35 protein-coding genes and 1 pseudogene are annotated in these 57,671 nt (G+C 69.1%); 15 read left to right on the forward strand and 21 right to left on the reverse strand.

What is annotated here, in order from left to right; all coding sequences use genetic code 11:
- Window positions 1-58 precede the first annotated feature (58 nt).
- Both OIE47_RS37415 and OIE47_RS37420 read right to left on the reverse strand, forming a co-directional pair.
- Window positions 59-1,363: an MFS transporter gene (locus OIE47_RS37415; protein WP_326559287.1), complete on the reverse strand. Its 1,305-nt coding sequence runs from the start codon at window positions 1,361-1,363 to the stop codon at window positions 59-61.
- Window positions 1,335-2,015 carry an SDR family oxidoreductase gene (locus OIE47_RS37420; protein ID WP_326559288.1) on the reverse strand — a complete coding sequence of 227 codons (681 nt, stop codon included), beginning with the start codon at window positions 2,013-2,015 and terminating at the stop codon, window positions 1,335-1,337. Before OIE47_RS37420 ends, OIE47_RS37415 begins: the two co-directional genes overlap by 29 nt.
- A 54-nt stretch (window positions 2,016-2,069) precedes the next feature.
- On the opposite strand from OIE47_RS37420, the gene OIE47_RS37425 reads away from it, so the two are divergent.
- On the forward strand, window positions 2,070-2,474 hold the full coding sequence (locus tag OIE47_RS37425; RefSeq protein ID WP_326559289.1) for a winged helix-turn-helix transcriptional regulator: 405 nt from the start codon (window positions 2,070-2,072) through the stop codon (window positions 2,472-2,474).
- 208 nt (window positions 2,475-2,682) lie between these two features.
- On the opposite strand, the gene OIE47_RS37430 is transcribed toward OIE47_RS37425, so the two are convergent.
- Window positions 2,683-3,597, reverse strand: coding sequence for a sulfite exporter TauE/SafE family protein (locus tag OIE47_RS37430; RefSeq protein ID WP_326559290.1), 915 nt, complete (start codon window positions 3,595-3,597; stop codon window positions 2,683-2,685).
- Window positions 3,598-4,420: 823 nt separating this feature from the next.
- Between OIE47_RS37430 and OIE47_RS37435 the strand changes: the two genes are divergently transcribed.
- From OIE47_RS37435 to OIE47_RS37490, 12 genes are all read left to right on the forward strand, one after another.
- Window positions 4,421-11,794: an SDR family NAD(P)-dependent oxidoreductase gene (locus OIE47_RS37435; RefSeq protein WP_326559291.1), complete on the forward strand. Its 7,374-nt coding sequence runs from the start codon at window positions 4,421-4,423 to the stop codon at window positions 11,792-11,794.
- A gap of 73 nt (window positions 11,795-11,867) precedes the next feature.
- Window positions 11,868-16,691 (forward strand): polyketide synthase, encoded by a 4,824-nt coding sequence (locus tag OIE47_RS37440; protein ID WP_326559292.1) that lies wholly within the window; start codon window positions 11,868-11,870, stop codon window positions 16,689-16,691.
- 35 nt (window positions 16,692-16,726) lie between these two features.
- Entirely contained in the window at window positions 16,727-17,065 is a 339-nt protein-coding gene (locus OIE47_RS37445) for an acyl carrier protein (RefSeq protein ID WP_326559293.1), read from the forward strand.
- Between the two features lie 26 nt (window positions 17,066-17,091).
- Complete coding sequence (locus OIE47_RS37450) at window positions 17,092-17,907, forward strand: alpha/beta fold hydrolase (protein WP_326563343.1); 816 nt, start codon at window positions 17,092-17,094, stop codon at window positions 17,905-17,907.
- 26 nt (window positions 17,908-17,933) lie between these two features.
- Window positions 17,934-18,896 (forward strand): sulfotransferase, encoded by a 963-nt coding sequence (locus OIE47_RS37455; RefSeq protein WP_326559294.1) that lies wholly within the window; start codon window positions 17,934-17,936, stop codon window positions 18,894-18,896.
- Window positions 18,897-18,951: 55 nt separating this feature from the next.
- Window positions 18,952-20,772 (forward strand): hypothetical protein, encoded by a 1,821-nt coding sequence (locus tag OIE47_RS37460; RefSeq protein ID WP_326559295.1) that lies wholly within the window; start codon window positions 18,952-18,954, stop codon window positions 20,770-20,772.
- Between the two features lie 114 nt (window positions 20,773-20,886).
- A complete protein-coding gene (locus OIE47_RS37465) occupies window positions 20,887-21,909 on the forward strand; it encodes an extracellular catalytic domain type 1 short-chain-length polyhydroxyalkanoate depolymerase (RefSeq protein ID WP_326559296.1) in 1,023 nt (340 codons plus the stop codon).
- A gap of 47 nt (window positions 21,910-21,956) precedes the next feature.
- Window positions 21,957-23,096 (forward strand): ABC transporter ATP-binding protein, encoded by a 1,140-nt coding sequence (locus tag OIE47_RS37470; protein WP_326559297.1) that lies wholly within the window; start codon window positions 21,957-21,959, stop codon window positions 23,094-23,096.
- Window positions 23,093-23,923 carry an ABC transporter permease gene (locus OIE47_RS37475; RefSeq protein WP_326559298.1) on the forward strand — a complete coding sequence of 277 codons (831 nt, stop codon included), beginning with the start codon at window positions 23,093-23,095 and terminating at the stop codon, window positions 23,921-23,923. Before OIE47_RS37470 ends, OIE47_RS37475 begins: the two co-directional genes overlap by 4 nt.
- A 37-nt stretch (window positions 23,924-23,960) precedes the next feature.
- Entirely contained in the window at window positions 23,961-24,824 is an 864-nt protein-coding gene (locus OIE47_RS37480) for a 3'(2'),5'-bisphosphate nucleotidase CysQ (protein ID WP_326559299.1), read from the forward strand.
- Between the two features lie 21 nt (window positions 24,825-24,845).
- Window positions 24,846-25,757 carry a sulfate adenylyltransferase subunit CysD gene (gene cysD / locus OIE47_RS37485; protein ID WP_326563344.1) on the forward strand — a complete coding sequence of 304 codons (912 nt, stop codon included), beginning with the start codon at window positions 24,846-24,848 and terminating at the stop codon, window positions 25,755-25,757.
- Window positions 25,757-27,064, forward strand: coding sequence for a sulfate adenylyltransferase subunit 1 (locus tag OIE47_RS37490; RefSeq protein ID WP_326559300.1), 1,308 nt, complete (start codon window positions 25,757-25,759; stop codon window positions 27,062-27,064). Before cysD ends, OIE47_RS37490 begins: the two co-directional genes overlap by 1 nt.
- 61 nt (window positions 27,065-27,125) lie before the next feature.
- Here the strand turns inward: OIE47_RS37490 and OIE47_RS37495 are convergent, their stop codons facing one another.
- The 3 genes from OIE47_RS37495 to OIE47_RS37505 form a co-directional block, all read right to left on the reverse strand.
- A complete protein-coding gene (locus OIE47_RS37495) occupies window positions 27,126-28,988 on the reverse strand; it encodes a S8 family peptidase (protein ID WP_326559301.1) in 1,863 nt (620 codons plus the stop codon).
- Between the two features lie 730 nt (window positions 28,989-29,718).
- Window positions 29,719-30,411, reverse strand: coding sequence for a response regulator transcription factor (locus OIE47_RS37500; protein WP_326559302.1), 693 nt, complete (start codon window positions 30,409-30,411; stop codon window positions 29,719-29,721).
- The gene (locus OIE47_RS37505; RefSeq protein WP_326559303.1) at window positions 30,408-31,622 is read right to left on the reverse strand and encodes a sensor histidine kinase; all 1,215 of its coding nucleotides are present in this window, start codon (window positions 31,620-31,622) and stop codon (window positions 30,408-30,410) included. The genes OIE47_RS37500 and OIE47_RS37505 overlap by 4 nt, the downstream gene beginning before the upstream one ends.
- A 179-nt stretch (window positions 31,623-31,801) precedes the next feature.
- Between OIE47_RS37505 and OIE47_RS37510 the strand changes: the two genes are divergently transcribed.
- Entirely contained in the window at window positions 31,802-32,167 is a 366-nt protein-coding gene (locus OIE47_RS37510; RefSeq protein ID WP_326559304.1) for a DUF6223 family protein, read from the forward strand.
- A 331-nt stretch (window positions 32,168-32,498) separates the two neighbouring features.
- Here the strand turns inward: OIE47_RS37510 and OIE47_RS37515 are convergent, their stop codons facing one another.
- From OIE47_RS37515 to OIE47_RS37525, 3 genes are all read right to left on the reverse strand, one after another.
- Entirely contained in the window at window positions 32,499-33,068 is a 570-nt protein-coding gene (locus tag OIE47_RS37515) for a DM13 domain-containing protein (protein ID WP_326559305.1), read from the reverse strand.
- Between the two features lie 453 nt (window positions 33,069-33,521).
- Window positions 33,522-36,287 carry a glycosyl hydrolase family 95 catalytic domain-containing protein gene (locus OIE47_RS37520; protein WP_326559306.1) on the reverse strand — a complete coding sequence of 922 codons (2,766 nt, stop codon included), beginning with the start codon at window positions 36,285-36,287 and terminating at the stop codon, window positions 33,522-33,524.
- A gap of 79 nt (window positions 36,288-36,366) precedes the next feature.
- Entirely contained in the window at window positions 36,367-37,878 is a 1,512-nt protein-coding gene (locus OIE47_RS37525; protein ID WP_326563345.1) for a glycoside hydrolase family 27 protein, read from the reverse strand.
- On the opposite strand from OIE47_RS37525, the gene OIE47_RS37530 reads away from it, so the two are divergent.
- Window positions 37,805-38,074 (forward strand): hypothetical protein, encoded by a 270-nt coding sequence (locus tag OIE47_RS37530; RefSeq protein ID WP_326563352.1) that lies wholly within the window; start codon window positions 37,805-37,807, stop codon window positions 38,072-38,074. The genes OIE47_RS37525 and OIE47_RS37530 overlap by 74 nt on opposite strands.
- A gap of 12 nt (window positions 38,075-38,086) precedes the next feature.
- On the opposite strand, the gene OIE47_RS37535 is transcribed toward OIE47_RS37530, so the two are convergent.
- The 12 genes and pseudogenes from OIE47_RS37535 to OIE47_RS37590 form a co-directional block, all read right to left on the reverse strand.
- Window positions 38,087-40,417 carry a beta-L-arabinofuranosidase domain-containing protein gene (locus OIE47_RS37535; protein ID WP_326559307.1) on the reverse strand — a complete coding sequence of 777 codons (2,331 nt, stop codon included), beginning with the start codon at window positions 40,415-40,417 and terminating at the stop codon, window positions 38,087-38,089.
- Between the two features lie 298 nt (window positions 40,418-40,715).
- Entirely contained in the window at window positions 40,716-41,810 is a 1,095-nt protein-coding gene (locus tag OIE47_RS37540; RefSeq protein ID WP_326559308.1) for a COG1470 family protein, read from the reverse strand.
- A gap of 56 nt (window positions 41,811-41,866) precedes the next feature.
- On the reverse strand, window positions 41,867-42,499 hold the full coding sequence (locus OIE47_RS37545; protein ID WP_326559309.1) for a hypothetical protein: 633 nt from the start codon (window positions 42,497-42,499) through the stop codon (window positions 41,867-41,869).
- A gap of 44 nt (window positions 42,500-42,543) precedes the next feature.
- Window positions 42,544-44,970 (reverse strand): family 43 glycosylhydrolase, encoded by a 2,427-nt coding sequence (locus tag OIE47_RS37550; RefSeq protein WP_326559310.1) that lies wholly within the window; start codon window positions 44,968-44,970, stop codon window positions 42,544-42,546.
- Between the two features lie 135 nt (window positions 44,971-45,105).
- Window positions 45,106-47,970, reverse strand: coding sequence for a family 43 glycosylhydrolase (locus OIE47_RS37555; protein ID WP_326559311.1), 2,865 nt, complete (start codon window positions 47,968-47,970; stop codon window positions 45,106-45,108).
- 353 nt (window positions 47,971-48,323) lie between these two features.
- Complete coding sequence (gene mmsB / locus OIE47_RS37560; RefSeq protein ID WP_326559312.1) at window positions 48,324-49,574, reverse strand: multiple monosaccharide ABC transporter permease; 1,251 nt, start codon at window positions 49,572-49,574, stop codon at window positions 48,324-48,326.
- A complete protein-coding gene (gene mmsA / locus OIE47_RS37565; RefSeq protein WP_326559313.1) occupies window positions 49,571-51,109 on the reverse strand; it encodes a multiple monosaccharide ABC transporter ATP-binding protein in 1,539 nt (512 codons plus the stop codon). The genes mmsB and mmsA overlap by 4 nt, the downstream gene beginning before the upstream one ends.
- A gap of 79 nt (window positions 51,110-51,188) precedes the next feature.
- Entirely contained in the window at window positions 51,189-52,331 is a 1,143-nt protein-coding gene (gene chvE, locus OIE47_RS37570) for a multiple monosaccharide ABC transporter substrate-binding protein (RefSeq protein ID WP_326559314.1), read from the reverse strand.
- A 326-nt stretch (window positions 52,332-52,657) separates the two neighbouring features.
- Complete coding sequence (locus OIE47_RS37575) at window positions 52,658-53,644, reverse strand: LacI family DNA-binding transcriptional regulator (protein ID WP_326559315.1); 987 nt, start codon at window positions 53,642-53,644, stop codon at window positions 52,658-52,660.
- A 409-nt stretch (window positions 53,645-54,053) separates the two neighbouring features.
- Window positions 54,054-55,643, reverse strand: coding sequence for a glycoside hydrolase family 43 protein (locus OIE47_RS37580; protein WP_326559316.1), 1,590 nt, complete (start codon window positions 55,641-55,643; stop codon window positions 54,054-54,056).
- Between the two features lie 21 nt (window positions 55,644-55,664).
- A complete protein-coding gene (locus OIE47_RS37585; protein ID WP_326559317.1) occupies window positions 55,665-56,840 on the reverse strand; it encodes a DDE-type integrase/transposase/recombinase in 1,176 nt (391 codons plus the stop codon).
- 79 nt (window positions 56,841-56,919) lie between these two features.
- A pseudogene (locus OIE47_RS37590) lies at window positions 56,920-57,468 on the reverse strand (RICIN domain-containing protein); the annotation flags it as partial.
- Between the last annotated feature and the right edge of the window lie 203 nt (window positions 57,469-57,671).

The following is a 57,671-nucleotide window of genomic DNA, read 5'->3' on the forward strand; positions in this document are numbered from 1 at the left end:
CGAACGGGGCGGATCGAGCACGTCGGTGTCGACGTGCAGTGCCGGAGAACGTCCGCCGCTACTTCAAGCCCTCGCCAGAGGCGGTTGTCGAGCTCACGAGCCTGCTCCCGCCCGGCGGCAGCAACCGCTGAGCCGCGCCCTGATCCTTCTCGGTGGCAACGGCGGAGGCGGAGAGGAGCGTCGCGGCGGTGAGGCTGCCCCAGAGGGCGGCCGAGCCGTGGGGCGCGAGAGCGGTGATGACTGCCGGGGAGACGGCGAGGCCGAAGCCCGTGGAGAGCTGGAAGCGGGCGAGGGCGCGTCCCAGGAGATGGGCCGGGGCGAGGGCGGTGACGAGCGCGGTGGCGCTGCCGGCATAGATGATCTCGCCGATGGTGCAGACCACGGACACCGTGGCGACTGCCGGGACGCTCCAGCCGTGTCCCAGTGAGGTGGCCGCGAGGAAGCCGAGGTAGGACGCGGCGAGTACCACGCCGGCGAGAGTAAGCACGGTTCGCCGGGAGAAGCGGGACGTCAGGACCGTGACCGGCACCTGCAGGGTGACCACCAGCACCGTGTTCGCCACGAAGATGGCCGCCGACCACACCGGAGATGCGTGCAACTGGGTCACCAGGACCAGAGGGAGCGCGATTTCGGGGACGTTGAGGCAGAAGACGTACACAACGTTGGCTGCCAGCAGCGCGCGCATCCGAGGTGCGGGCCCGTCGGCCCTGTCCCTGTCCGCAGTAGCGGCCGGATGCGTGTGCAGGTGGACCGACCATGCCAAGGCTGCCGCGGCGAGATAGGCGAGCCCGGTGACAGTTGCCAGCGCCTGCAATGCGGTGGTGCCGCCTGCCAGGCATGCGGTGGCGAGGAGGGCACCCGCGCCCAGGCCGGCGTTGCGCAGCGCGCGCCCTGCCGCGAGAGCGGCGTCGCGTTCGCGGCCGTGGGCGACCGTGGCCACGAGGGCCGCGTGGGCGGCCGGCCATGCCTGGTTGCCGATGCCGAGGAAGAGTGCCGCCGCCGCGAACAGCCAGACGTGCCCCGCCGGGGTGGCCAGCAGCAGCGCCACGCCCACCACCCGCACCAGCATCGACGCCGCCACGACCGTGCTGCGTGCGCCCCGGTCCAGCCATCGGCCGACCGCGGGCATGCACACCAGCCCCATGACGATGCCGACCGTCATGGCGATGCCGGTGGCCGACGCGGACAGCCTCAGCACCGTCACTCCGTAGAGCAGCAGAAAGGGCCGCAGCAGTCCGGTGCCGAGCGCGTCCACGGCCAGGGCGACGGCATAGCGGGGGCCTCCGGAGGCCCGGACGAGGGCACGGGGCTGAATCTTGGTGTTGGTTGCCATGTCAGCGGTGCCGTGCGCCGCCGTCGACATGGACCGTCTCGCCCGACACCCATCCCGCACCCAGGAGCCACAGGGCGCTGTCGGTGACGTCCTCGAGCGTCCCGACCCTGCCTGCGAGGGAGGCTGCGGCGGCACTGTCGTACAGGGCACGGCGACGCTCGTTCGGGAGCCGGTCCCAGGTGCCGGAGTCGGTGATACCGGGCGCGATGGCGTTAACACGCAGCGGCGCGAGCTCGACGGCCAGGTGGGTGACCAGCGCGGCCAGGGCAGCATTCGCAGTACCTTTGACGACGGTGCCCGGCTTGGGCTGCCAGCCCACAATGCCGGAGAAGAACAGGAACGATCCGCCGGTGGGCATCCGGGGGGCGAAGTGCTTGGCCAGCAGCAGCGGGCCGACGACCTTGGCGGCGAACGCGGCCTGGATCTTGTCGTGTTCCAGGTCCGGCACCGGCACGTCATGGTGAGCCGACGCGGTGGAGATCACGTGGTCGAAGGCGCCGAGCGACTCCGCGGCCCGCGCGATGGTGGTCTCGTCCGTGACGTCGATCCGGACCTCGGGGCCAGACCGTGTGGCGACGACGACGTCGGCGCCGGCCTGCCCGGTGCGCCGGACGATCTCAGCGCCGATACCGCGAGCCCCGCCGACGACCAGGATCCGCTTGCCTGTCAGGTTCTCTCTCATGACCGCGACGGTATACATTTGCTACCGGTATCTTCAACGCTACCGGGAGGACCCATGGGTAAGGCGTACAACGTCATGGCGGCGACGTGCCCGAGTCGCACCGTGCTGCACCGCATCGGGGCGCGTTGGACGGTGTTCGCCGTCAACGCACTGGAGGACGGACCGATGCGGTTCACCGAGCTCAAAGCGCACATCCGCGGAATCACCCCCAAGGCCCTCACCGAGACGCTGCGCGCCATGGAGGCCGACGGCCTGCTCACCCGTACCGACCTGGGCGGTAACCCGCCCCACGTCGAATACGCCCTGACCGAACTCGGCCGCTCCCTGCTGGTTCCGCTGCGTGCCGTACGACAGTGGGCCGAGACGCACGTCCCGGACATCCTCGCCGCGCGCGAACGAGCCGGCGTCCGGGAAGGCCTCAGCCTGACGATGCCTTCCCGGACGGCTGAGAACCACTAACCAAGATCGCCGGAAACACCCTCCACGAGGCAGACCCACCTAACCTGGTTGTCTGATGAGCCGACAGTGGCAAGTCAGCATGCCAGCGATGGTGGCGAGAGCTTCGAGGTGACCCCTCCTCCCCAACAGCGCTCCCGTGTCGACCGGTCCTGCCGCTGTCACCTACCGGCACCTCCCCGACCGCGGACCGGGAGGTGCCGGCACTGGGTCAACTGGGCCGAGATTCTGAGTCGCTACCGATCGCGACCGGATGCCGTTGCTGCTCCGTCAGGTGTTGACGGATCGAGTGGGCGACGGCGGCCGCCCATACCGCGCAGACGACCGTGTAACAGCTGTAACGAACGGTGGCCGGGGCATCGAACCAGTCACTGCGAAGCAGGGTTCGGCTGTTGGTGAGCACGATCATGCCGCCAACCGCGGAGCCGAGCACCCGGGGCGGGACCTTGCGTACGAGCCAGGCCGCGACCGGCGCGGCGACCACCCCGCCGATGAGCAGCGCGGTGACCCAGCCGAAGTTGATGTTCTCCGCACCGATCCCGAGCAGGAAGCCGAGGCTCGCCGCGACCGCGACCAGGAACTCGCTGGTGTCGATCGATCCAATGACCTTGCGTGGTTCGAGCCTCCCGCTGGCCAGGATCGCCGGGGTGCCGATGGGGCCCCAGCCACCGCCACCGGTGGCGTCGACGAAGCCGGCGAGCAGGCCCAGTGGACCGAGGAATCGCTTGCGAAGCGGCTTGCCCACGTTGCCCTGCGGCAGACCGAAGGTGGTGAAGCGAACCAGGAGGTAGCTACCGAGGGCAAGCAGGATCAGCGACATGATCGGGGCCGCCGCGTCGGTGGAGAGGCTGGACAGGAAGGTCGCGCCGGCGAAGGCGCCGACCGCACCCGGAATGCCGATCCGAGCGACGACCTTCGCGTCGACGTTGCCGAACCGCCAGTGGGCGGCACCCGAGGCGAGGGTGGTGCCTATCTCGGCGAGGTGCACGGTGGCCGAGGCAGCGGCGGCATGGACGCCGACGGCGAGCAGCAGGGTCGTCGAGGTCACGCCATAGGCCATGCCGAGGCTGCCGTCGACCAGTTGGGCGCCGAGACCAACCAGGGCCAGCAGGAGGATTTTGCGCATGAGGGACCACCAGTTCGTCGGAGGAGGTGGAAGCGGGGAGTTGAGGGCTCGGGTTGGACAGGCGGGTGGGCCGACCGTCCGACAAGGCCTTGCCGGTCCGGTCACCGCCGACGCGCACCCGGCGTCGCCGCTGGACGCGCGCAGGCGTGGCGGCCCATCGGTACCCGGGGGTGTCGAGGAAAGGGCGTACGGGGGTCGCGTCGGGCTTCCGCCCTGGGGGATTCGCGAGGCACTGCGGCGCGGCCCGGTGGAGCGGACCGGCGTGTCGGCGGTGGTCGGTTCAGTGACGGTGGCCGGGCCGCCAGGTGCGATGACGAGGCCTTTTGTGAGCCGATTTCCCTCCTCTCCGGTCGGTGTTCCGACCCATTCGGCAGGACTCACCCGGACCATTTTCATACTCACTAGATAGGAATGGTTCCGCGAACCAAACCGACCAGACAAGAGTGCTTTCACAATTCAGATCGGCAAGAAGATAGTGATCGACGTCACTCTTTTTGGGTGGCAGGCAACATCTTGGCAATCAAAGTAGGTCGATATTTAACACGATGACCCGATGCCGGACAGAAACCTGCCAGCTTCCTGCCCAGGTCAGCGCGACGCGTCCTCGACTGGCGGCAGATATCCGGCATACCGGCGGACTCACCGGAAAAACCCTCAGGCCCACGCTCTAGTTAGGGAGATTTAACTGAGCCGTAACTAAGCTGGCCTAACTTAATTGGAGCCCGAGATCGATTAGCGCCAATTATCTACGGGTCACCTCGGTTGATCATTTGATTGATTCGGTCGCATCCGAGAAACCGCCGCCCCATGAAGTGGGAGTCCGATGAGCCCTGCACCGAACACACGCGATCTGGTGATCGCGATCAGCGCCGGTAGCCTCCTCGAACCCAGTCCCCGGATCGCCACAGCCGCCCGCCACGGCGGCGGTCACGGCGTCCTGGACCTCGCCTCCGGCGACAGCTGGACACTCACCGGCCTGGCCCAGGCCACCGCCGGATCAAGCGAGCCGATCGGCGTACGCGTACCGGCCGGCTGCACCGCCACACCGGCCGATGTGGACCGGGCGGGGCACGGTCGGGTCGACCTGGTCGTCGTACCGCTGGACACACCCTGGCCACTGGCCGAGGTGGTCGACAGGTACCGGGTGCTGGTCGAGGTGACCAGCCTCGACGACGCCCGGCTGGCCGCCGCCGCCGGGGCGCACGGGCTCATCGCGCGGGGCATGGAGGGCGGCGGCAGGGTCAGCGAACTCAGCTCGTTCGTCCTGCTCCAGCAACTGGCCGCGGCCGACGGCATCGACCTGCCGATCTGGGTCGCCGGCGGCATCGGTCCCCGCACCGCCGTCGCCTGCGTCATCGGCGGGGCGACCGGGGTCGTCCTGGACAGCCAGCTCACCCTCATGCCGGAGTCCGAGCTGCCGGCGGACGTACGGGGCACTATCCGCCGGCTGGACGGGTCCGAGACGGTCCTGGTCGACGGTGTACGCGGGATCCGCCGGGGCGGCCCGCACGACAGCGCCTCGCAACTGCTGCCGATCGGCCAGGACGGCTGGCTCGCCGCCGTCTTCGCCCAGCGTTGGCCCGACACCGCAGCCGCCGTACGCGGAATCCGCGCCACCCTCCTCGAAGCGATCGCCGAACCGGCCGCCGGTGACGCCCTGGCGCCGGGTGCCGCCCTCGCCGACGCCCTCAACGTCCGGATACCCGTGGTGCAGGGCCCGATGACCCGGGTCAGCGACGAGGCCCCGTTCGCGGCCGCGGTCGCCGCCGACGGTGCGCTGCCCTTCATCGCGCTCGCCCTCTCCGGCGCGGAACAGTCCCGTCGGGTGCTCCGGGAGACCGCCGACCGGCTGGGCGACCGGCCCTGGGGCGTCGGGGTGCTGGGCTTCGCGCCCGATGAGCTGCGCGCGGCACAACTCGAAGCGATCCGCGAGATCAGGCCCGCCTGCGCGATCATCGCGGGCGGGCGCCCGTCCCAGGCCACGGTGTTGGAGCAGGACGGGATCAACACCTTCCTGCACGTACCGTCACCTGGGCTGCTGCGGCAGTTCCTCCGGTCGGGTGCGCGCAAGTTCGTCTTCGAGGGCGCGGAGTGCGGCGGCCACGTCGGGCCACGGGCGAGCTTTCCCCTGTGGGAGGCGCAGCTGTTGGTACTGGAGGAGTTCCTGGCGGACAAGCCGGACGACGCCGGGCGGTTGCAGCTACTGTTCGCGGGCGGCATCCACGACGCGCGGTCGGCGGCGATGGTCGCCGCCATGGCCGCGCCCCTGACCGGGCGCGGGGCGCGGATCGGGCTGCTGATGGGGACCGCCTACCTCTTCACTTCCGAGGCGGTCGAAGAGGGCGCCATCCAGCCCCTGTTCCACCAGCAGGCCATCGCGGCCACCGGTACGTCGCTGCTGGAGACCGCGCCCGGACACGCGACCCGGTGCCTGCCGAGTCCCTTCGTCGACGACTTCCACGGCGTACGGGAGGAACTGGAATCGGCCGGGGTGGAGAACCGCCAGGTCTGGGAACAGCTGGAGCTGCTGAACGTCGGCCGGCTGCGGATCGCCAGCAAGGGCGTACGCCGGGAGGAAGACGGCCTGGCGCGGGTCGACGAGGCGGTCCAGGCGGTCGAGGGGATGTTCATGGCCGGCCAGGTTGCCGTGCTGCGCCACGCGCCGACCACGGTCGCGGAACTGCACGCGCAGGTCACCACCGAGGCACGGGAGTTCCACGCGGTACGGGCCGCCGCGCTGCGCGCCGAACTCACCCCGCCGGCCACACCGGTGGAGGAGCCCCCCGCGCCGCTGGACATCGCGATCGTCGGCATGTCCTGCATCCTGCCGGGCTCCCCCGACCTGCACAGCTTCTGGCAGACCGTGCTCGGCGGCGCCGACGCGGTCACCGAGGTGCCGACCGACCGGTGGGACGTCGACACGTACTACGCACCCGAGGTCGGCCCCGGACAGGCGGGGCGGATCAGCGTCTCCCGGTGGGGCGGGTTCATCGATCCGGTCCCGTTCGACGCGATCCGCTACGGGATCCCCCCGGCGGCGCTGAGCAGCATCGACCCGACCCAGTTGCTCGCGCTGGAGGTGGCGCACCGGGCGCTGGTCGACGCCGGATACCCGTACGACGCGGCCGGCGCGGACCACAGCCAGACCGGGGTGGTGTTCGGTGCCGAGGCCGGCAGCGACATGGGCCACGCCCAGACGCTGCGGACCATGCTCCCGGCCTACCTGGGTGACGTGCCGACCGAGTTGGAGGACCAACTTCCCACGGTCACCGAGGACAGCTTCCCCGGCGTGCTGGCCAACGTCATCGCCGGCCGGGTCGCCAACCGTCTCGACCTCGGCGGCCCCAACTACACCATCGACGCCGCCTGTGCCTCCTCGCTGGCCGCGATGGACGCCGCCTGCAAGGAACTCAGCGCCGGCAGCAGCGACCTGATGATCTGCGGTGGCGCCGACCTGCACAACGGCATCAACGACTACCTGATGTTCACCTCCGCGCACGCCCTCTCCCCGACCGGGAGGTGCCGTACGTTCGACAGCACCGGCGACGGCATCGCCCTCGGTGAGGGGGTGGCGTGCGTCGTACTGAAGCGGCTGGCCGACGCCGAACGCGACGGCGACCGGATCTACGCCGTGATCAAGGGCGTCGGAAGCTCCAGTGACGGACGCGCGCTCGGACTCACCGCGCCGAGGGCGAGCGGGCAGCGGCGTGCCCTCGACCGGGCCTACCACCGTACCGGCGTCTCCCCCCGACAGGTCGGCCTGGTCGAGGCGCACGGCACCGGCACCGTGGTCGGCGACCGTACCGAGCTGGAGACCCTGACCCGGTTCTTCGACGAGGCCGGCGCGGAGCCCGGTAGTTGCGCGCTGGGCTCGGTGAAGTCGCAGATCGGGCACACCAAGTGTGCCGCCGGCCTGGCCGGCGTGATCAAGGCGAGCCTGGCGCTCTACACCGGAGTCAAGCCACCCACGATCCACCTGACCCGCCCGAACCCGGCGTGGAGCCCGGAACGCAGCCCGTTCGCGTTCTACACCGGTGCCCGCCCGTGGACGGCGCCGGCAGCCGAGCGGCTGGCCGGGGTGAGCGCGTTCGGCTTCGGCGGGACGAACTTCCACACCGTGCTCAGCGCGTACCCGAACGGCCCGGAGCCACGGCACACCCGGCAGTCCTGGCCGGCGGAACTCTTCTGCTTCCGCGGCGCCGACCGCCCTGCCGCCCAGTCGCGGGTACGGCGGCTGGTGGAGATGCTCGCGACCCGCGACGAACTGGGCCGACCGTGGTCACTGCGTGACCTGGCCGCATCCCTGGCCGGCGAGGCGGATCACCGGGCGGGCGCGGTCCGGATCGCCGTCGTCGCCCGTGACCGGGACGAACTCGCCAAGCTGTTGGACCGGGCCCTGGCCGGCGAGCACGATCCGGCGCGGGGACTGGTCCAACCGCCGGACGACCCGGAGCCGGGCAAGGTGGCCTTCCTCTTCCCCGGTCAGGGCAGCCAGCGACCCGGAGCGCTCGCCGAACTGTTCGTGGCGTTCCCCGAGTTGCGGCACTATCTGCGCCTCGGTGACGAGTGGGCGGACCTGCTCTTCCCGCCGTCGGCGTTCGACCCCGAGACAGTGCGCGAGCAGGAGGACCGGGTACGCGACACCCGGGTCGCCCAGCCCGTACTGGGCATCGGCGGGCTGGCGGTCGACCACCTGCTGCGGCGGCTGGGCGTGCGGCCGGACCTGGCCGGTGGACACAGCTACGGGGAACTGGTCGCGCTCTGCGTGGCCGACGCGTTCGATCCGGAGACCCTGCTCGCGCTGAGCCGGCAACGGGCCGACGCGATCCTCGCCGCGACCGGCGACGATCCGGGCACCATGGCGGCGGTCACCGGCACCGCCGAGCAGGTCGGCCGGGTACTCGCCGAGGCGGGACTGGCCGGCGAGGTGGTACTGGCCAACCGGAACACGCCGACCCAGGTGGTCATCTCCGGTCCGACGCCCGCGGTCGGATCGGCAGTGGCGGCGCTGCGCGAGGCCGGGCTGACTGCCCGGGGACTCTCCGTCGCGTGCGCGTTCCACAGTCCGGTGGTGGCCGGCGGGACCGCACGTTTCGCCGAGGCGCTGGCGGCCAGCACGGTACGCGAGCCGGCGATCCCGGTCTGGTCGAACCACACCGCCGCCCCGTACGACGGCGACGCCGACCGGGTACGTGAACGACTCGCCGCGCAGATCGGCGCACCCGTGCGTTTCGTCGAACAGGTCGAGTCGATGTACGCCAGCGGCGCCCGGATCTTCGTGGAGGCCGGCCCCGGTCAGGTCCTCACCAAACTGGTCCGGGCCGTCCTCGGCGACCGGCCGCACCTCGCGGTCGCTGCCGAACCGCGCCCCGAGGAAGGGCTGCGCGGCTTCCTCGTCGGCGTCGCCCAGCTTGCCTGTGCCGGCGTACCGGTCCGGACCGGTTGGTTGTTCCAGGGCCGCGACACGGTGGACCTCGCGACGGTCGAGCCGGCCCGGCGCCCGTTCTGGACCGTCGACGGCCAGCTCGTACGCGACCAGTTCGGGAACAGCCTGCCCGGCGGGATGACGCCCCCACGACGGATCAAGGAGTTGTCGATGACCGCATCGAACGAGACCACTTTCGGTGGCCGGGACGGCCGCGACGAGTTGTTGAGCGAGTTCCTGCGCACCAGCCGGGACATGATCGCCTCGCAGCGGGACGTGATGCTCGCGTACTTCGGCGAGGGTGCCGGTGGGCGGCTCGTGTGGCAGCCCACCGAGGCGTACCCGCCGGTGGTGCTTCCCGGTCATGGAAACGAGGTCGCACCGGTCACGACGACGGCGCTGGTGGCCGTGTCTCCGGCCGCACCGGCGGGCGCGGTCGACGTGGCTGCCGTGCCGGTCGCCGCGTCCGGTCCCGACTTCCAGACCGCGATCCTCGACGTGATCAGCGAACGCACCGGCTACCCGGTCGACCTCATCGAACTCGACCTCGACCTCGAAGCCGACCTCAGCATCGACTCCATCAAACGCGCCGAAGTCGCCGGCGAGGTCGCCGCACGACTACGCCTCGCCGTCGAAGGCGACGAAGCCGAACTCGAAGACCTCGTCAAAGCCCGCACCGTACGCACCATGGTCGACTGGCTCAACCACAAGATGCGGTCGACGGCGGGCACGACCGTGATCCACGCGACCGCCGTACTCGGACCGGCGAGCGGGTCGGCGCACTCCGGCGGTTTGGTCGCGACCGGCACGGTCGTGGTGGCCCGACCCGACTTCCAGACCGCGATCCTCGACGTGATCAGCGAACGCACCGGCTACCCGGTCGACCTCATCGAACTCGACCTCGACCTCGAAGCCGACCTCAGCATCGACTCCATCAAACGCGCCGAAGTCGCCGGCGAGGTCGCCGCACGACTACGCCTCGCCGTCGAAGGCGACGAAGCCGAACTCGAAGACCTCGTCAAGGCCCGCACCGTACGCACCATGGTCGACTGGCTCAACCAGAAGATGCAGGGGGAGGCCGTTGCCGCACCGTCGGTGGGCAACGGCGCGCTGGCCCCGCCGCCCGCACCACGCGCGCTCACCACCGCCGCACCCGCACCGATGGCGGCGCCATCCACGCCGGCCACGATGAGTCCGGCCATCGCACCCGCGCCCGTCCCCGCCGTCGCCGTCGCCGACACCGTGACGGTCGCTGCCGAGGTCACCACCGGGGCCCGGGCGGGGATCACGCCGAAGCGGCTCCTGCCCCAGGCGAAGGTGATCGCGGGACCTTCCGGCGCGGACGCCGGTGCCCCGCTCGCCGGGCAGCCCGTCGACGTGCTCGCCGGGACCAGTTTCCTCATCACCGGCGCCAGTCCGGCGCTGGCCTACCTCGCCGAACTCCTCCAGGAGCATGGGGCGGGTGGGCAGACCGGTGTAGCGGACGGGAAGCAGGCCGGTCAGCTCGGCGGCTTCGACGGGCTGATCCTGCTCGACGGGTTGACCGGCGCCGGAGCCCCTCTGCTGCCCGAGATCTTCCCGTTCCTCAAGCAGGCGCTCGCAGCCGGTCCACGCTGGCTGCTGGCGGCGGGACCCGTTGGCGGGACCGACCGTACCGATGGACTGGCCGGCCTGTTCCGTACCATTGCCAGGGAGTACCCGCAGGTCACGGCCAGGTACGTCGAGGTCGACGCGGCCGCCGACCCGCAGCGGATCGCCCGACACCTGCTCGACGAACTGCTGGCCGGCGGGGACGCACCGGTTGTCGTACGGGGCGAGACCGAGCGGACCACGGTCGACCTCGCACCGGTGGCGCTGGGAGCGGTGGCGACGAGCGGTGCCGGGCCGGCCGGCGACGGCGCCTCCGAGGCAGCGGCGATCGGCCTCGACCGGGACTCGGTGGTCGTCCTGGTCGGTGGGGCGCGCGGGATCACGCCGTGGTTCGCCCGTGCGGTGGCCATGGCGAGCCGCTGCCGGATCGAGCTGGTGGGTCGCACGCCACTGCCGACCGAGCCGGAGGATCCGGACCTGGTGTCGGCCCGGGACAGGGCGTCGTTGCGGGCCGCGCTCGCCCGCCGGGGTCTACGGTCACCGGCGGAGATCGAACGCACCGCGCAGGCGGTCCTGGCCGCCCGCGAGGTCGAGGCGACCCTCGGCGAGCTGCGCGAGTTGGGCAGCGAGGTGCGCTACCACGCCCTCGACGTGCGGGACGCGTCGGCGACCCGGAGTCTGCTGCTGGACATCGAGCGTACGCACGGCCGGGTCGACGGCGTCGTGTACGCGGCCGGGGTGATCGAGGACAAGCTGATCGCGGAGAAGGACCCGCAGTCGTTCGCCCGGGTGTTCGGCACCAAGGTGGAGGGCGCCCGCTCGGTACTGGCCGGCCTGGACGAGCTGGGCTCGGCGCCCCGCTTCGTGGTGCTGTTCGGCAGCATCGCCGCGGCGTACGGCAATCGGGGTCAGGGCGACTACGCCGCGGCGAACGACGCGATCGACGCGATCGGCGCCCGGTGGGCGGCCGGCACCGGCAACCGCTGCGTGACCGTGCACTGGGGTCCCTGGGCGCCGGGCGCCGGGCACGGCGGGATGGTCAGTGCCGAGCTGAGCCGGGAGTACGCCAGGCGCGGCATCGAACTGATCGACCCCGAAGCGGGCGCGCTGAGTCTGTTGAGCGAGTTGGCCTGGGGCGACCCGAAGATCAACTCCGTGGTCTACACCGCCTCGGGCTGGTGATCGTGCACGAGGTGCGGCAGCGGCTGAGCCGTACCCCCGGTAGGCCCGTCGACGGTGGAGCGAGAGGTCGAAGATGAACACGAGCACCGATCGGCGCGACCCGGTCGCGATCGTCGGGATGGCGGCGGTGATGCCCGGCGCCGGCAACCTGGAAAACTACTGGCGCAACCTGGTCGACGGCGTGGACGCGATCACCGACGTGCCGGCGCACCGGTGGGACGACGAGTTCTACGACCCGGACCAGGCCCACCGACCGGACAGGATGTACTGCCGGCGCGGCGGGTTCGTGGACGAGTTCGCGAGCTTCGAGCCGCTGCGGTTCGGCATCATGCCCGCATCGGTGGCGGACATCGAGCCGGACCAGCTCATCGCCCTGAACGTGGCCGCTGCCGCGATCGACGACGCCGGCGGGGCGGACCGGCTGCCCGACGGCGACCGGGTGGGCGTGATCCTCGGGCGGGGCGGCATCCTCAGCCCGGCCCAGGCCCGCTATGCCCAACGGGTACGGATGTCGAGCCAGGTCATCCAGGTCCTGCGGGAGTTGATCCCGGAACTGGACCAGAGCCGGCTCGACCTGGTACGCGAGAAGTTCGACGAGCGGCTCGGCCCGTACCAGCCGGAGGGGACGATCGGGCTGGTGCCGAACCTGGCCGCGTCCCGGGTGGCCAACCGGCTCAACCTGCGCGGTCCGGCGTACACCCTGGACGCGGCCTGCGCCTCGTCGCTGATCGCGGTCGACCAGGCGATCACCGAACTGACCAGCGGACGGTTGGATGCCGTACTCGCCGGCGGGGTGCACCACGTGCACGACATCAGCTTCTGGTCGGTGTTCAGCCAGTTGCGGGCGCTGTCCCGGCGTGGGGAGAGCCGGCCGTTCCACCGGGAGTCCGACGGGCTGCTGATCGGCGAGGGCACCGGTGTGGTCGTACTGAAGCGGTGGTCCGACGCGGTCCGCGACGGCGACCGGGTATACGCCGTCATCCGGGGCAGCGGTATGTCCAGCGACGGCCGCTCGGCGAGCATGTTCAACCCGGCCTCCTCCGGACAGGTGCTGGCCATCCGGCGGGCCTGGGAGGCGGCGGGGCTGGATCCGACCGCGCCGGACTCGCTGGGGTTGCTGGAGGCCCACGGCACCGGTACGCCGACCGGCGACGCGGCCGAACTGGTCTCGGTCGCCGAGGTGTTCGGCCCACACGGCGGTGACGGACCGCGCCCGGTGATCGGCTCGGTCAAGTCGATGATCGGGCACACCATGCCGGCTGCCGGCATCGCCGGCCTGATCAAGGCAACGCTCGCGGTGCACCGGGGGGTGCTGCCGCCCACCCTGCACTGCGACGACCCACGCCCGGAGATGACGGCGACCCGGTTCGCCCCGGTCGCCACCGCCCGCCCCTGGGAGAGCGACGGGCCACGTCGCGCCGGGGTGAACGCCTTCGGCTTCGGCGGCATCAACGCACACGTCATCGTCGAGCAGGCACCCGAGCCGGCCGGCGTACGGAACCGGCTGGCCGGCGGGGTCCCGGTGACAGCGGGCGGTGCGGGTGTCGGAGGAGGCGTGGCCTCGACCGTGGCCGGCTCGACGGTCGAGGTGACCGAGCCGGACCAGGTGCTCTGGCTCGCCGCGCCGGACCCCGTCCGGCTGGCCGGCCTGCTCTCCCGCGACGACCACGAGGTACGGGCCCTCGGCATCGAACGGGCCCGGAGCAACCGGCCCGCGACCGAGGGCGAGCCGTGCCGGATCGGCATCGTCAACCCGACCGACAAGCTGCTGGCGGTCGCCCGCAAGACCGTGGCCCGGGGGCAGGCGTGGCGCGGTGGTCGGGACATCTGGTTCAGTCCGTCGCCGCTGTTGGCCGCCGGCACCGGGCGCCTCGCCTTCGTCTTTCCCGGCCTGGAGGCGGAGTTCGCCCCGCGTACCGCGGATATCGCCGCGCACTTCGGGCTGCCGGACCGGCAGTGGTCCGCGACGGACCTGGGCCGGCACGGCGCCGGGCTGATCGAGGTGGGCAAGCTGCTCGATGAGGCGCTGCGCCGCGTCGGCGTGCTGCCGGACACGGTCGCCGGACACAGCATCGGCGAGTGGACCGCCGCCGCGACCAGTGGACAGATCAGCACGGCGGCGATGGACGAGTTCCTGGAGCTGTTCAACGCCGACTCGGTCGAGGTCTCCGGGTACGTCTTCGCCGCCGTGGGAGCCGGTGCCGAGCGCGTCACCCCGATGCTGGGCGACTTCCCCGGGGTGGTGCTCTCACACGACAACGCCCCGGCACAGTCGGTGGTGAACGGCCCCGAATCCCAGGTGGACCGGCTCGTCGAAGCGCTGCGTACGGAGAACGTGCTGTGCCAGAAGCTGCCGTTCCGGTCGGCCTTCCACACTCCCGTGTTCGCCGACGGCCTGCAGTCGATCGGTGCGGCGCTGCGCCGGTGGGAGGTGCACCCGACTCGGATACCGGTCTGGTCGGCGACCCTGGCGGCACCGTTCCCCGCCGACGAGGCGCAGGTCAACGCCCTGTTCGTCCGGCACATGATGGAGCCGGTCTGGTTCCGTCAGACCGTGGCGGCGATGTACGACGCCGGCGTACGGGTCTTCCTCCAACTCGGCGCCGGACAGCTCGCCTCGCTGATCAGCGACAACCTGCGCGGGCGTGACCATCTCGCGATGCCGGTCAACGTGAAGCACCGCAGCGGGCTGGACCAGCTCCGCCGGGTCGCCACCGCGATCTGGGTGGAGGGCGGCAGCCCGAACCTGACCGCGCTCGACCCGCGACCAGCGAAGACGCCCGCGAAACCGGTACGGCGTGGCCCGTCGGTTCCGCTGGACCTGGGTGGACCACTGGTCCGGCTCGGTGCCGGTGCCGCCGGTCTGCTCGGCGTCTCGGTGGGCGGCGTCCAGCCGCACCATCTGTCCGGTGCGACGGACAACGGTCCGGCCGTGCCGGTCGACGCGTCGGCGACAGGTGGGGCGGGACGCCAGCCGGAGCCGGCAGGTACCGGCGGTAACCCGGCGGCGGCGCTGGCCGCACTGCACCGGTTGGCCGGGCGGTCCAGCGCGGCGGCGGAGCTCGCCGCACTGTTGCAGGACACGGCGCGGGACGCGGTCAGCGTGCTGGACGCCGCCGCACCGGCGCACCGCGCGCAGCGACCGGCTCCGCCGGTGGTGCCGCGGCCGGTTGTCGGGCAGCCCCCGGTCGCCCCGCCGGCCGGGACCATCCGAACCACCGGCCCCCACACCCCCGGCAACGGCAACGGCACCACGGCCAGCGGGGTCGGTCCGGCCAACATGTCCGACACCGGGAGGGAGGCCAACGGCGGCAACGGCGGCCGGGGTACGGTTCGGCGGATCACGTTGCGGGTCTCGGTCGAGACCATGCCGTACCTGAGGGACCACTGCTTCTTCGTCCAGCCACCGGACTGGCCGAACATGGAGGACCGGTGGCCGGTGGTGCCGGCGACCACCCTGGTCCAGCACATGGTGGACGCGGCGGAGCAGGCGGTGCCCGGTATGCGGGCGGTGGCCGTACGCGAGGCCAGGTTCAACCGTTGGCTGATAGCCGAGCCGGGTCAGGACGTCGAGATCACGGTGAAGCCGACCGGTGACGGCCTGGTCTCGGTCACCTTCGGCCCGTACGCCCGGTCGACGGTGGAACTCGCCACGGACTATCCGGCGGACCCGCCCGAGGTGTGGCGGCACGATCCCGCGACCGAACGGCCGCCACGGATCAGCGCCGAGGAGATGTACGCGGAGCGGCTGATGTTCCACGGCCCCCGGTTCCAGGGTGTCACCGCCGTACACGCCCTCGGGGACATGCACGTACGGGGCGTGGTCACCGCACCCGTACCGCCGGGCGCTCTGCTGGACAACGCGCTGCAGCTGATCGGCAACTGGCTCATCACCACGCAGCCGTTCCGTACCGTGGCGCTGCCCGTGGGCCTGGGGCACATCCGGTACTTCGGGCCACCGCCGCAGCCCGGTACGGCGTTCGAGTGTGTCGCCCGGGTGCGCTCGATCGACGACGCCCAACTCGTCGCGGACACCCAACTGGTAGTCAACGACCGGGTGTGGGCGCAGATCGAGGGCGCGGTCGACCGCCGTTTCGACAGCCATCCGCAGGCGCGGCCAGCGGAACGGTTCCCCGAGCGGCATCCGATGTCGCTGATCCAACCCGAGGGCTGGACGATGGCCTTCGACTGCTGGACCGACCTGGTCACCCAGGGCATGGCCGCGCGCGGCATCCTGGGCTCGGCCGCGTACGCGGACTACGAACGGCAGCCCGCCAAATCCCGCAAGCAGTGGCTGTTGGGCCGGATCGCGGTGAAGGACGCCGTCCGGTTCCGGTTGTGGGAGGACGGGCACAGCGACATCTACCCGATCGAGCTGACGGTCGGCAACGATCCGGACGGGCGGCCCCGGGTGTACGGACGTCCGGGCCGTGACCTGCGCGACTGCGACGTCTCGCTGGCGCACTGCGCCGAGATCGGCGTCGCGGTCGCGAAACCCCGCGATTCGGCGTCGCCACCCGACGCGCCGGGCGTCGGCATCGACGTCGCCGAGATCACCGACCATCCGGAGAGCACCCTGCGCTTCGCCCTGTCCGACGGGGAGACCGCCCTGCTGGACTCACTCGGCGGCGACGCCGAGGACCGGCGACGGTGGTTCACCCGGTTCTGGGCCGCCAAGGAGGCCGTCGGCAAGGCGGAGGGAACCGGACTCGACGGGCGCCCGCGCCGGTTCGTCGTGACGAGTGCAACGGACACGGTGCTGACCGTCCACGTCGACGATCGGATCTACCCGGTGGAGCACCGCGAGGTCGGCAATCCCGACGACCTACCGCCCCGACGCTACGTCGTCGCCTGGACCTGGGGCCCGCGAACCGGCGCCGTGGCTGATCAACCGTGACCGGCACCCAACCCCCATCCGAAGGAGTAGATCCCATGGCCGCCTCGCACGCCGACATCCTCGCCGAACTCACGGGAATCATCGACGCGGTACTCGGCGACTTCGCCACCGATGCCCCGATCACCATGGACACCACCTTCCGCGACGAGCTCGGCATGGAGAGCATCGACGTCGTCTCCCTCGCCGGCCGGTTGCAGGCCCGGTACGGCAACACCGTCAACTTCGCGCACTTTGTCGCCAAACTGGATCTGGAGACCGTGGGCGAGCTGCGGGTCGGGCAACTGGTCGAGCACATCGCACACTCCCTCGACGCGGCCGGCCGGGACAGGCCGGCCGACGCCAGTCCCACCGTTGTCGAGGCGGTCCGCTCGTGACGATGATCCGGGCCAACGGAATCGAGATGCACGTCGAGCGACTCGAGCCACCGGACGGAGGGGCGGGCGCGGGCCGCACCGGCCGGAATGACGGGCCGGCCACCCTCGTGATGATCCACGGGATGGCCTCCGACAGCCTCGCGAGCTGGTATTTCACGGTGGCCAAGCCGCTGGCCGACGCCGGGCTGCGGGTGCTGATGTACGACCTGCGGGGGCACGGCCACAGCGAGCGCCCACCCACCGGCTACGCCCTCGACGACTTCGTCGACGACCTGTCGGCGATGCTGACCGAACTCGACGTCGCCGGTCCGGTGCACCTGCTCGGGAACTCGTTCGGCGGCACGATCGCGTTCGCGTACGCGGTCCACCACCCGGACCGGGTCGCCTCCGTCACGGCGATCGAATCGTCACCACCGACCAGGGCGTGGATGGCCCGGGTCGCGCGCCGGCTGGACCGGGCCGCCAATCTCCTGCCCCGGCCGGAGGCGCTGGCACAGATCAGCGCCGGTCGGGGGGAACGGGTGGCCCGACGGGCCCGGGCCACCGGCGAGATGCTGGTCACGACCACCCTGGCCAGGGACCTTCCGGCCAGTGCCCTGCCCAGCTCCGCGCAGATCAGCGCGATCGGCGTACCGGTGCTCTGTTTGTACGGCGCGAACTCCGCGGTCGTCGAGCTGGCACCTGCTGTGGTCCGGCTACTACCGCAGACGCGGACCGTCGTCCTACCCGGCGAGAAACACACCGTCCTGATCGACCGCCCGGAGGCGGTACGCCGGCTCGTCCTGGCCTGGCTCCGCGAGGAGTGCGCCGTCGAGGTGGCCGAGGCCGCCACCACCCCGTGACAACCCATCGTGCAGGAGGTCTTCGGATGGACACCCCGGTCCCCGGCAGGTCGATCATCATCAGCAACGGCCGGTGCGGCTCGACGCTGCTCTCGGACCTGATCGCGGAGCAGCCCGAGACTCTCTCGGCGCAGGAGTTCTTCATGTCCGTCGCACCCTGGGCACGCAGTTCCGAGGTGCTCACCGGTGCCGCGTACTGGGCGGTGCTGAGCAGCCCCAAGGCGGAACTCGCCACCCTCTTCCGGATCGGGCTGCCGCCGAAGGAGGTGCGCTATCCGGCGACCGGCCGGTGGGCGGACCGGATGACCGAACTGCCGCGGATCCTCGCCATCACCCTGTCGAAGCTGACCGCCGACCCGGACCGCCTGTTCGACCAACTCGCCGAGCGGGTGCCGGACTTCCCGACGCAGTCGGTCGGTGACCACCACCGGATGTTCCTCGACCTGCTGGCCGTGGTCACCGGCAAGCGGCGCTGGGTCGAGCGTTCCGGCGGGTCGAGTCACGTCGCTCCGTACCTGTTGCGGGCGTTTCCCGAGGCGAAGGTGGTGTACCTGACCCGCGACCGGGAGGCTACCGCCCGGTCGATGAGCCGGCACTCGTCGTTCCAGCTGATCCAGCTGCGGGTGGAGTTCCTCGGCCGGTGCGGGCTCGATCCTTTCCGGATCGAGCCTGGCCAGTCGGTGCCCGAGGATCTGGAACGGTATCTGCCGGACCGGCTCACCGCCGACCTGCTCCGGGAGCGGGGACAGGACCTGCGCCGCTACCTCGGTCTGAGCGCGTTCCTGACCAGCCAGGCCGAGCAGGCGCTCACCGACCTGCCTCCGCGACACCTGCACCGGATGAGCTACGAGGACCTGGTCGCCGACCCGGTCGGGCAACTCGGCCTGCTGGCCCGGTTCCTTGAGTTCGAGGACTGGGAGGACTGGGCGCGGCGGGTCGCCGGGCGGGTCGTCGCGCCCGTCCGGTCCCGAGAGGTCGCCGCGGCCTGACCGCATACCTGACCCCACCGAACGTCGTGACTCCGTCGAACGAGAGGAACCATTGGTGAAACCATTCCGGATGTCGGGCCGGCGACCGCTCGCCGCGGCCGCCGTACTGGGACTGCTGTACGTGCTGGCGGCGCCGTCGCCGGTCACCGCCGCCCCGATCGGGACGGACGCACCGGGTACGGCCGGACACCAGCCGACGTACGAGCGGAAGCTGATCGGAAAGGGCACCCCGGACGAGTGCTTCGCCGGTGTCGGTGTGGCCTATCCGACCGGTCCCCCCTGCGCGACCGGGCAGTCGAAGGTGAACCAGTCCTACCTGTGGGGCATGACCCAGACCGAGCAGAGCCTGTGGTTCGGCACCGGCGCGAACGTCAACTGCCTGACCAGCGGGCGCAACCTGCGCAACACGACGCCGAACCTGAACGATGACTGGGTCTGCGAGTACGGCGAGAGCCAGATCGCGAAACGCAACCCGACCCTGCCCGCCACCCTCGGCGACCATCGCCCGCCCCGGCTGTACACGTACGACAAGCGTTCGCGGCGGTTGACGGAGAAGACCGACGCGGTCAAGAACGCCTCCACCACCGACGCCAACCGGCTGAGCACGACCGCTGGAATCCGCTCCGCCGGCACCCATCAGGGCGTGGCGTTCCTCGGTGGGCCCGCCCTGGGCGAGAGCATCAACCTGTTCGCCTTCGACACCCACACCGGAGCCTTCCTCGGCTCGGTCAACCTCCCGGCGTACGGCAACATCCGCCACTTCGTGGTGGCCGACGGCGCGCTCTACGCGGGTGTCGGGGTGGGCGCGAACGGCGGCAACCGGGGGCACGTGCTGCGCTGGACCGGCTCTCGGAGCAACCCGTTCAGCTTCGTCGAGGTCGCGAACCTGCCGGCCCAGGCGGCGGACCTCACCGTGCACGACGGACGGATCTTCGTCACCACCTGGACGGGTTCCGGTGACGACGCCCTGGCAGCCGCGGTACCCGGCACGACCGACGAGCCGCTGTCCGGGGTCGCCGGGGTGTGGATGAGCCCGAAGCTGTCGCACGGGGAACGCGGCCTCACCCCGGCCGACGCCGACAGCTGGGCCCAGGTCTGGTCGGTGGACGGGTACGAGCCCGATCCGGTCGTCGCCCGCACCTACGCCCTGGGTGGACTGGCCTCGTTCAACGGTTACCTCTACTGGGGCACGATGCACGTGCCGATGAAGGCGACCACGGTGCACATCGCGACCTACCCACCGGCGAACGAGGCCGCGCTGCGCGCCTCGGTACGCGGCACCCAGCGGGCGATCAGCATCTTCCGCGGTAAGAGCTTCGGCGACCGCCACCAGCGGGTGGACCTGCTGTACGGCGCACCCCAACTGCCCGCGTACGACCCGGCCGGTAACGGTGGCGCGGGCGCGTGGGCCGCCGCGCCGACCGGCTACACCCCGCTGTACGGCCCGTCGGGCATGGGCAACCCGTACAACAACTACACGTGGAAAATGGCGGTGGCGGGCGGGAAACTCTACGTGGGCACCATGGACTGGAGCTACATCTCCAAGGACCTGGGCCAGGACACCGCCCGGGTGTTGGGTGTCACCGGCCCGGCCGCGGCCGAGTTCGGCGACGCCTCCGTGCTGGCCGACGACCCCCCGCCGGCACCGGTCTACGGCGGTGACCTGTTCGTCTTCGACTCGACCAGCAAGCCGGCCACGGTGGTGGACAACAGTGGGCTCGGCAACTACCTGAACTACGGGATCCGCAACATGGTCGCCGACGGGTCGACCCTCTACCTGGGCATGGCCAATCCGATGAACCTGCGTACGGACCCGGATGACGACGTCCCCGAGGGCGGCTGGGAACTGATCCGGCTGAGTATGCAGCGCTGTTAGCCGGTTGGCCCCGCCCGTGCATCGTGGGCAGCCACGGGCGGGGCCGGCCACACGGATACTCCAAACACCTCGGATCCTTACATATCCCGAACATCACTATGTCATGGTGCGAATATGATGGAAATCTGTAGATCTTGGATAGGTCATGCGGGACCGCGCACCCGGTGGCGGCACCTGCTCACGGTCGTTCCGCTCGTCGGAGCGCTCACCCTGCTGGCCGGTTGCGGGCTGTTCCGGGACGACCCGGAGCAGCACGAGGTCGGGCCGGTGTCCACGATGCCGAGCGGCTCCTCGGCGCACACCCTCGTGGTCGACGGGCAGGAGCGCGACTTCCGCCTCTACCAGCCGGCGAACCTCACCCGGTCGACCGCGGTGCCGCTCGTGGTCATGCTGCACGGTGCCCTCGGCACAGGCGCCCAGGCGGAAAACTCGTACGGCTGGAACACCGAGGCGGACCGGGAGGGCTTTGTCGTCGCGTACCCGGACGGGGTGAGCCGTTCCTGGGCGGTGAGCCCGGACTGCTGCGGCCCACCGGCCCGCGACGGCGTGGACGACGTGGCCTTCATCCAGCAACTGGTCTCCACCGTGGCCGACCGGCTTGCGGTGGACCGCAACCGGATCTACGCCACCGGGATCTCCAACGGCGGAATGCTCGCATACCGACTGGCGTGCGACACGAAGCTGTTCGCCGCGATCGGGCCGGTGGCCGCGACCCAACTCGGCCCGTGCCCGTCACCGGCACCGACCTCCGTGATCCACATCCACGGGACGGCGGATCAGACAGTGCCGTTCGGCGGTGGTCCGGGCAAGCGGGACAACGACGGGACCGGGCGTAATCCGGTCAAGATCGACGGTCCGCCCACCCCCGACCTGCTCGGCCAGTGGCGTACGACCGGCGGTTGCGGCGCTCCGGCGACCACCGCCTCGGGCCCGGTCAGCACCTCGGTCGCCACCTGTCCCGGGGGACGGGCGGTCGAGTTGGTCACCGTCGACGACGCGGGCCACCAGTGGCCCGGTGCCGCCGGCCCCGAACCGGCGGCGCAACGCCTACTCGGCCTGGATCCACCCTCGACCGCGCTGGACGCGACCGAGACCATCTGGCGTTTCTTCGACGCACATCCCCGAACCGGCGGCTGACCGAACCGGCGCCCATCCACCCCACAGTTCAGGACAGGGAGCAGCAGATGCCCAGCAGTGGTGGCAGCCCGCCCGCGGTCGAGGTCGCCGACCTCGTCAAACGCTATCCCGCAAGCACGACCGCAGCCGTGGACGGGCTGTCCTTCACCGTGGCCCCCGGCGAGATCTTCGGGCTGCTGGGACCGAACGGCGCCGGCAAGTCGACCACCATCGGCATCCTCACCACCCGGCTGCGGGCGTCTGCGGGCCGGGCGCTGGTCGGTGGGGTCGACGTGGTCGGCGACCCGGTCGCGGCCCGTGCCCAGTTGGCCGTCGTGCCCCAGCACAACAACCTGGACCGGTCGCTGACGCCACGACAGAACCTGCTGTACCACGCCGCATACCACGGTGTCGGGCGCGCCGACCGCAAGGCCCGGGCCGACGTACTGCTGGACCGTTTCGGCCTGACGGATCGGGCCGACAAGCGGATCGAGGCGTACTCGGGCGGGATGGTGCAACGGCTGATGATCGCTCGTGCGCTGATCCACGAGCCGGCGGTGCTCTTCCTCGACGAGCCCACCAACGGTCTGGACCCGCAGTCCCGGCGGCTGATCTGGGGCCGGATCCGCGAGATGCGCGGGCGCGGCGTGACCATCGTGCTGACCACGCACCAGATGAACGCGGCCGCCGCCCTGGTCGACCGCGTCGGCATCGTCGACCACGGTCGGCTGCTCACCCTGGACACGCCGGGCAACCTGGTCAAAGGGCTCGCCGGACGATCGATCCTCGATCTGACGGTCACCCCGGCCGTGCTCGACGAACCGGACGAGCTTCTGCGTGCACTTACCGAGGTCTCCGGCGTACGCAAGGGTGAACGGCTCGCCGTGGCGTCGCCGCCCGGCGCCGGGGCCGCCAACCTTCGCTCCGGCCTCGGCCTGGGCGGCGGCGCGGCGCTCGGCGCGGGTGTGCCGGCTGCTGCACTGGCCGCGCTGGCCCGACGGGAGCGGGCGGTCGCCACGCTCACCCCCGACCCCGGTGGGCGCCAGCGCGTCAGGATCCGGCTGCATCTCGCCACCGACCCCGCCACTGTGCTCGGGCCGGCTCTCACCATCCTGACCACGCGGTCGGCGACCCTCACCGACGTACACATCGCCGAGCCGAGCCTCGAAGACGTCTTCATCGGACTGACCGGAAGGGATCCACGGTGACCGACCTCGACGCCCCGCCGGTAGCGGCAACGAGCACCACGGCGGCGCCCGTGAGACCCGGCGCCCACCGGGTCTTCCTGGCCATCCTGCGCCGGGACCTGCTGGTCACCGGCAAGGAACTCTGGGTCATCCTGGTCCAGGTCGGCCTCACCCCGCTGTTCATGCTCTTCGTCTTCGTCAAGGTGCTCGGCGGGCAGGGCATCGTCGACCGGAACTTCGCCGACCTGTTCCTGCCCGGCATCATCGCGCTCGCCGCGCTCACCACCGCGCTGCAGAGCGTCGCGCTGCCACTGGTCAAGGAGTTCGGCTTCACCCGGGAAATCGAGGACCGGCTGCTCGCCCCGCTGTCGACAAACCTGGTCGCGGTCGGCAAGCTCGTGGTCGCGATGCTGCGCGGCCTTATCGCCGCGGCCCTCATCTACCCGCTGGGTGCACTGATGGTCGGCTCAGCCCCGTTGCAGCCCGAACGGCTGCCGATGGTCCTGCTGACGGTCCTGCTCGGCGGATGGATCGGGGGCGGCATCGGCATGACGCTGGCGACGATTCTGCCCATCCAACGGATCAACATCACGTTCTCGCTGGTCGTGACCCCGATCATCTGGACCGGTTGCATCCACTACCCGTGGCCACGGCTCTCCTCGATGCCCTGGTTCCAGACGGTCACCGCCCTCAACCCGATGACCTACGTCTCCGAGGGCGTACGGGGGGCCATGTTGCCCGGCGTCGCACACATACCGGCCTGGGTCTGTCTCCTGGTCCTGGCCGGCGTGGCCGCGATGGTCACGTTCACCAGCGTACGAAGCTTCAGTCGGCGTGCCGTCCAGTGAACGGCACGATCCACGCGTCTACCGGAGGTGCTCGTCGATGAACGTGCTGGAACCCCCCAGGTCCGAAGCCCCCGCGTCTGATGGTGCGTTCGCCGCCTGGTTGGCCGACCGGGCCGGCCGGCTGCTGCTGCGCGTACGCGCGGAGCACGGTCACGACGACCCGGCCGCGTTGAAGCGCGCGGGTGACCGGGCGTCGCACCAACTGCTGCGCGATGAACTGGCCCGGTGCAGGAGCGCCGACGCCGTGCTCTCGGAGGAGGACGACGGCGCCCGGCAGGCATGGGCCACGGGTACGGCCGGACCCGCGCCGGACCGGCTGGGCGCCGACCGGGTGTGGATCATCGATCCGTTGGACGGAACCCGTGAGTTCTCCGAGCCGGGCCGGACGGACTGGGCGGTACATGTCGCACTCTGGCAACGGAACGCGGCTACGGAGCACCGTCTCATTGCGGGCGCCATCGCCCTGCCCGCCCAGCACCGTACCCTCGGCACCGCGACACCCCCACCCCGGCCGACGACGGTCAGCGGTCGGACGATCCGGTTGGCGGCGAGTCGGAGTCGGCCGCCGGCGTTCCTCAGCGAGTTGGCGGACGAGGTCGGTGCGGAGTTGGTGCCGATGGGGTCGGCCGGGGCGAAGATCGCGGCGGTGATCAGTGGTGAGGTCGACGCGTACGTGCACGCGGGCGGGCAGTACGAGTGGGACTCGGCCGCGCCGGTGGCTGTGGCGACGGCCACGGGGCTGCACGCTTCCCGAATCGATGGTTCTGCGTTGAAATACAACGAGGCCGATCCCCGGTTGCCGGACCTGGTGGTCTGCCAGCCGGAGCTGGCCGCACCGCTGCTCGCAGCGCTGCGGCAACACCTGACCCTCGTGCCGGCAACGGCCACGGCAGTCGGCTGACCCGCGATGGACACGGTGGACATGACCAGTCCGGCGGCGTACCGGGTGTCGCATCTGGATGCGCTCGAGGCGGAGAGCATCTTCGTCATGCGTGAGGTGGTGGCCGAGTTGGAACGCCCGGTGTTGCTGTTCTCGGGTGGCAAGGACTCGATCGTGATGTTGCGGTTGGCGCAGAAGGCGTTCGCGCCGGCGCGGATCCCGTTTCCGGTGATGCACGTCGACACCGGGCACAACTTCGCCGAGGTTCTCGACTACCGGGACCGGCGGGTGGCGGAGTTGGGTTTGCAGTTGGTGGTGGCGAGTGTGCCGGAGGCGTTGGAGTCCGGCCTCGTGCGGGAGTCCGCCGACGGGATGCGGAACCGGATCCAGACGCCGGTGTTGTTGGCGGCGGTGGAGAAGTACCGGTTCGATGCGTTGTTCGGGGGTGCGCGTCGGGACGAGGAGAAGGCTCGGGCGAAGGAGCGGGTGTTCTCGTTCCGGGACGATTTCGGGCAGTGGGATCCGAAGAACCAGCGGCCGGAGTTGTGGTCGTTGTACAACGGGCGTCATCATCCGGGTGAGTCGATCCGGGTGTTCCCGTTGTCGAACTGGACCGAGCTCGACATCTGGCACTACATCGCCAGGGAACAGTTGTCGTTGCCGTCGATCTACTACGCGCACGAGCGTGAGGTGATCGAGCGGGACGGGATGCTGTACGCGGTGAACGAGTTCATCGCGCCCCGTGGCGCCGAGGAGCCGTTCGTGACCCTGGTGCGGTACCGGACGGTCGGTGACGCCTCGTGCACCGCCGCGGTCCGGTCGGTCGCCGACACCGTGGAGTTGGTGATCGAGGAGGTCGCCGCGACCCGGATCACCGAGCGTGGGGCGACCCGTGGCGACGACCGGGTCAGTGAGGCCGCGATGGAAGACCGCAAACGGGAAGGCTACTTCTGATGAGCACCACGGCGGTCACCGTCACCGAGACCGGGCCGGTCGAGGGTCGGGCGATGGACCTGTTGCGTTTCGCGACGGCGGGCAGTGTCGACGACGGTAAGTCGACCCTGATCGGCCGGCTGCTCTACGACACGAAGTCGCTGTTCACCGACCAGTTGGCGGCGGTCGAGGCGGTCTCCGCCGCGCGTGGGGACGAGTACACGAACCTGGCGTTGCTGACCGACGGCCTGCGGGCGGAGCGGGAGCAGGGCATCACCATCGACGTGGCGTACCGGTACTTCGCCACGCCGAGGCGGAAGTTCATCATCGCCGACACCCCCGGGCACATCCAGTACACCAGGAACATGGTCACCGGGGCCTCGACCGCCGACCTGGCGCTGATCCTGGTCGACGCCCGCAAGGGTCTGGTCGAGCAGTCCCGCCGGCACGCGTTCCTCTGCTCCCTGCTGCGGGTCCCGCACCTGGTGCTGTGCGTGAACAAGATGGACCTGGTCGACTGGTCCCAGGACGTCTTCGAGCGGATCTCCGACGAGTTCACCGCCTTCGCCGCGAAACTCGAAGCCCCCGACCTGACCGTGGTCCCGATCTCCGCGTTGCGCGGCGACAACATCGTCACCCGGTCCGAACACACCCCCTGGTACGAGGGCCCGTCGCTGCTGCACCACCTGGAACGGGTGCACATCGCCTCCGACCGGAACCTGGTCGACGTACGGTTCCCGGTCCAGTACGTGATCCGCCCCCAGTCGACCACCATCACCGACTACCGCGGGTACGCCGGACAGGTCGCCTCCGGCGTACTCAAGCCGGGTGACGAGGTGATGGTCCTCCCGTCCGGGTTCACCAGCAGGATCGCCGGCATCGAGACCGCCGACGGACCCGTCGCCGAGGCGTTCCCCCCGATGTCGGTCACCGTCCGGCTCACCGACGAGATCGACATCTCCCGCGGCGACATGATCTGCCGGCCGAACAACGCCCCCGCCGTCGCCCAGGACATCGAGGCGATGATCTGCTGGATGGACGAGAGCACCCCGCTGCGCCCCGGCGCCAAGTACGCCATCAAACACACCACCCGTACCGCCCGAACCGTCATCCGCGAACTGCACTACCGCCTCGACGTGAACTCCCTGCACCGCGACGAGACCGCCACCGAACTCGGACTCAACGAGATCGGCCGGATCCGCCTCCGCACCACCGTCCCCCTCCTTGCCGACGAGTACCGGCGCAACCGCACCACCGGCGGTTTCATCCTCATCGACGAGACCACCAACCGCACCGTCGCCGCCGGCATGATCGTCGACACCAACTGACCCACGGGAAGGGCCCCTCCCGCCACCGGAAATCGGAGCGGGAGGGGCCCTTTGTCACGTCTCAGAGGGTAAGGGTCCAGGTGTTGATGTAGCCGGTGTCACCGGCGAAGACGTCTCGCACCCGGAGCAGCCAGGTGCCGTTCGCCGCCTCGCTGGAGAGATTCGCGGTGTAGGTGGTGTTGACGTTGTCGGCGCCGTCGAAGAAGCTCTGGTTCTTCAGCCGGTAGGCCGTACCGTCCGGGGCTACCAGGTCGATGATCAGATCGCCGCGGAAGGTGTGCACGATGTTCACCGCCACCGTGGACGCCGAGGAGGCGCTACGGTTGCAGCCGGCGATGACGATGCTGCTGGTCACCGCCGTGTTGCTGTCCGGAATCGCCACATCGGTGCCGTTCGTGCCCGAGCAACCGCCGCCACCCGAGCCGGTCACCGTCAACGAGTACGTGGCGCTGCGCGTACCCGCGGTGCCAGTGCCGGTGACGCTGACGCTGTAGGTGCCGGAAGGCGTGCTCGCCGAGGTGGCGATGGTGAGCGCGGACGAGCCGCCCGAGGTGACCGTGGCCGGACTGAACGAGGCGGTGGCGCCGCTCGGCAGGCCGCTCGCCGAGAGGCTCACCGACTGCGCCGAGCCGCTGGTGGTCGCGGTACTCACGGTGGCACTGACCGAGCCGCCCGGCGCGGTCGAACCGGCCGTCGGCGAGACACCGACCGAGAAATCGTTGGCCGGCGGCGTGCCGTCGTTGACCACATAGAGCAGCTTGTTCGGCGAGCCGGTTCCGGGATTGGTCACCACGTTGTTGGTGGCGTTGTTGAACAGATAGTCCCGGACCTGCTGCGGGGTCCAGGTGGGGTTGGCGGAGGCGACCAGGGCGGCGGCGCCGACCACGTGCGGGGTGGCCATCGAGGTGCCGCTGATCGTGTTGGTCGCGGTGTTGCTGGTGTACCAGGCCGACGTGATCGACGAGCCAGGCGCGAAGATGTCCAGGCAGGTACCGATGTTGGAGAAGGACGACCGGGCGTCGGTGCTGGTGGTCGAGCCGACCGTGATCGCCTCTGCCGTCCGGGCCGGCGAGGTGTTGCAGGCGTTGGCGCCGTTGTCGTTGCCTGCGGCGAGACCGTAGGTCACGCCCGAGTTGATCGAGTTGCGGACCGCCGTGTCGAGCGAGGCGTTCGCGCCGCCGCCGAGGCTCATGTTCGCCACGGCCGGCTTGATCGCGTTCGCGGTGACCCAGTCGACGCCGCCGATCACACCGGCGTTGGTGCCGCTGCCGGAGCAGTTGAGCACCCGTACGCCGACCAACTGCACGCCCTTGGCCAGGCCGTAGGAGGAGCCGCCGACGGTGCCGGCGACGTGCGTACCGTGCCCGTTGCAGTCGTCGGCGGAGCCGCCGTCGACCGCGTCGAAGCCGCTGGTGGCCCGGCCGCCGAAGTCGTTGTGGGAAAACAGGATGCCCGTGTCGATGATGTACGCGTGCACGTTGGTCGCCGTGTTCGGGTAGGTGTACGAGCTGTCGAGCGGTAGGTTGCGCTGGTCGACACGGTCCAGACCCCACGACGGGGGGTTCGGCTGCGTGCCGGAGATCCGGACCGTGTGGTTCTGCTCGACGTACGCGACGTCGGGGTGCGCGGCGATCCTGGCCGCCGCCTTGGCTCCGGCCGTGATCTCGAAGCCGCGCAGCGCGGCGGAGTACGTCCTGGCGACCGCTCCGTCGTGCCTGTCGGCCAACGCGCTGGCCGTGGTGCCGACCTGCGCCCGACTCACCGCGCTCTCCTTGAACACCACGATGTAGCTGTCGGCGACAGCCGTGGCACCGCCGGCACTACGGATGACACCCTCCGGTTCGGCCGCCACCGCCGGCGCGGCCGCCGTCAGTAGCAGCATCGCGGCGGCGCCCACCACAAAAGATCTTCTCGGGAGACTCATTCTCCCCTCCCTTCGATCGGCACTCGTTCGTCCACTCGCCCACGACGAGAGATCGACGGTGACCGATTGAGAAGAGATTACTCAATGATGGCGGCAAAAGACAGATGTCGAATCCTCTATACCGATCGAAAGATGGAGGTCAAGGTATGGCAATTCATTCCACATCACAGGGAATGGTGATCAACCTAAGCCGCGCTATCGATTCTTCGACAGCGCCGCGCCCGAGAGGCGCCAGGCATGCGTACCAGGTGTCCTTGACGGGCAGACCTTGGTGTACTCGGTCGGCGTGTCGCCAATTAGATTGACTGCCCGAACATCTTGCGCCGCAGGGCGGGGATCGCTGTGCCGAGCAGAGAAGGGCACGGAACCCGGTCCGGTTCCGTTGTGTGACGAGAGCGGCGTTGGTGGCGTTTCGGGCGGTGATGGCCCGGCACGGTTGGTGGAACGCTCATCGCGGTTTCGTAGACACCGATGCCGCTTTGCGGATCGGCGTTGGCGGTGAGGGCTCGGCGACGTTTGTCGGCGCTGCGCTGCGCAGGGCGAGGAGATTGGCAGGACGAGGGCCAGGACCGGGCATCCGGCCAGCCCGACGGCGGGGATGGCCCGAGCCGGACGGCTTTCGAGCACCAGGACGGCCACGACGGCCAGCTCGGCGCGGTGTGGCGCCTTGAACCGAGGATGGACGGCGGCCAGGGCATGTAGCCGGTGCCGGTCTGAGCCGGTCGCGAGGCTATGGGGTGACGAGCCCGGTCCGGTAGGCGATGACGACCAGTTGCGCGCGGTCGCGCGCACCGAGTTTCACCATGGCATGGCTGACGTGGGTGCGGGCGGTGGCCGGACTGAGAAACAGCGCGGCGCCGATCTCGTCATTGCTCATGCCCTGACCGACGAGCGCCAGGACCTCACGTTCTCGTGCGGTGAGGACGGAGAGCCGCTTTTCGGCGACCTCGTCGGCAGTCCTCCGGGCGGTGAACTGGGCGATGAGGCGGCGGGTGATACGCGGCGCGAGCAGCGCGTCTCCGGCGGCGACCACGCGGATGCCGTGCAGGAGTTCGGCCGGGCCGGCGTCCTTGAGTAGGAACCCGCTGGCTCCGGCTTGCAGGCCCTCGAAAACGTAGGCATCGGTGTCGTACGTGGTCAGGATGAGGATGCGAACATTCCGCAGCTCGTTCGCGGCCGTGATCGCTCGGGTGGCCTGGATGCCGTCCATCTTCGGCATGCGGATGTCCATGAGCACGACATCCGGGCGCGTGGCTCGGGCCCGCTCCACGGCCTGGGCGCCGGTGGTGGCCTCCCCCACCACCGTGATGTCGTCCTCAATGTCGAGCAGGAGCCGGAAGCCGGATCGCACCAGCTGCTCGTCATCGACGAGAAGCACTCTGATCGGGGCATCATCGTTGCATGCGCCTGTCGTGGTGCTCATACGCTCGCCGTTCCGTTCGAGGCCAGCGGCAGCCGGGCGGTGACTGCGAAGCCCCCGCCCGCACGTGGACCGGCGTCGAGATCCCCGCCCAGCAGGTGACAACGCTCCCGCATTCCCAGAATCCCGCTGCCCGGGTGGCGAGGGGCGGCTTCCTCAGCTTCCGGACCCTGATGTGGACCGTCGTCGGTCACGCGCATTTCCACCGAGTCGGCGCCGTAGTCCAATGCGACCGTGACTCGGGTCGGTCCGACATGGCGAATCACATTGGTGATCGACTCCTGCAGGATCCGGTACAGAGCGCTGCCCACCGCGCTCGGCACCGGCGACGGTGACGAGGCCACTCGCAGCTCCACGTCGAGGCCGGCTTCGCGGCCCTGGGTGGCAAGCTCGCCGATCTGCCCGAGCCCGGGATGCGGGACACGGCCGTCGTCAGCATCGCGCAGTACCCCGAGGATGGCCCTCATCTCCTGCAACGCCCGCGAGCTGGTCTGCTCGATAGCCTCCAGGGCGTCGCGTGCCCGCTCCGGTCGCTGGTCGAGTACATGCGCGGTGACACCGGCCTGGATGTTGATGACGGCGATCGCATGCGCGACCGTGTCGTGGACCTCCCGCGCGATCCGGAGTCGTTCCTCGTCTACCCGCGCGCGGGTCTCCTGCTCACGAGTCCGCTCCGCCAGCTCGGCGCGCTCCACCGCCTCGGCAGCGATGACCCGCCGGGAACGGACACTATCCCCGAGGGCCGCGCTCATCACCGAGGCGCCGATCCGGAAGAACACCCAGCCGATGGCGGCTCGTGGCTCAATGTCGGCCGCGGCGATCAGCCAGCAGGCGGCCAGCGCGGCGATCCCCACACCGGCCATCACCGGCGAACGCCGTCCGTCGCCGAGGGCGGTCAGCGTGTAGATGGCCACGAACAGTCCGAGCCACCCGGGCCCGTCCGGGAAGTCGAGGGCGTAGTAGACCATGCTGGCAAGCGCGGTCACCGCGAACACGGCGACGGGCCAGCGGCGGCGCACGGCCACGACAACGCCGCCCACGATCAACAGCAGATATCCGAGATGCCCGAGATCAGCCAGAGGCCGCACCATGGATCCTGGATCTCCATGGGTACGCGAGACGGTGCCCTGGACCTGCATCACGGTGATGAATAGCGCCACCAGCAGGTCCTGCGCCCAGGCCGGCAATCGGAACGACGTGACGCGGTCCCGCATGCCGCGATCCTACGGCTTGCAGCCGGGCGGCTCATACGTCGAGCAGCGCGATCCCGCGCGAGCCGACTACCCCGAACTGCGTATCCGCTGCCGCTTGCCGGCCGAGGACGCCTCTGCCCGCGAAACGCGACGATCGTCTCCGTCGACAAGACGACCGACTCGATCGAAGGGACGCCCCCATGTCTATCCTGCACACGCTCGTCGCGCCGCCGGCCAGCTACGTCTCGGCCGCCGGATACGAGCTCGGCTCCGGGCGGCTCGTGCCCACCGCAGCCGCCGTGGTCGGGCTGGCCAGCGTGGTGATCGGTGGGCTGGCGCTGACACGCCCCAGTCGTACCGGCAACGGGCGCGTCAGGACTGTCCTTGCTCTGGTTGCAGGGCTGATCGGCGCTGTCGTCGGCGGCCTGCACGCGGCCAACTCCGCCGGCGGCCTCGGAACTGGCAACGGCCTGGCCGGAGCTGTCATAGCCGTAGCGTTGGGACTGATCGGCACGGCCATCGCTGTGCTGGCTCTGGCCCGCTCCCGCCGCCGCCGCCATGCATAGTCGAAGGACCGCCGCGCACCCCATCTCAGGCCATCCACGGGTCAGTTGTAGGACCAGAGCGTAGCCGGCGACCACGGCAGCGGAGACGACAATGTGGCCCGGGCTGAAATCCCGCGTTGCGCCGACCCGCCCCCACGGTGTCGGCGTAGCGGCCGGGGCGGAGCGACGAATACGGCTATTGGTCCTGGTTCGCCATTGGTGACATCACGGGGCGGCCGGGTGAAGGTGCACACACACCGCCGACGGTTGCCGTTCTTGTCGTCCGACTCTCGGCGGTCTGCCCCGTCGACATTGACGAGCGCCTCGTACGGGTCAGCGGGCTGGTCGCGGGTCAGGCGGTCTTCAGTTCCGCCGCCCCGAACGAGACCGCGAAGCGTTTGCACCAGATCGAGACGCTGCGGAAGTCCGCCGGATCGATCGACGGCGGCAGCTCGTACACCTGGTCACCTCGATTGCCCTTGAGTCGCGCCACCTCGAACCACTCGCCATCGTCGAACAACCGCCAGCCTGCCGTACCCGCGACCACCCGTTGATCGGTCAGCCAGACTCTCAGGTCCGGCCCATTCGACGTGTCGAGGTCGTGCAGCACGAGCAGGTTCGGGCCCTCGGGCTGACGGACGATCTCCGCGCGCCCCGTCGTCGCGTGCTCGTGCGTGATGAAGACCCCTGCGGCCAGTACCTGGTTCCCTGCTGGCGCGCCGGACGCCGGAGCAGCCGTGGCCGTGCCGGATGGGCCGGGTGCGGCCTTCGTTGTCGCCAGCCCAACGGGTAGGGCGTCATCGACATAGGTGTCCGTGACCAGCTTCCACGGCTGGAACCAGTAGAGGCCGAACGCCGCCAAGATGCCGAGAAGCACCACACCGGCCCAGGCGAGCGGTGACCGGAAGACCCGTTTCAACATTCGTCGAGAATACGGCGACGGCACCGGCGGAAATGGCCATAGCCATTGCGAGAGTCTTACGGCGCGACGTTCCGGTTAGTGGGTGACGTCGACCGCCTTGGTCACACGCGACCGGGCACGTCACGCCGCTCACGCGCCGGTCAGCCGCGCACCCGCTGCTGCCCGCGCGGGCGCGACGGGAGACATCGGCCGCGCGAGGTGGAGCAGGCGCGCACTGCTCCCGGTCGCCGCCCCGGGCGCGACGACCGCCGACGGGTACGGGTACGGGATGGTCACCGGCCGGCGGTTCGGCGTACCACCGGCCGGTGACCGTACCGGGTGGGGCCGGCGGCTCCGGCCCACCCGGCGGACTGGGACGAGATGGCTCGGTCGAACAGTCGAGACCGCGATAGGCGCCGAGATGCTCTGCACGCAGGTTCGGTCCAGCGGAGCCTGAAGAGCCGTCGTACCGAATCAGCTCGTCGTGCAGGTGAGGTTGGTCGGTGGGCTGTTGGTTCCGTTTGCGGTGGCGACAAAGCCGAGGGTGGCGGATCCACCTGCGGGCAACGACCCGTTGTAGTCGACGTTCGCCACCGTCACGTTCGCCCCGCTCTGCGTGTACGAGCCGCTCCACATCTGGCTGATGACCTGTCCGTTGGGAAAGGCCCAGGACACGGTCCAGCCGCGGATCGGGGCCGAGCCGGCGGTCACGGTGACCTCGCCCTGGAAGCCGCCCGACCACGAGTTCGTCACCGTGTACACCGCCCGCGCGCCGGACGGCGAGGGAGTGCTGGTGAGGGTCGGTGACGGTGACACGCTGGTCCGCGCCACGCGGTAGGTGTGGCCGGCGCGGACGTTGAGTTGGACGACATCTGCCTCAGGTCGCGTGGTGGCCGGTGTGCTGCCGTCGGTGACGTCGACGAGTGTGAAGCTTCCCGTGAGGAGCCGAGCCCTGAGCTTCACCACGCCGTCGCGGTCCGCCCGTACCCGGATCTCGTTGGCCTGACCGTTGGTCCAGGTCATGCCGATGGTGTATCCGCCTCGACCTCGCAGTCCTGCGACCTGCCCCGCGGGCCACGCGGTCGGCAACGCGGGCAGCACGTGCAACTCGCCGTTGTGGCTCTGTAGCAGCATTTCGGTGATACCGGAGGTAGCGCCGAAGTTGCCGTCAATCTGGAACGGTGGGTGCAGGTCGAACATGTTCGGCGCGAGCCGATCGGTTCGTACCAGATCCCGGATGAGCTTGTGGGCGCGGGCGGCTTCCTCCATCCGGGCCCAATAGTTGATCTTCCAGGCGAGGGACCATCCGGTTCCGTCGTCGCCGCGTAGCTCCAGCGTCCGGCGCGCGGCCTCGTACAACTGGGGCGTTCCGCGCCTGGTGATCTGGTTGCTGGGGTGCAGCCCGTACAGGTGGGAGATGTGGCGGTGGGTCCGCTCCGGCTCGATCCAGTCGGCGAGCCACTCCTGGATGTTGCCGCGAGAGCCGACGCGCATCGGCGGGAGCCGGTCCCTCGCCGTGCGCACCTGCGATCGGAATGCGGTGTCGACGCCGAGAACCTCGCTGGCTCTGGCTGCGGCCTCGAACAGGTCGCGCAGGATCTGGTTGTCCATCGTCGGGCCCGCGCATACGCTGACGTTCGCGTGGTGAGCGAGTTCCGGCGAGTTCGACGGGTTCGTGACCAGGTATCCGAGCGTCGGATGGGTGACCAGGGTGTCGAGGAAGAACTGGGCGGCGCCCTTCAGAGCCGCGTAGTTGGACCGGAGAAGATCCACGTTCCCGTTGAACAGGTAGTGCTCCCAGATGAGGGTGGCCAGCCATGCGCCGCCGGTCTGCCACATTCCCCACAGGGCCCCGTCGACGACCGAGGCACCACGCCATCCGTCCGTGTTGTGGTGGGTGACCCAGCCGCCGGCTCCGTACTGGGCCTGGGCGACCCGCGCCCCGGTCACGGACAGGTCCTTGACCATGTCAAAGACGGGGAGCATGCACTCGGCCAGGTTCGTGGTGTCAGCGGGCCAGTAGTTCATCGGCAGGTTGGCGTTGATGGTGTACTTCGAGTCCCAGGGCGGAGCCATCGACTCGTTCCAGATGCCCTGCAGGTTCGCCGGTTGAGTGCCCGCCCGCGATGAGGAGATCAGCAGATATCGCCCGAACTGGAACAGTAGGGCGGAGAACTGTGGGTCGTCGGTGCTCGCGTGTTGCGCGATCCGTACGTCGGTCGGCTGGTCGGCCGCGGCTGTGCGGCCCAGGTTGATGGTCACCCGGTTGAACAGCCCCTGGTAGTCGGCGAGGTGGCGACTACGCAGCTGATCGAGGCCCACGTTTCGGGCGGCACCGAGGCGGGCACGTGCGGTGCCCTGGTAGTCGCCGTTGACGGTGCGGTAGTTCACGTAGCTGGAGCCGATCGAGATCAGCAGGGTCACGCTCGTGGCACCGGCCACCCGCAGCGTGCCGCCGGAACTGCTGACCGTGCCGCCGGTTGCGACAGCATTGGCCAGGGCGAGGAACCGTACCGAGCCGTTGACACCCTCCATGTTGCCGGAGACGCCGTCGACGGCGATGGTCGCGGCGTCCGGGCTCGACATGGCCGTCCGTTGAGGACTGTCGAAGGTGGCGTTGAACGTGATCGAGCCGGTCCGGTCGGCGGTCAGCCGGATCACGATCACCTGGTCGGGTGCGCTGGCGAACACCTCACGCTGATACCGAACACCGTTGAGCACGTACGTTGTGGTGACGGTGGCGGTGGTGAGGTCGAGCGTCCGGTTGTACTGTGACACGCCGCCGGAGGAGCCGAAAGCCAACCGAAGGTTGCCCACGGGCTGGTAGGCGAGCTGCCCGCCCGGGGTTCCCATCATGGTCTGATTGACCAGGTCCTGCGCCTGGGTCCACTGGTCCGCGAAGACCTGGCGCCGGATCTCGGCCAGGGTGGCCGCGCCCCGGCCGTTGGCGGAGTCGTACGGGCCGCCGGCCCAGATGGTGTCCTCGTTGAGCTGTAGCCGCTCGGTGTTGACGTTGCCGAACACCATGGCGCCGAGGCGCCCGTTGCCAATCGGCAGCGCGCGAAGCCAGTCGGTGCCGGCCTCCTCGTCGTACCACAGCGCCATATCGCCCGCGGCGAGCACCTGCGGCGGCGGCACCGAGCCGGCCCTGGCGGTGGCGCTCCAGGCGGCCGGCAGCAACGCGGCTCCGGTCCCCACGGCCCCTGCCCTGAGCACATTCCTTCGTGTCACCTTCGGCATGCCTATCTCCAAGCCGATCGTAGGGACGGCACCCGCGGCGCCGAGGGGAGACGCGACGTCGAACCCCGCACAGGTGTCGTCATGTCCGGGACCACCGCTGGTTCGCGCCGGTGTGGCAGTTCCAGACGATCACGGCTGTGCCGTTGGTGGTGGCGGCTCCGCTCACGTCGAGGCAAAGGGTCGGCGCCCGCACGCTGCTTATCGTGCCGTTGCCGTTGAGACTCCACTGCTGGTTGGTGCCGCCGTTGCAGTCCCAGATCTGTACCTGCGTGCCGGCGGTCGCGCTCACCGGGATGTCCAGACACTTGCCGAGGACCTGGAGAGTCTGACCGCTCTGGCTGAACATCTGGTTGCCATTGTTGTGGCAGTCCCAGATCACCGTCGGGGTCCCGTTCGTCGACGACCCCGAATTCACGTCGAGACACCGGCCGGACGATTCGCCGCGCAGTCGGAATGTCGGCGGTGGCTCGACCGTACCGCCACCGCTCACCCGGTAGACCACCGTCCCGTGGGCGGGGACGTTGGCGGAGATCGTGCTGGACGTGGTGGTGGTCGCGTTCGTCCACGCGTCGTGCAGGCTGAACGAGTTGCCGGTCTTGCCGACCGTCGCCGCCGTCGTGGAGACGGTCGTGGTGGAGCTGCCCTGGTTGAACAGGGCCACCGCGACGTCCCCGTTGGAAAGCCGTTTGGCCAGCACACGCCTGGTCTGGTCGTTCGACACCTGCACCGCCTGGAGGGCGAGGGAGTCCTGGTTGATGGCGATGAGGTGCTGGTTGCGCAGGATCGTCAGGGTGGCCGAGTCGGCGGAGCGCAGGTCGTTCCCGGCCATCAGGGGCGCCGCCATGATCGCCCAGAGGGCGAAGTGGCTGCGCATCTCGGTGTCGGTCATGCCGCCCCGACCCACCTCGAGCATGTCGGGATCGTTGAACGACCCGGGCCCGGCGTACGAGGACAGTGGGACGTTGACGTTGACAATGTTCTGGATTCCCATCGGGTATCCGTTCGTCTGTCCGCTGTTCCACGTGTTGGTGATGTCCTCGGTGGTACGCCACAGGTTGGCCACATCGCCCCAGTTGCGCATCGGCCCGGTCTTCTCGTGGATGCTGTTCGAGTTGATGCTGTAGACGATCGGTCGACCGCTCGCGGCCAACGCGTCGCGCATCTTCGCGAACGCCACAACCTGGTCGTTTATCGATCCAGCGGGCGAACACCAGTCGTACTTCAGGTAATCCACGCCCCACGCGGCGAACTGCCGGGCATCCTGGACCTCGTGGCCGAGGCTCCCGGTCGAGCCGGGGAAGGCGTCGAAGTACTGGGCGCAGGTCTGGTCCATGGGCGACTGGTAGATGCCGAACAGCAGGCCACGGGCGTGCAGATAGTCACCCAACGCTTTCATTCCGCTCGGGAAGCGACTCGGATGGGCCTGCAGATTGCCTTGTGAGTCCCGGTTGGGGTCGAACCAGCAGTCATCGACCACAACGTATCGGTAGCCGAGATCGCGCATTCCGTTGGTTACCATGGTGTCTGCCATCTGCCTGATCAACGTCTCGTTGATGTTGCAGCCGAACGTGTTCCAGGTGTTCCAGCCCATCGGTGGAGTACGAGCGACACCGTTGTTGAGTGCCCACGCCGATCGTGGCGAGTGCGTCCCGACGACTGTGGCCGCCACGGCCACCACCACCAGGCTCAGGACCGACAACCATCGCGACTTCCACTTCATTCCGCCTCCTCAAGAGACGATCGACGGCAGGCGTCGATCATTGGGGGTGACCCTCACCGGAAATTGACACCAACAAACCTCAGCTGACGCGCTGGAGGCGCCAGCGGTTGTCGGAGCTGGCATTGTCGGCATCCTGCACGACCTGCGCACCCCAGGCGGTGTTTCCATTGAGGACGCCGAGAACCTTGCCACTGTTGACGTTGCGGATCTTGTGAGTGCCGTCGCCGTTGTCAGTCAGCGTCCAACGATGGTCGGCGGTACCGTTGTCCGACCACTGCAACACCACGGCGTTGTCGGCGGTCGACATGTTCTCCACGCCGAGCACCTTTCCGCTGTTGACGTTTCTGAAACGAACAGCATTGCCGTCGGCCACCATGACCCACTGGTGGTCGGCGGTCCCGGTGTCTCCCCACATCACGGCCAGACCGCCGTCGGCGGTGGACATGCCCTGCACCCCGAGCACCAGGCCGCTCGCCGCGTTGACCAGTTTGTAGGTGTTGCCGGTGCCGCCACCCGAGCCGGTGTTCCAGTAGACGGTGTAGTTGAAACCGTGCGCGTCGCGGAACGGCACGAGGTTGACGGTGGACCCGTTCGCGGTCGCGGTGAACGTCAGCGCGCTCGCGCTGGTCCGGGTGATCGAGGAGACTGTCAGCGCGGGTAGCGAACCGACGGTGGAATTGCCGTAGTTGCCACACAGCACCTCCGGCCCATAGGTAATCGCCTGGACGTTGGCATTGTCGTTCGCCGCCTGCATGATGACGCGCATGGGCAGACGTACGGTGATCGTGTCACCTGCGGCCCAGGTCCGGGTGATCGTGGCATAGCTACCCGTCGCCACGCTCTGCACCTGACCGTTGACGCTGATCGTCGCGCCGTTGGTCCACCCGGGAATCCGTACCCGGATGCTCCACGATCCGCTCATCGTGCCGCCGAGCGTCAGGGTCGTCGTGTCGCTGGCCGGATAGGCGGTGCTCTGCGTGACCGTGATACCCCGTTGCGACCAGGTCAACACCGACGGCACGAACAGGTTCACCGTGAGCGTGGTGCCGTTGTGGAAGTAGATGGAGTCCATCAGCTTCGTGTTCGTCTCGATACCGGCACCCTGGCAGCACCAGAACGTGGTGTAGTCGGTGCTCCAGGTGCCACCACCCCAGGCCGGACCCACCCCCCGGCGACCGCCGGGGTTCAGCGGCGTGAAGTAGGTGATGTGGCCGTGGCTGTCGGCCGGATTCTGTGCGCCGACCAGGTGGTTGACCAGTGCCCGCTCGTAGTAGTCGAAGTAGGTCGACTGGGTCGGGTCGAGCAGCCACAGCTCACGGGTCAGCTTCAGCATGTTGTAGGTGTTGCACTGTTCGCAGGCGTCGCTGCTGAGGTATCCCGCGATGGCGTTCGGCGGACGGAAGTGCTCGGCCTGACTGTTGCCACCGATGACGTACGTGTGCGCGTTGACGGTGAAGTTCCACGCGTTGCGGGCGATGTCACGGTAGCGGGTGGTGCCGGTGGCCTTGTACTCGCGCGCGGCGCCCACCCACTTGGGCACCTGCGTGTTCGCGTGCAGCCCGCTGAGCTGGTCCTGGTTGTTGGCGAGCGGGTTGAACACCGCGGCATGGTCGAACCGCTGTGCGGCGGTGAGCCAGCGAGCGTCGCCGGTCTGCTGGTAGATGTCGGTCAGCACGGCGTTCATTCCGCCGAACTCGGTGCCCAGCATCGCCTGCATCTGGCTCGTGGTCAGCCGCGCGGTACGGGTGTCGACCCAGCCGGCGAGCGCCAGCAACACCGTACGCGCCTGAGTGTTTCCGACGTACCGCCACACGTCGAGCAACCCTGCCAGCGTCTTGTGGATGCAGTAGTAGGGAACGTTGCCGTTGTTCAGGGTGCGCGCCTCAAGGGCGGTGAAGTCGGACTCCGGGAAGCCGGAGAGATAGCCCGTGCCGAACCCGGCGGCCCCGTTGTTCGCCTGGCACTTGGCCATCTCGGCGACCATGTAGTTGGCCTTGTCCCGGCACGTCGTGTCACCGAGCACCGCATATGCCTGGGCCCATGCGGTCAGGAAGTGCCCCTGCATGTGGGTCCGGAACGGGAACGTGGGCGCGTCCCAGCCGCCGGTCGCAACCGCGCCGTTGGTCGACAACCGGTGGTTGGCCCGGAAGTTGTAGAGCAACCGCTCCACGTCCACGAATCGCAGGTAGTTCAACGTGCGGGTCTGGTTGTCCAGGAACCGCCCGGCGGTGAACCGAACCTGACCCAGCGCAAACGGGTACGCCGAGACCCCGATGTCCGCGCGGGCCGGCGGGAGTTCGGCGGCCATCGCCGGGAACGAGCCGAGGAGTTCGGCACCGGTCGCCGAGGCCAGCACACCGCCGGCCGCGGCGCCCAGTACGTGACGCCGGCTTAGGCGCAGGGATGACATGAATCCTCCAGAGTGCTTCGCCGGGGACGGGTGGGACGGAGCGGAGACAAACGCCGAACCCTGCCTCACGATCCTCACGAAAGTGAGCGCTAACATGTGTCATACATGTTACGTCTGGTCGCCCTGACATTCAAGAGAGTCAGTACGACACACCTCTTCACGAAGGTGATCCCGCTGGCCAGGAGCGGCTTTGCATCCGCACATCAAGCGGATCCGGCACACCGGCAGAACCTGGCATCCCGCGAGGCCGACAGCACCCTTATTATCGTTAACATCCCAGGATCCATGCCTTCGGAGGTCACCGCGTACCCGGTTGCCGGCGAGCGTCGCCCTGGCCGGGTTCACCACCGGAGGGTGAACCCGCGACGAGCACGGACTCCCGACCCTCCTGCCGACCCTCCTCCCGAGCGCGGGCGACCAGCCCGGCCAGCCGCCGTCGGCGGCGCCAGGCTGTGGCCCGCAGGCCGAGGAGCAGCGCGGCGAACAGGATCAGCAACGCGAGCTGGGCCCACGGTAGGGCCCAGGTGGTGACGCTGGCGGAAACCTGCCGGAGGTCCGCGTCGGCCTGGTCGTCGCCGAGCAGGGTCGGGGTCGTGGTGACGGTTGTTCGTAGGCGTCCCAGCGCCCAGACGCCATCAACGCGGATTTTGGCCTCCCGGCTGCCGCCCGGAAGCAGTTCCTCGACGTCACCGGTGGCGTCGTGGCTGCTCAGGCCGAGGATGTCGGAGACCGCTACCCGGCTCCTTCCGGTGACCCAGGCGTTGCCGTCGTTCGTCACGGTGTAGCGGACCCGAACCGTGCCGCCCGCGAAGGGATTCCACGACGGGGTGTAGGTGGCACTGAGGCTCTGGACGGGCAGGGCCGCCTGAACGGTGCCGTTGACCCGCACCATGACGCGGAATCCGACTCGACTCTCGACGTTGACCGTACCTCCGGTGCTTGTGACGGTCGCGGCGATGCCGGCCGGGTGGTCACCCGGCGTGGCGCTCCGGGGCACGGTGATGGTGAACGGGACCACCTTCGTCTCGTTGGCGCCGACGGTGACCTTCCCCTGCACGTCGATCCAGGTGCCACCGTCGACCGAGGGGCGGTCGGACGGCAGCATGTTGAAGCGGCCCTTGTCGGTGAGGTAGGCGTCGGCGGCCTTCAGCGCGAAGACGACGGCGGTGCGGCTGAAGTTTCGTACCGCCAGGTGTTCGGTCACGACCTCTCCCGGGTCGAGGCTGGTGTTGATCCACCGCCGCTCGTCCGGCCCGCTCGGGGTGGCCGGCTGGATCGTCCAGGTCAAGGCTTTCGGGTCCGGTTCGGCCACCGCCACGGTTGGCGCGGTGGCGATCGTGAGGATCGCGGCGGCGAGGATGGTGAGCGTCCGGCGCAGCGGGGTGACGGTCATGACGGCGGCCCTTCGACCCAGGCCGGCGGGGCCTGGTCCAGGCCCCCGCCGAGCCACTACTCGAACAGGGAGAGCGTGAGCGTGGAGCTGTACTCACCGGCGGCGACGTCCGCCGGGGTGCGCAGGTACAGGTCGGCGTTGACGGAGTACGAGTCGCTGGCTACCGCCTCGGAGTCGAAGGCCGAGACCAGCAGTTCCTGGTCGACCAGGCCGACATTGTTGCCGGGCAGGGTCTCCTCGTCGAGGACGGTCACGACCTCTTCGCCCTCGGTGACCAGACCGGTGTCACCGCCGTCGAGCAGACGCGGCTTCCAGCCGAAGTGTTCGGCGCTGATCGGATCCTGGCCGGAACCGCCGTCGAAGTCGGTGGCGCTGCCGAGCACGGCCCAGCTCGCGCCGTCGGGCACCTCGTCGGCGACGCGGGTGTCGGTGACCGTCACGGTCGGCAGCGTGCCGACGAACTGACGAACCAGCAGGGTCGAGCCGTCCTCGGCCAACGCGACGGCGTCACCGGCGATCGACAGGGCGAGCACCCCCGGTTCCCTGATCTCGTCGATGTCGACCGTCACCCGCACGCCGGCGTCGTCACCGGGCTCGGCCACGGCGGGCGACGGCAGCACCGCAGCCCCGGCCAGAGCGGCACCGACGGCGCAGGCCGCGAGCACCTGCCGTCGTTTACCTGTGTTCATGTGATCTCCGTTGTCATCGTTGGTTGACAGGGGACGTGGTGGGCCTATTCGCCGCAGGTGATGGCGGGATGCTGCACGGTGCGTACGGTCGTCACGTCGCTGCCGCCGAGCGCCCCGGTCACCCGGACCGTCACCGACCCGGCCGGCACGGAGGCGGCTCGCGTGTTGAACGACTGGTACACGTTCGACCCCGGCGCCACACCCTCGAACGACCGCTCCCCGTATGGGGTCTCCAGACCGATCCCGACCGAGCCGTCATGATCGTTGCGAGCCTGCACCGCCACGTACGCCCTGCCACCCAGGCACCGCGCCTGCGCGCTGACCGTGACGGGCAGTTCGGGCTGGCCCGTCGCGGCTTCGAAGGCCCAGGAGTCGATCTCGAAGAGGTCGACGCCGGTTGGGCCGGCGAAAGTGAAGTAGACGTCGTGCACGCCGCTCACGCCGTCGAGCTCGGCGGTCACCTCGGCCCATTCGCCGGACGGTGTGTCGACCGGAATCGTGCCGACCACGGGGCCGGTGAGCTGATCCAGCCGCACCTCGATACGCGCGCCGGCCGCGAGCGCTCGCACCTTTGCCGTCACGCTCCGGGCGCCGTTGTCGCCGAAGTCCACCGACGACAGTGCGGTCCAGTCGCCGTTGTCGATGTCGCGTACCACCAGGTTCGGCGCCGCGGCGCCGAACTGAGCGGAGCCGCCGTCGACCTTCCGGGTCGAGACACCCTTGCTCCAGCCGAAGGTCTCGGCCTCGAAGACACGGTACGGGTCGAAGTTCCGGACCTGGTTGACGCCGGCATAGGTGCCGACGACCTGCTGGATCGTGCCATCCGGGTTGAAGGTCAGCTCTTGGATGTGCGGGCTGCGGTACCCCTGGGTGGTGTTCCCGTTGATGCGTTTGTTCAGCGTCGGAGCATGGTAGGTGAAGTAGTATTTGCCCTCGAACTCGAACACCGACTGGTGGTTGTTGCCACCGGTGCCGGCGCCGAAGAACTGTGACTGGTTCGGGAACAGCACGCCGGCATAGGTCTCCTTCGGCCAGGACATCGGATCGTCGGAAATCATGTACCCGATCTGGCCGCCGCCGGGGTAGCCGGGAAGCGGCGTCTGCGGGCCGCCGAAGTCGTTCCCGCCGAAGTGCGAGGAGTACGAGAAGTAGTACCTGCCCTCGCGCTTGAAGACGTGGCCCGCCTCGAAGGCGACGGGAGCGTCGACCACCGCGGCCGATCCCTCGGTCGAGACCATGTTGTCGCCGAGTTCGATCGCCCGGATGTTCTTCGGGTTGTTGAAGCGCTCGGCCGGCGGCATGCTCGTCGACGCGGGACCACCGCCGAAGTAGAGGTACGGCTGGCCGTCGTCATCGACGAAGGGAGCCGGGTCGAACTTCCACGCGACATCCTCGGCACCGGGAGTACTGCCGTTGATCAGCGTGCTCGTACGCTCGCTGATCCACGGACCGAGCGGCGACCCACCCGTGATCACGTTGCTGGAGCCGCCGCCGTTGGCGTAGTAGAGGAAGAACTTCTCCTCGCCGTTCACCACCTTCTTGGTCATACCGGGCGCCCACGAGTTGCCGGTGAACGGCGCCACCCCGTTCGGGCCCGCGACCTGGATCTCGCCGTGATCCGTCCAGTTCACCAGGTCCGCGGAGGAAATCACCGTGATCTGGTTGATGTCGCCGTAGTTGATGCCCGGCGAGACGCCGGTGACGGGGTCGGGAGCGTAGCCCTGGGTGTCATTGGTCAGGTACATGTACACCCGGCCGTCGTGCACGAAGCCGAATCCATCGGCACCGAACTTGTGCCCGATCAACGGGTTGTGCTCCCCCGGCAGCTTGCCGACGACCTCGATCGTCTTCGACGGCGCCGCCGGTGGCGCGGCGCCGACCACCGAGACGTCATCGAGCTTGAAATCCATGAGGTGCAGGTTCGGATCCGAGGACGGGGTGCTCGTCCACGGCGTCTCGAAGAACAGCCGCGCCGTCGAGACGTTCTGCGTCGCCGGAATCGTGAACGTTCCGTTGAACTGCGCCCACTGGCCCTTTGTCGCGACCACGCTGACGAGGTTGGTGTAGGTGGCAGCGCCGTAGTGCATCGTGGCGAAGAACTGCTTGGTCGCCGGCCCGCTCGGGTTCTCGTACTTGATGCGGGCCGTCAGCACGTAGGTCTGCCCCGCCTGCACCTTCCCGCTCAGGTCCTGCATCGGACCGGATCCGGTCGTGGTCCGGCTGGCGACGAGCGCGGCGCCCTGACCGGAGTAGGCATCCGAGGTCACCGACAGTTGGCCGCCGTCGGCGGAGTTCCCGTTGTTGACGAACCAGTTGGCCAGGCCCCCCTCGAACCCGCCGTTGACAATGAGATTCGTGTCGGCGGCGTGGACGGGTGCCGTTTTGGCGAAGATTCCTGCGGCCAGGACCATGCCGACCGTCGCGATCACCGCGATCCCTCCTCGGGTCGCCCGTCGCATGTGTTGTTCCACGAGACATCCTCCTTTTCATCTCTGACTGGGTCATCGGTGTACGGAAGACCGTTGGGAATGCGTCCTCGGGCGGCTTCGGATGCGGGTCGGCCGCCGTCACCGGCTCGACCGGTGAGTCGAGGACTCGCGCCGGGGTTATTCGCCGCAGGTGATGGCGGGATGCCGCGCGGTGCGTACGGTCGTCACGTCGCTGCCTCCGACCGCCCCGGTCACCCGGACCGTCACCGACCCCGCCGGCACGGACGCGGCACGCGTGTTGAACGACTGGTACACGTTCGACCCCGCCGCCACACCCTCGAACGACCGCTCCCCGTACGGGGTCTCCAGACCGACCCCGACCGGACCGTCATGATCGTTGCGAGCCTGCACCGCCATGTACGCCCTGCCACCCAGGCACCGCGCCTGCGCGTTGACCGTGACGGGTATCGCCGCGAGCACGCCGAGCCGGGCCAACCGGTAGCTGAGCGCTCGCTCCGGCGCGTCGATCTGGTTCTGGGTACCGAACCGTCCGGCCCGCGCCGACCTGGCCTGCGCGAGAGCGGACTGCGCCGCGGCCCAGGCATCCGCCGGGTAGTGGCGCCCGTCGAGCGTCCCCGCATATGCGATGGCCGCGTCGAGGGCGCTGGTGTCCAGCGGCCGGGCCTGCGCGGTCAGCGTGTCGCTGAGCAGGTAATGGTCGAAGTCGACCCGCCCGCCGGTCTCCTGCGTCGCGTAGTTGAACAGGCCGATCCGGTGACCCATGAAGTGCGCGAGGCTGCCGTCCAGAGTCTGCGGGCCGACACGGCTGCCCAGCCGGGTCCACTCCAGCCCGTCGAGGCTGTAGTAGAACGTCGTCCACAACTGACCGACCGGCGAGGCGAAGTCGAGATCCGCCTTGACGTGCACCTGGGTCGCGTCACCCAGCGACACCGTCGTGCCCGGCACGAAGGCCTCCAGCGTCGACTGGTCGAGGTCGACCGCGAAAGGCGAAACCCGGTTGACCACGCCGACCGTGTTGACACCGCCGACGCGCTTGACCGCCACGTACGAAAATCCGCGGTTGTAGGCGGCCAGACCGGCGACGTCGCCGTTCTTCATCGCGGAGATGTCCATCCTGGTCTCCACCGACTGCCTCGGCCCGAAGGTCCGCTGCGAGAGCGTGTTGCGTGCCTCCTCGAACCAGGCCAACTCGGCTCGGTTGGACAGTTTCGTGTAGACGTACTGGCCGGTGACCACCTTGCCGGTCGTCAGCCGCAGCCATCCGTCCCGGTCGGTGAGCGACCAGTGGCGGTTGTCGGGAGCGTGGTTCCACTCCCACGCCAGGTCCAGCCGCGATCCGTTGGGGGCGACCTCGGCCTCGGTCGGGTATTCGGTCGTTGACGGCTGCCCGACAATCGAGACGTCGTCGATCAGGTACTCCACGCTCGACGACGGCGGCTGCGGGTTCGCCCACGGGGTCTCCACGGCGAACTTGACAGTGCCGAGGTTGGCGGCCGCCGGTACGACGTACCGTCCCGACACCGTCGCCCACTGCCCGCTCGGCACGTCCCCGGACGCCATTGTCTGGACGCCGGAACCCCAGTCCGCGGTGAGGTTGAACCGCACGGTGCCCGGACCGGACGTGTACTTGATTTTCGCGGAGACGGCGTAGGTCACGCCGTGCTGCAGTCGCCCTCCGAGAGGCTGGGTCGGGCCGGCCCCGTTGAGCGTCCGGTTGCTCACCCGCAGCGCCGCCGCGCCGGCGGCCGGGTCGGTGGTGTCCAGGCCGAGCGTCGTGCCGAACTGTCCGGCCCACGGCGCGACCGTTCCGGCTTCGTACCCGGAATTGGTCAGCAGTTCGACGCCGATGAGCGACTCGTCGACATCGGGTGGCTCCGGAATCGTCCACTGCTCGTCCTGGTAGGCCTTCTGCGGCGCGTCGTTGGCGAAGTCGTCGGAGGCGACGATGCTCCTCTGGCGCTCGAAGACCTCCTCCTGCGGGCTGAGCCTGATCGGCTTGGCGAACACGCCGTTGACCGGCACGACCCCGTTGGCGCCGAAGGTCGGCCACCCGTCCTGCCAGGTGGCGGGGATGAGTGCCGGGATCCGCCCGGTCGGGAACGTGTCGCGGAAGAACATCCCGTGCCAGTCGGTCGCGCCGCCGTCGCGGGCGATCGGCACCAGGCTGCCCTGCGCGAAGCCGTTGGAGTTGAGCACCCCGCGCGCCTCGTAGGTGTTCACACCACCGGCGGAGGTGTAACGCCCGAGCAGCTCCCTGGAGCGAAGCATGACAACCTGGCGTCCCTGCCCGGACGGCCAGGTGATGATCACGGCGTAGTACCAGCCGTCGATGTGGTAAAACTGGGCGCCCTCGAACAGACCGCCGATGAACGGCTGCCCCGCGTAGTTGCTCGCCGTGAAGATGTTCGGGTAGTCCTGCTCGATGGCCGTCAGGCCGGCGTTGAGCCGTACGGCGCTCGTGCCGCCGGATCCGTAGAAGATGTACGGGGTGCCGTCGACGTCGAAGAAGAGGGACGGGTCGTGGAGACCACGACCGAGTGGTGTGCGCTGCCAGGCGCCGTCCTCGATGTCGTCCGTGCGGTAGAGGTACGCCCCACCGAGGTTGTTGGTGTTGAAGGCGACGTAGAACATGCCGTCGTGGTAGCGCAGCGACGACGCCCACTGACCTTGGCCGTACGAGTTCTGGCCGTTGCGCAGGGAGAACGCGTCGCCGATGTTCGCCCGGTCGAAGACGTAGTTGACGATCTCCCAGTTCACGAGATCGTAGGACTTCATGATCGGCGCACCCGGGCTCAGGTGCATGGTCGTGCTGATCATGTAGTAGATGTCCCGACCCTCGTCGTTCTCGCCGGCCGGTACGCGCTCCACGCTGATGTCCGGCACGTCGGCGTTGATCAGCGGGACCGCGTACGTGCCGGCGCCGGTGTCGGTGGAGGTGTACGACGATCGGGGCGACCATCCTTCGGCAGCATGCGCCACGGCCGGCGTTGCCACGAGGCTGGCACCGAGCAGGACGCCCACCGTTGCGAGCGTGCGCAGTGGGCCGGGCCGGCGAGCGTGAACCGTGGCGCCGATCCGTGCCATCACCATCACGGCACATTGAAGCGCGACATTGGGGCTGTTCAACGATGATCTGCGGTGGGGCCTGGGGACATGCGAGCGGATCGACACAGCCAAGGCGAGCTCCAAACGCGAGAGCGGCGTGAAGGCCATCTTGTTATCGCTAACAATGCCTGTCAAGAGCATCTATGCAACGTGCCCGAAGTATCCCCGTAACACCGCGTACCCATCCACCGGCGACGACGCGCGTTTCCCCACCCGCCGGTGCCGCCAGGGAACACGGCCGCGCGGTCGCGGTGCAGCCGACTCCAGCGTCAGCTGGCCGAGCCGGCTCGGCGTTTGTTGTAGACGTCGAAGGCCACGGCGACGAGCAGGACGAGTCCCTTCACCACCGACTGCGTCGACTGGTCGACGCCCATCAGCTGCATACCGTTGCTCATGACCGCCATGATCAGGCCGCCGACCATCGCGCCCACGACGGTACCCACTCCCCCGGTGACCGCCGCGCCACCGATGAAGGCGGCGGCGATCGCGTCGAGCTCGAACATGTTGCCGGCTGCGGGCTGGGCACCGTTGGACCGCGACGAGTAGATGACACCGGCCACCGCCGCCAGGAAACCCATGTTGACGAACATCCAGAAGTTGACGGTGCGGACCCTCACTCCCGACAGCGCCGCCGCGGAGAGGTTGCCGCCGATCGCGTAGACCTGACGACCGAAGACCGTACGACGGGTGAGCAGGCCGTAGACCAGCACGAGGACCGCCAGGACGATCAGTACGATCGGCAACCCACGGGCGTGCGCCAACTGCCAGGCGAAGTACATGAGGACCGCCCCGACCACCGCCACCCGGGCAACGAACAGCGGAAACGACTCGACGGGCTGCTGGTAGCGGATGCGCGCGACCCGGGTACGGAAACCGCTCACCGCGTACCCGGCCACGGCTACGACGCCGATCAGCAGTGTGAAGGCGTCGTAGCCCTGCCCGCCGAGCAGTCCGTTGAGGAATCCCGCCGCGACCCGCTGGTACTCGGCCGGGAACGGCGACAGCGAGATGTTGTCGAGCACCCGCAGGGTCAGACCGCGGAACAGCAACATCCCGGCCAGGGTCACGATGAAGGCCGGGATGCCGGCGTACGCCACCCAGAACCCGTGCCAGGCGCCGACCAGTACGCCGACCGCCAGCGCGGCCAAAATGCCGACCCACCACGGAAGGCCCTGCTGGATCACCAGGACGGCGGAGACCGCCCCGGTCAGCGCCACGACCGACCCGACCGACAGGTCGATATGCCCACCGATGATCAGGATGACCATCCCGATCGCGAGCACCAGGATGTACGAGTACTGCAGGACGATGTTGGTGATGTTCCCCGGGCTCAGCGACACCCCGTCGGTCAGGATCGCGAAAAACGCCACGATCACGACCAGGGCGACGTAGATCCCGCTCTGCCGCAGGTTGTTCAGCACCAAGGCCCGCAGGTCGCTCGTCCCGGTGTGCAGCGCGGCGGCCGGCGCGCCGTCCGGAGGCGTCGGACGCTCCGTCGAGGGGGTCTTGATGCTGGTCATCCGACGAACTCCTTGTCCTTGGTCATCAGCCCCATGAGGCTTTCCTGGGTCGCCTCGCCCACCGGTTTCTCACCCGTGATCCGGCCTGCGGCGAGGGTGTAGATGCGGTCGCACATCCCGAGGAGCTCCGGTAGCTCGGAGGAGATGATGATCACCGCCTTGCCGTCGGCGACCAGCCGATTGATGATCTGGTAGATCTCGTACTTGGCCCCGACGTCAATCCCGCGCGTCGGTTCGTCCAGGATCAGCACGTCCGGGTCGGTGAAGAGCCACTTCGACAAGACGACCTTCTGCTGGTTGCCGCCGGAGAGCTTGCCGACCACCGTCATCACGCTGGGCGCCTTGATGTTCATCTCCCGCCGACTCGCCTCGGCGACCTTGATCTCCTCGTTGCCGTTGACCCAGCCCAGGCGGGACAGCCGGTCCAGGGCGGCGGCGGAGACGTTGCGGCAGACGTCGTCGATGAGGTTCAGTCCGAACCGCTTGCGATCCTCGGTGACGTAGGCGATGCCGTTGCCGATCGCCTCGGCGACGGTACGGGCGCCGACCTCCCGCCCGCGCACGAACAACCGGCCCGCGATGTCGCGGCCGTACGACCGGCCGAACACGCTCATCGCCAGCTCGGTCCGCCCGGCACCCATCAGCCCCGCTATCCCGACGACCTCACCGGCGCGGACGGACAGACCGACGCCCTCGACGACCAGCCGGTCCTGGGTCGGGTGCCGCACCGTCCAGTCCTCGATCCGCAGCACCTCCTCGCCGGGCGACGACACACGGTCCGGGTAGAAGCTGTCCAGATCGCGCCCGACCATGCCCCGAATGATCCGCTGCTGGCTCACGTCGTCAGCTCGCATGTCGAGGGTCTCCACGGCGCGCCCGTCCCGGATGACCGTGGTCGAGTCGGCGATCGCGGTGATCTCGTTGAGCTTGTGGGAGATCATGATGCAGGTGATCCCCCGGCCCTTGAGCTGCCGCAGCAGGCCGAGCAGGTGAGCCGAGTCGACGTCGTTGAGAGCGGCGGTCGGCTCGTCCAGGATGAGCAGGCGCACCTTCTTCGACAGCGCCTTCGCGATCTCCACCAACTGCTGCTTGCCCACGCCGAGCTGGATGACCGGGGTGACGGGGTTTTCGTCCAGCCCGACGGATTCCAGCAGCTCCGCCGCCTCGGCGTTGGCCCGGTTCCAGTCGATGAGCCCACCTCGGCCACGGCGCTCGTTGCCGAGGAAGAGGTTCTCGGCGATCGACAGGTGCGGCACCAGGGCGAGTTCCTGATGGATGATGACGACGCCGTTGGCCTCGCTGTCCCGGATGCCGCGGAACCGCATCGGCTCGCCGTCGAACAGGATCTCGCCGTCGTACGAGCCTGCGGGGTGAACACCGGACAGCACCTTCATCAGGGTGGACTTGCCGGCGCCGTTCTCGCCGCAGATGGCGTGGATCTCTCCCCGGCGCACGGCGAGGGTGACATCGTCCAGCGCGGTCACTCCGGGGAAGGTCTTCGTGATGCGACGCATCTCGAGGATGGTGTCGTCCATGGTCACTGTCCTCTGTCCGGTTGGACGCGGTACGCGACGCCGTCGGACTCGGTCATCGTCGCCGAGCCCGACGGATGGCTTACTTCTTGGCCTGACCCGCGGCGACCTCTTCCGCCGTCCAGTAGCCCGAATCGATCAGGGTGGCCTTGATGTCGTCCTTGTAGACGGTGGCGATCGGCAGCAGGTACGCCGGGACGACCTTGACACCGTTGTTGTACGTCTGCGTGTCGTTGGCCTGTGGCTGCTTGTCCTGAAGGAACGCCTCGGCGGCGAGCATGGCCTGGTCGGCCAGCAGACGGGTGTCCTTGAAGACGGTGGAGCTCTGCACGCCGTCGTTGATCAGCTTGATCGAGGCGATCTCCGCGTCCTGGCCGGTCACCACCGGGATCTTCTTACCCGCGCCGCCGTAGCCGGCGTTCTGTAGGGCGGTGATGATGCCACGGGAGATGCCGTCGTACGGCGACAGGACCCCGTCGACGCGCGCGCCGTCGTTGTAGCTGGAGGTGAGCAGGTCCTCCATCCGCGTCTGCGCGGTTCCCTGCTGCCAGCGCAGGATGGCCACCTGCTCGACAGCGGTCTGGCCCGACTTCACCCGTAGCGTGCCGGCCTCGACGAACGGCTTCAGCGTGTCCATCGCGCCGCCGAAGAAGTACTGGGTGTTGTTGTCGTCGAGCGAGCCGGCGAAGAGTTCGACGTTCAGCGGGCCCTGGGCCGTACCCTTCGCGCCGTCCCTGGTTTGCAGGCCGAGGCCGACCAGCAGCGCGGTGGCCTGGGCGACGCCCACCTTGTAGTTGTCGAAGCTGACGTAGAAGTCGACGTTCTTGCTGCCACGGATCAGCCGGTCGTAGGAGATGACGGGAATCTTCGCGTCGGCGGCGGCCTGCAACTGTCCGCTGAGCGACGTGCCGTCGATCGCCGCGATGATCAGGACGTCCGCGCCCTGGGTGATCATCTGGTCGACCTGCTGCGACTGGGTGGGGATGTCGTCGCCGGCGTACTGGAGGTCAACCTTGTAGCCCTTTGCCTCCAGCTTCGACTTCACCGCGTTGCCGTCCGCGATCCACCGCTCCGAGGTCTGCGTCGGCATCGAGACGCCGATGGTCAGGTCGCCGGGCTTGTCCCCGCCGGTGTCACCGCCGCCGCCCGCACCCTCGCCACTGCACGCTGCCAGGCTCATCGCCAGCACGGCGCTGCCGAGAGCAACCAGGAACCTTCTGCCCATGAGTTTCTCCTCTCTGGACTCGCCCGCCGACTGCCGGGCCGACTGTCGCCTTCCGGGTAGCGTTAGCGCTCACAAAGTGAACGTCAACACTTGTTCCGAAATACCGGTGTCACGGTCTCGTAACGGAGGTGTCCCGACGAGCAGTGCGCGGGACTGCCACTCGACCTCGGACCGGACGCGGAAAGCCGCTCACCACCGTCGATGCGGGCCCCGGCCGGTGCCGTCGGCGTCGGTGACCCACCGCCGCCTGGCCGACCGGCAGTTGGCGGCGACGCGGGGGCCGGTCGAGGACGCGAACGTCGGTGCCGGGCTCCGGCCGCCTGCGATCAGCGACGCGGTGGGGCGACGCTGTCCCGGGAGACCAGGGCCGGGGCGATGGTCTGGCGCAACGCACCGCCGGTGCCCGATTCGATCTGCGCCAGCAGCATCTGCAGACTCGCCCGCGCGACCGCGCCGAAGTCCGGCCGGACGGTGGTCAGCGGCGGGATGAAGTACGCGGCCTCCGGCACGTCGTCGAAGCCGACCACGCTGATCTCGTCCGGCACCCGCCGGCCGAACTCGTGCAACGCCCGCAGCACGCCGAGCGCGAGATGGTCGTTGGCGGTGAAGACCGCGGTGACCTCCGGCATCCGCGCCAGCATCTGCCCACACCGGTAACCCGAGGCCGCGGACCAGTCCCCCGGCAGCAGCGGCGGTGGATCCACCCCGGCGGCCAGCAGTGCCGCCCGCCAGCCGTCGATCCGGCCGACACTGTCGAACCAGTCGGACGGCCCTGAGACGTGCCAGACACTGCGATGCCCGGCGTCGAGCAGGTGCTGGGTCGCCGCTCGGGCACCCGCCACCTGATCGACCGTCACCAACGGCACCGGCCGACTCGGGTCACCGTCGACCGTGACCAGCGGAACATCCTTGGGCAGGCGCTCCAGCGCCTCACCCGCCGACTCGACCGGCGCGATGACCACGATGCCCGCGACCCGGTGCGACAGGTGCCGCTCGACGGCGGCCGAGATGGAACGATGGTCGAGGCTCTGCACGCTGCCCATACTGACCGCGAAACCCTCCGCCGCAGCGGTCTGCTCCAACGCGGCCAGCAACGACGCCGGTCCGTAGAGCGTCGTGTTCTGCGCGACCACGCCGATGACCTGCGATCGGCCGGTCACCAGGGCACGTGCCGCGCCGTTGGGACGGTAGCCGAGCTGGGCGATTGCCGCTCGCACCCGCAGCCGGGTCTGCTCACGGACGTTGGGGTGCCCGTTGAGCACCCGCGACACCGTCTGATGTGAGACACCGGCCAGACGAGCAACGTCCGTCATGGCAGGACCGTGGACGGCCATTTCGCTCCCCCCACCACATCGCCGGCCCGCGGCCCGTCGACGTCGACTGGAGCGGTTCGGCCCGATCCTCCTCGCTCGGTCACCACGCCGGTGCGCAATCCCAGGTGACCAGCGCTGGATGGCCTGCAGTCTACGTCAGCCAACGGCTCGGACGCGGTACCGCTTTGTCGGATCGGCGAAACGAGGGCACGGTCGCACGGAGCGATCACCGCGCGCCGGGTACGCAGACGACCGCGTGCGCCCCGCGCACCGTGGCCTGCTCCACGCTCCCGTGGACGGAGCGTGGAGCAGGCCGGCGACAGATACGACGCGGCGGCACGCCGGCACTCGCCCGGCAGGCACCTGGTTCTCCGCGCCAGCGATCAGATCAATCGCTGCTCAAGTGGTGTCATGGGGTTGTCAGACTGAACCGGCGTACGGTGACCGCGCCACCGAGCGACTGGGTGGCGTGGTTGAACATCGCGAATCGGTAGCCCATGAAGAACTGCCAGTTGTTGGCCAGGGTCAGGGCATTGCCAAGTGAGGTGAAGGTGACTCCGTCCGTGCTGTAGGAAAAGCTTGCTTGTCGGCCGGCGCCGGGTCTGATGTCGGCGTTGGCGCGCAGCCAGATCCGGCCACCGGAGACGGCGGCGCCGGCCACCTCGGTACCGGTGCTGGTGGTGTTCCAGTTGCTGTCCATCGTTAGGCCGTTCTGCATGACCAGTCGGGTGGTGCCGTTGTCACGACGGACTCCGATCCAGGCCGACGAGTTACGCAGCACCGCCAGCCCGGCGCGGTCACCATCGCGCATGGTGGAGTAGTCGAGTTCGATGGTGGCGGTGGAGCTGGGGCCCTGGATGCGATGGGTCAGCGTGTTACGTGCGGCGTACAGGTCGCCGGTGATGGTGGCGGTCTGCAGGCGCAGTCCGTCGTTGACCGACCATTTGGTGTTGTCCGGGTTGTGGTTCCATTCCCACTGCGGGCCGAGAGTGGTGCCGGCGAAAGTGTCGGTGCCGGTCAGTGGCTTCACCACCCGAGGCGGTGCGGGCAGGTTCGGTGCGGGGTAGGAACCACCCCAGGCGCCGTTGACCGTCTGCACCACGGGCCAGCCGTCGCCGGTCCAGGTGATCGGTGCGAGAGCCGGCATCCGGCCGCCCGGATAGGCGTCCACGAAGGCCATGTAGTACCAGTCGCCGTTCTGGGTCTGCACCAGCCCACCCTGATGTGGCACACCGCCGCCGGAGATTGGCCCCGGCATGTCGAGCAGCACCTGGCGCATCTCGTACGGGCCGAACGGGCCGTTGGTCGACTTCAGGACGTACTGCCCGTTCGCCGGTCGGGTGAGCCAGATGTAGTAGTTGCCCCCGCGCTTGTAGAAACGCGCTCCCTCCAGAGTTCCGACGCTCGACGGAGTGGTGAACACCTGCTGGGCGCGGACCTGGCTACGCCCGTCGGCGGAGAGCTGCGCCACGCTGATCGTGCCGTTTCCGTACGCCACGTACATGGTGTCGTTGTCGTCGATCAACATTCCGGCGTCGTAATAGCAGTTGTTGATGGTGGTGTGCCGGTTCCACGCGCCGTCGACGGCGGTCGCGGTGTAGATGTGGGTCTGCGCGAAGTCAATGCACCCCGCCCAGTAGAACGTCCGGTTGCTCGGACGGTAGTTCAACGTCGAGGCCCAGATTCCGTCGACGTACGCCCGGCTGCCGTTCAGGTCGTACTTCGACCCGAAGTCGAGCCGGGGCACGGAGTGACCGGCGAACTCCCAGTTCACCAGGTCGTACGAGCGCAGCACCGGTGCGCCCGGCGAGTAGTGCATGGTGGACGCCGACATGTAGTAGGTGTTGTCCACCCGGATGATGTCGACGTCGGCGAAGTCCTGCCACACGACCGGATTCGAGTACGGGGTGTTTCCGGGATGGCCGCTGCCGACGGGTACGAGCTGCCATTGCTGGTTGTTGCCGCCCCAGTCGTTGTCATGTCCCGGGTCATCTGTCAAAGGGGTGTCCCGGGACATGTGTCAGTGGGTTGGTGTGAGTGGGGTGTAGCTCTTGCCGGGGGTGATGGTGACGTGGCCGAGGGGGTGGCCGCTGGTGGTGTAGACGGTGATGTGGTTGTTGTCGCGGATCGCGGTGAGGGTTTGGCCGTGGTAGGCGCGGCCGATGCCGATCCGGGTTTGGCCGACGTGGAGTGTGCCGGTCTCGGTGACGCGGGTGCGATGGATCGTTGCGTCGGTTTGGATCGGTAGTGCTTGGGGGCTGCCGTGCTGTGGGGCGGTGGTCCAGGCGTGGTGCGGGGTTGCTCGTCCGGGTAGGGCGCTGTGGCGGCGGTGGTTGTAGTGGTCGCGGTAGGTGTCGAGTTGGTGTTGTAGTTGTCGCAGGGTGCGGGGTTGGTGTGGTTGGGCGCGGAGCCATTTTTTGAGGGTTTGGTGGTGCCGTTCGACCTTGCCGCAGGTTTGTGGGTGGTAGGGACTGGAGTGGATCAGGCGGGTGCCGTAGTGGTGGACGGCTTTGGCGAAGCGTGAGGGGCCGGCGTTGGTGTGTAGTAGGCGGCTGGTGAATGCCAGGCCGTTGTCGGATAGCACGATCGCGGGTGGGCCGTGGTCGGTGAATGCTCGGCGGATGCTGGTGATCGCGGCGGCTGCGGTCTCTGCGGGGGCGGCTCGGCAGGCGACGAGCATGCGGGTGCAGTCGTCGAGGACGTCGAAGATGACTACGGGGGTGCCGTCGGCGAGGGTGAGGCCGGTGGCGTCGATCTGGTAGCAGTCTCGGGGTTGGGCGTAGGCGAAGCGGCGCCAGGAGCTGCGGGGTCGTTTGGCGGGATTGCGGTCGAGGAGGTCGTGGCGGGCGAGGACCCGGTTGATGGTCGATCGTGCTGGTACCGCCCAGGCGGGGGTGGTTTCGGAGGCGATGCGTTGGAGTTCGTCGCGGATGTGGTCCGCGCCGTTGTCCACACCGAGGTCGGCGCGGAGCTTGCAGATCCACGCGTCCAGTTCCGGGGGTGTGATGGAGGGGCTGTGGTGCGGTCGTCGGGATCGTTGCCGCCATGCCCCTTCGGCTTCGATGCGAGCCCGGTGTCGGTAGTAGGTGCGGGCGTTGACGCCGTTGTCGCGGCACCACTGCTGCACGTTATCGATCTTCACGCCTGCTGCGAGCAGGGCATCCAACGCGGTCATGACCTGCCGCCGGTTCGCCATGCCCAGCAGTCATACCGCCCGGACCACTGATCTTGTGACACATCTACCGGGACATCAACTGCGACAGATCTCATGGGACTGAAGAGCCGCCCCAGTCGTCGTACTGCACCACGTTCGCGCCGTCGGCGGTCGACGCGCCCTGCACCTCCACCGCCCTGTTGCTGTTCCGATTGATCAGGCGGACGTAGCCACCGGCCGAGTCCGCCAACCGGAACTGCTGGTTGGTTCCGTTGCCGTCGGCCCACTGCACCACCGCCGCGCCGTTCGCGGTGGAAAAGTTGTAGATATCGAGCACCTTGCCCGAATGACGCGACTTCAACCGGTAGTAGCCTCCACCGGAGTCCACGAACTGCCACTGCTGCCACGCACCGTCGTTACGCGCCCACTGGGTGATCCGCGCACCGTCGGTCGTCGCCCGGTTGTAGACGTCCAGCGCCTTACCGCTGTTGCGGTTCACCAACACGTACCAGGCATTGGTGTCGACCGTCGCGGCCGAGGCGGGTGTCGGGGCGACGGCCGCCAGCGCTCCGCCCACCACCGTCGCAACCGCTGCCGCGGCGACCCGCGACAACCACCCACGCCGCCGCGTTGGTGGCGCTACCCGGGGAACCCGATCGATGGCAACCATGATCCTCCTCTGACGACGCGAACCGAACGGTCTGAGGCGGTGTCCACCGCACCGGGCGGCGGCGCGAGGCTGGCGAAGCTTGCCCTTTGTGATCGCTAACATCACCCATCGCACTCCGCCGCACTCTGCTGTCGCGCACGAGGAAAGACATGACCACGGGTGGACCAGCCACGGATATCGACCGTCTCAGATATAGACTGTGA

The organism is Micromonospora sp. NBC_01796 (genome assembly GCF_035917455.1).
Lineage (GTDB): Bacteria > Actinomycetota > Actinomycetes > Mycobacteriales > Micromonosporaceae > Micromonospora_G.

Coding starts and splice junctions, on each gene's coding strand:
- OIE47_RS37415 (WP_326559287.1), bottom strand. CDS start 1,363: ATGTCGACGGCGGCGCACGGCACCGCTGACATGGCAACCAACACCAAG.
- OIE47_RS37420 (WP_326559288.1), bottom strand. CDS start 2,015: ATGAGAGAGAACCTGACAGGCAAGCGGATCCTGGTCGTCGGCGGGGCT.
- OIE47_RS37425 (WP_326559289.1), top strand. CDS start 2,070: ATGGGTAAGGCGTACAACGTCATGGCGGCGACGTGCCCGAGTCGCACC.
- OIE47_RS37430 (WP_326559290.1), bottom strand. CDS start 3,597: ATGCGCAAAATCCTCCTGCTGGCCCTGGTTGGTCTCGGCGCCCAACTG.
- OIE47_RS37435 (WP_326559291.1), top strand. CDS start 4,421: ATGAGCCCTGCACCGAACACACGCGATCTGGTGATCGCGATCAGCGCC.
- OIE47_RS37440 (WP_326559292.1), top strand. CDS start 11,868: ATGAACACGAGCACCGATCGGCGCGACCCGGTCGCGATCGTCGGGATG.
- OIE47_RS37445 (WP_326559293.1), top strand. CDS start 16,727: ATGGCCGCCTCGCACGCCGACATCCTCGCCGAACTCACGGGAATCATC.
- OIE47_RS37450 (WP_326563343.1), top strand. CDS start 17,092: ATGCACGTCGAGCGACTCGAGCCACCGGACGGAGGGGCGGGCGCGGGC.
- OIE47_RS37455 (WP_326559294.1), top strand. CDS start 17,934: ATGGACACCCCGGTCCCCGGCAGGTCGATCATCATCAGCAACGGCCGG.
- OIE47_RS37465 (WP_326559296.1), top strand. CDS start 20,887: ATGATGGAAATCTGTAGATCTTGGATAGGTCATGCGGGACCGCGCACC.
- OIE47_RS37470 (WP_326559297.1), top strand. CDS start 21,957: ATGCCCAGCAGTGGTGGCAGCCCGCCCGCGGTCGAGGTCGCCGACCTC.
- OIE47_RS37480 (WP_326559299.1), top strand. CDS start 23,961: ATGAACGTGCTGGAACCCCCCAGGTCCGAAGCCCCCGCGTCTGATGGT.
- cysD (WP_326563344.1), top strand. CDS start 24,846: ATGACCAGTCCGGCGGCGTACCGGGTGTCGCATCTGGATGCGCTCGAG.
- OIE47_RS37490 (WP_326559300.1), top strand. CDS start 25,757: ATGAGCACCACGGCGGTCACCGTCACCGAGACCGGGCCGGTCGAGGGT.
- OIE47_RS37495 (WP_326559301.1), bottom strand. CDS start 28,988: ATGAGTCTCCCGAGAAGATCTTTTGTGGTGGGCGCCGCCGCGATGCTG.
- OIE47_RS37500 (WP_326559302.1), bottom strand. CDS start 30,411: ATGAGCACCACGACAGGCGCATGCAACGATGATGCCCCGATCAGAGTG.
- OIE47_RS37505 (WP_326559303.1), bottom strand. CDS start 31,622: ATGCGGGACCGCGTCACGTCGTTCCGATTGCCGGCCTGGGCGCAGGAC.
- OIE47_RS37510 (WP_326559304.1), top strand. CDS start 31,802: ATGTCTATCCTGCACACGCTCGTCGCGCCGCCGGCCAGCTACGTCTCG.
- OIE47_RS37515 (WP_326559305.1), bottom strand. CDS start 33,068: ATGTTGAAACGGGTCTTCCGGTCACCGCTCGCCTGGGCCGGTGTGGTG.
- OIE47_RS37520 (WP_326559306.1), bottom strand. CDS start 36,287: ATGCCGAAGGTGACACGAAGGAATGTGCTCAGGGCAGGGGCCGTGGGG.
- OIE47_RS37530 (WP_326563352.1), top strand. CDS start 37,805: ATGGTGTCTGCCATCTGCCTGATCAACGTCTCGTTGATGTTGCAGCCG.
- OIE47_RS37525 (WP_326563345.1), bottom strand. CDS start 37,878: ATGGGCTGGAACACCTGGAACACGTTCGGCTGCAACATCAACGAGACG.
- OIE47_RS37535 (WP_326559307.1), bottom strand. CDS start 40,417: ATGTCATCCCTGCGCCTAAGCCGGCGTCACGTACTGGGCGCCGCGGCC.
- OIE47_RS37540 (WP_326559308.1), bottom strand. CDS start 41,810: ATGACCGTCACCCCGCTGCGCCGGACGCTCACCATCCTCGCCGCCGCG.
- OIE47_RS37545 (WP_326559309.1), bottom strand. CDS start 42,499: ATGAACACAGGTAAACGACGGCAGGTGCTCGCGGCCTGCGCCGTCGGT.
- mmsB (WP_326559312.1), bottom strand. CDS start 49,574: ATGACCAGCATCAAGACCCCCTCGACGGAGCGTCCGACGCCTCCGGAC.
- mmsA (WP_326559313.1), bottom strand. CDS start 51,109: ATGGACGACACCATCCTCGAGATGCGTCGCATCACGAAGACCTTCCCC.
- chvE (WP_326559314.1), bottom strand. CDS start 52,331: ATGGGCAGAAGGTTCCTGGTTGCTCTCGGCAGCGCCGTGCTGGCGATG.
- OIE47_RS37575 (WP_326559315.1), bottom strand. CDS start 53,644: ATGACGGACGTTGCTCGTCTGGCCGGTGTCTCACATCAGACGGTGTCG.
- OIE47_RS37585 (WP_326559317.1), bottom strand. CDS start 56,840: ATGGCGAACCGGCGGCAGGTCATGACCGCGTTGGATGCCCTGCTCGCA.